Raw genomic sequence first — 55986 nt, 5'->3', positions numbered from 1 at the left:
GAACGACGTCCAGGAGATTATGCTGGGCTACTCCGACTCGAACAAGGAAAACGGCTTCCTCGCGGCCAACTGGGACCTCTACAAGAACCAGCGCCGCCTCGCCGACATCTGCGACGACTTCGACGTGACGATGCGGCTGTTCCACGGCCGCGGGGGTTCTATCTCCCGCGGCGGCGGCCCGATGAACGAGGCCATGCTCGCGCTCCCGAACGAGACCGTCACGGGGCAGATTAAGTTCACGGAGCAGGGCGAGGCCATCGCCGAGAAGTACGCCAACCCGCGCATCGCGGAGCGGAACCTCGAACAGATGCTCAACGCCCAGATTCGCGCCCGCCTGCAGGCGATTCGGACGCCCGAGGAGGAGGTGCCCGACCGCTGGGTCGATGCCATGGACACCATGGCCGCCGCCGCGCGCGAGGAGTACCGTAACCTCCTCGAATCGGACGGCTTCGTCTCCTACTTCGAGCAGGCGACGCCCATCACCGTCATCGAAGAACTCAACCTCGGCTCCCGCCCGGCCTCTCGGTCCGACGAGCGAAGTGTCGAGGACCTCCGCGCCATCCCGTGGGTGTTCTCGTGGACCCAGTCGCGGTGTATCCTCCCCGGCTGGTACTCGCTGGCCGCCGGCGTCAACGCCTTCCTCGAAGACGGCGGCGACATGGACGACCTCCGCGAGATGTACGACGAGTGGGCGTTCTTCCGCAGCACGTTCGACAACGCCGCGATGGCGCTGGCGCGCACCGACCTCGAAATCGCCACGGAGTACGCGAACCTCGCCGACGAGGAGCTCCGCGAGGAGTTCTTCACCCGCCTCACCGAGGAGTACGAGGACGCCACGGGCCTCATGCTCGACATCAGCGAGCGCAGTAGCCTCCTGAAGCGCGAGTGGCTCGAAGAGAGCCTCCGCCGCCGTAACCCCTACGTCGACCCGCTGAACCTGTTGCAGACCCACCTGCTGTCGCAGACTCACCGGACCGACGAGGAAGAACGGACCCTGCGGCTCACCGTCAAAGGTATCGCCGCCGGGATGAAGAACACGGGATAACGCGAACGCGACGCCGACGCCCTCGGCCACCCGCCGAGGACTCCGTCGCCGCGCCGCCGGGACCGATTAGGCCCGACGGAGGTCGTACGGGTTCGAACAGACCGGACAGGTCTGCCGCGCGACGCGATACTCGCTTTTCAACCGCTGTCTGACACCGTCGAAGTCGGCGTCGCCCTCGTATCTCGATTCCACTTCCTGTCCGCAGTGTGGGCACACCACCACCACCGTTGCCATATTCGCCAGTACGGGTGAGTCCATCATATATGTTCACCCTGTTTGTGTCGGGGTCGCACGTCCCATTCTGACAGGGTATTCGTGGCGACAAATACGAGACTTAGAGCGGTCGTACGCGACGAAAATAGATATTTCAGCGTCGCCGCAGTCGGCCGGACGCAGGTCGGCTCAGCTCAGGCGTGGTTCCACGGCGCTTCCTCGAAGTCGACGATACGGTGGGTCGAATCGAGGCCGTCGATGGCGGCCACGTCCTCGTCGTCGAGGTCGAGGTCGAGCGCGGCGAAGTTGTCGCGGATGTGGTCGGGCGAGGCGGCCTTCGGTATGGGCGTCGCGCCCTTCTCGATGAGCCACGCGAGGGCGACCTGCGCGGGCGAGGCGTCGTGCTTCTCGGCGATGTCGACGATGACTTCCTCGTCGGCGACCTGGTTGCGCGCGATGGGCGAGTAGGCGACCAGTCGGTGGTCGTGTTCCGCGGCGAACTCGCGGAGTTCGGTCTGCTGGAGCATCGGATGCATCTCGACCTGGTGGGCGAACACCGGCGCGTCGAGCGTCTCGATGGCCGATTCGAGCTGGTCGGGTCGGAAGTTGCTCAGGCCGACGTTGGCGATGACGCCCTCCTCGACGAGTTCGTCGAGGGCCGCGAGCGTCTCGTCCTCGTCGTAGCTGTCGAGCGGCCAGTGGACGTACAGCAGGTCGATGGTATCGACGCCGAGCTTTTCGGCGGACTCGCGGGCCGTCTCCAGCACGTCGTCGTAGCCGAGGTTGTCGGTGTCGAGCTTCGTCGCCACGAACACGTCGTCGATGTCCACGTCCGATTCGGCGAGGCCCTCGCCGACGAACTCCTCGTTGTGGTACATCTGGGCCGTATCGACGTGGCGGTAGCCCACGTCGAGGGCGGTCTTTACGGCCTCGACACATTCGTCGCGGTCTTCGAGTTTGTACGTCCCGAAGCCGAGTCGCGGGAAGTCCTTCATGCACGGGTGGTCGTGGGCGGGCGAGTCAAATCCTGCGGTTGCGGAAGTCGTGGATACACTTACCACCGGCCCGCCAGTCATCGGGGGTATGCCCTCCGAGAAGGAGAAGATGCTCGCGGGCGACCCGTACGACGCGAGCGACCCGGAACTCGTCGCGGAGCGAAAGCGCGCGCGCCGACTCACGCGCCTGTTCAACGAGACCGACGAGACCCAGACCGAGCGCCGCGAGGAGTTGATTCGGGAACTGTTCGGGGAGGTCGGCGACTCGTTCGAAATCGAGCCGACGTTCCGCTGTGACTACGGCTACAACGTCCGCGTCGGCGAGAGCTTCTTCGCCAACTTCGACTGCGTCTTCCTCGACGTGTGTCCCATCACTATCGGCGACAACTGCCAGCTCGCGCCGGGCGTCCACGTCTACACCGCGACCCACCCGCTCGACGCCGCGGAGCGAATCAAGGGCCCTGAGTCGGGGGAGCCGGTGACCATCGGCGACAACGCGTGGCTCGGGGGGCGGGCGGTCGTCAACCCCGGCGTTACCATCGGCGACGACGTGGTGGTCGCCTCCGGCGCGGTCGTGACGAAAGACGTGCCGGACTCGGTGGTCGTCGGCGGCAACCCGGCGCGAGTCATTAAAAGGCTGGACTGACCGGCCGGACGCCGTCGCGTCGCGGTCGTCGCCGCGTCGCCGTCGCGCGATTCTCTCGGATTCGAGTGCGTGCGGTGCTCTGGCACACGATGTTCCCTCCGAAATGGTTTTGAAGTACGCTCGCACACGGTCAGTATGCCGACGGACGAATACGACCCAGAGATGGGGCGCAAGTTCATTTTCGTAACCGGGGGTGTCATGTCCGGCCTCGGGAAGGGTATCACGGCCGCGAGCACCGGGCGACTCCTGAAGAACGCCGGGTTCGACGTCACCGCGGTCAAGATAGACCCGTACCTGAACGTCGACGCCGGGACCATGAACCCCTACGAGCACGGGGAGGTGTACGTCCTGAAAGACGGCGCTGAAGTCGACTTGGACCTCGGGAACTACGAGCGGTTCCTGGGTATCGACATGACCGCCGACCACAACATCACGACGGGCAAGACCTACCAGCACGTCATCCAGAAGGAGCGCGCCGGCGACTACCTCGGGAAGACGGTCCAGATTATCCCGCACGTCACGGAGGACATCAAGCGCCGCATCCGCGAGGCGGCCGAGGGCACCGACGTGTGTCTCGTCGAGGTCGGCGGCACCGTCGGCGACATCGAGTCGATGCCGTTCCTCGAATCGCTCCGCCAGTTCGCCTCCGAGGAGGAAGACGGCGACGTGCTGTTTACGCACGTCACGCTCGTCCCCTACTCGAAGAACGGCGAGCAGAAGACGAAGCCAACCCAGCACTCCGTCAAGGAGCTTCGGAGCATCGGCCTCCAGCCGGACATCCTCGTCGGCCGCGCCGACGACAAACTCGAACCGGAGACGAAGACCAAAATCGCGCAGTTCTGCGACGTGCCGGACGCCGCCGTGTTCTCCAACCCCGACGTGCCGGACATCTACCACGTCCCGCTGATGGTCGAAGAGGAGGGCCTCGACGAGTACGTCATGGAACGCCTCGGCATCGCCGACGAGGCGCTGCCGAAGGAAGACCGCGACAGCCGCTGGCGCGAACTCGTCACGGCCGACCGGACCGGCTCGGTCGATATCGCGCTCGTCGGTAAGTACGCCCTCGAAGACGCCTACATGTCCATCCACGAGGCGCTCAAGCACGCGGGCATCGAGTGCGGCGTCGACGTGAACATCCTCTGGGTCGACTCCGACGAGATGCTCGACAAGCACGAAGAGCGCCTGAAGGACGCCGACGGCGTCGTCGTCCCCGGCGGCTTCGGCTCCCGCGGAACCGGCGGCAAAATCGAGGCCATCCGCTACGCCCGCGAGAACGACGTTCCCTTCCTCGGCCTCTGTCTGGGCTTTCAGATGGCCGTCGTCGAGCAGGCCCGAAACGTCCTCGGCCACGAGGACGCCCACTCGGCCGAACTCGACCCCGACACGCCGTATCCGGTCATCGACCTCCTGCCCGAGCAGTACGAGGTCGACGAGATGGGCGGCACGATGCGCCTCGGCGCGCACGACACCGACATCGAAGCCGGCACGCTCGCGGAGGCGGTGTACGGCGACACCTCCTGTACGGAGCGTCACCGCCACCGCTACGAGGTGAACCCCGAACTCATCGACGAACTCGAATCCGAGGGGCTCCGCTTCTCCGGCCGCGCCGAAAACCGCATGGAGATTCTCGAACTGACCGACCACCCGTTCTTCTTCGGGACGCAGTTCCACCCCGAGTTCCGCTCTCGACCCGACCGCGCGAGCCCGCCGTTCCTCGGCTTCCTCCGCGCGGTCCTCGGCGAACTCGACGCGCGCGAACTCGGCAACGAAGAGGTGACAGCATAATGGTAAACGTAGACGAATTCATCGAAGACGCGACCGAATCGATTCGCGACCAAATCGGCGACGAACACGCCATCATCGCCCTCTCGGGCGGCGTGGACTCCTCTGTCGCCGCGACGCTCGCCTACGAGGCCGTCGGCGAGCAACTCACCCCGGTCTACGTCGACACCGGCCTGATGCGCAAAGGCGAGACCGAGCAGATTGCGGACACCTTCTCCTTCATGGAGAGCCTCCGGGTCGTGGACGCCCGAGACCGATTCTTCGACGCCCTCGAAGGCGTCGTCGACCCCGAGGAAAAGCGGAAGGTCATCGGCGAGCAGTTCATCCGCGAGTTCGAACGCGAGGCGAAAGAGACCGACGCCCAGTACCTCGTGCAGGGGACCATCTACCCGGACCGCATCGAGTCCGAGGGCAACATCAAGTCCCACCACAACGTCGGCGGCCTGCCGGACGTGGTGGACTTCGAGGGCATCGTCGAACCCGTCCGCGACCTCTACAAGGACGAGGTCCGCGAGGTCGCCCGCGCGCTCGGCCTCGAATCCATCATCGCCGAGCGGATGCCGTTCCCGGGACCGGGACTCGCGGTCCGCGTCCTCGGCGAAGTCACGCCCGAGAAGGTGCAGGTCGCCCGCGACGCGTGTCACGTCGTCGAAGACGAGACCGAAAAGCACGACCCGTGGCAGGCGTTCGCCGCCGTCATCGGCAAGGGCACCGGCGTCAAGGGTGACAACCGCGTCCACGGCTGGATTGTCTCCGTGCGCTCCGTGGAGTCGCGCGACGGCATGACCGCCCGCGCGCAGGAACTGCCGTGGGACACCCTCCAGCGCATCCAGTCGCGCATCACCGGGACGAACGAGAACGTCGCCCGCGTCGTCTACGACGTGACCCACAAACCGCCGGCGACCATCGAGTACGAATGACGACGGCAATCGTCGCGGGGACCGACCCCGACGGACTCGGCGAGGCGCTCGAAACCGAGGGTGCGACGGTCGTCCGCGTCAGCGGTATCGCCTCCGCCGACTCGCTCGGCGAGGCCGGCATCGAGGACGCCGACCTGTTCGTGCTCACCGATATGGACGACGCGACGGCCATCTCGGTGGCGAAGGAACTGAACCCCGACGTGCGCGTCGTGACCTACGCCTACGACTCCCTCCCGGAGTTCGCCACGGCGCAGGCCGACCTCGCCATCGACCCGAACCTGCTCGCGGTCGACGTGGTCGCCGAAGAACTCGTCTGAGACGGTCAGGAACTCCTGACTGTCTCGGCACGCTGGTTTTCTTTCATTGTGTTATTTGTGCAAATATTGATATCATCACGGTCCTTCATGACAGTTGCAGATGTCGTCCCTCTCTCGACGAACGATGCTGAAGAGCCTCGGCGCAACTGGACTCCTACTCGCTGGCGGCGCGACGACCGCGGCGGCACGCCCCGGCGGCGTCGCCGCGGGTGACGCGCGGTTCCGAGTCGGCCACTTCTCGCCCGACGCGCCCCCCGTAGACGTGTACGTGAACGGCGAGCCGTTCCCCGGCCTGCAGGGCGTCCCGTTCGGCGTCCTCTCCGACTACTTCACCGTCCCGGCGGGGACGTATCAGGTCGAGGTCACGCCCGCGGGCGACGCCTCGACGGTCGTCATCGACACCGAGGTCACGCTCCGGCGCAACCGTGATTACACCATCGCGGCGACGGACGTGCTCGACAACATTGCGGCCACCGTGCTCACGGACACGAACCGCCCGGCACCGTACCGGAAGGCCAGAGTCCGCGTCGCCCACTTCTCGCCCGACGCGCCCGAAGTCGACATCGTCGTCAAAGACGGCCCGACGCTGTTTTCGGGGCTGGCGTTCGGCGACGTCTCGCACTACGAGACGGTGCCTGCCGGAACGTACGACCTGCAGGTCGTCCTCTCGTCTGACGGGACGGTCGTGCTCGACGTCCCCGGAGCGACCGTCGCCGGCGGCCGGACCTACACGGTGTTCGCCATCGGGTTCGCCACCGGCGGGTCGCCCGGCTTCAGCGTCCTGCCCGTGGTGGACGCGGTGTCGCCCGCCCGCGACCCGCCGTCCAACGGGAACGTCTGTCGCGTGCGCTGAGTCGATACCGTCCGCCGCCCGCCCGCGCGGGTCGGCGGCGAGAACGCCACATTTTCCGACGAAACTCGGCGAAATTCGACGCCGTTCGACCCGAATTTCACGCCAACGACCGCAAGCCGGCGAGCCGGTTTTCACCCTTCAATACGGCGGCGTGCAGAGCGGTCGGTGTCGCGGGGCGACGGCGGCTCCCCACCAGTCATCGCGCGGACCGCCCGGTCGCGCCGCGACACCCCGCAGACACGCGAACACAACCAATGACACACACCAGACGACGCTTCCTCACGTCCGCCGCCGGAATCGCCGCCGCAACCACCGCCGGTCTCGCCGGCTGTATGGGCACCGCGTCCGCGACGACGGGGACGCTCTCGACCCGCGTGAGCGACAAGCCCGGCGACATCGACGACTTCGAGTCCTGCGTCGTGACGGTCTCGACGGTCCGCGTCAAGCCCGCCGACGGCGAGGCGGAGTCGCTCGACGCGGGCGGCACAGCACTCGACCTCGTCGAGCTACAGGGCGACGCCTCCGCGCTCGTCGAGGAGTTCGAACTGGAGACGGGCACCTACGAGTTCCTGCAGGTCGAGGTGTCGGAGACCGACGCGACCCTCGCGGACGGGTCGTCCGCGACCGTCGAGGTTCCCGGGTCTGCCCCGCTGAAGTTCGAGCGGTCCTTCGAGATTCGCGCCGACGAGACGACCACGTTCACGGCCGACTTCACGCCCGTCGCGGCCGGCAACGCGGGCAAGTACGTCCTCCAGCCCGTCGCCGACGAGGTGACGGTGACGTACGAGTCGGAGGAGACGACGGCGAACGAGACGACGACTGATTCGACCGCCAACGAGACGACGACGAACGAAACGACCTCGTAACGCGGTCGCTCCGACGCGACTGGTCCCGCTGGAGTTCCCGGCCCCGCTTCGATTCGGCCCACACCTGTTCTCCCCGCGTTTTCGACCGTTCGGCCCTCTGCCGACGCCCGCCGCGAGAGTCGAAACCGACCGACAGCGGCGGGAGACTCCGGCCCGCGTTGCCATGGTCGAAACCTCCTTTTGGCGTCCCCGCCGATAGCCGGTGACATGGTTCGGGTCTCGACCGGCGCGCGCATCCACTTCGGCTTCCTCAATCTGAGCCTCGCCCGCGACCGCCTCTACGGCGGCGTGGGCGTCGCGCTCGACGAGCCGCGGGTGGTCGTCGCCGCCGAGCCCGCGTCCGAGGTTCGGTGTCGGCATCCCGCCGCCCGCGAGTACGCCGAGCAGGCGGTCGAACTCCTCGGAGCCGACGGCATCGACCTCTCGGTCGAGCGCGCCCTGCCGCGACACGCCGGCCTCGGGAGCGGGACACAGCTCGCGCTCGCGGTGTTGCGGGCGGTCGCGGCCGCCACCGACCGCGAGGCCGACGTGCGCCGACTCGCCCCCGAGATGGGGCGCGGCGGCCGCTCCGGGGTCGGCGTCGCCACCTTCGAAGCCGGCGGGGCCGTCCTCGACGCGGGACACCCGACCGCGCGCTTCACTACGGACCGACCGGAAGACGGCTCGTGGTCGGTGCCGGCGGTCGCCGCCCGGCACGAGGTACCCGACCGCTGGCGGTTCCTGCTCGTCGTCCCCGACGTCGACCCCGGCCGCAACGGCGCGGCCGAGGAGTCGAGCATGCGCTCCGTCGTCGAGCGCGCGGACGCGCAGACCGGCGACCGAATCGCCGGCATCGTCACGCGACGGCTCCTCCCGGCGCTCGCCGAGGGGTCCGCCGAGCGCTTCGGCGAGGCGGTCGAGTCCGTCGGCCGGCTCAACGGGACGTGGTACGCCGACGAGCAGGGCGGGGTCTACCGGCCGCCGGTCGGCGCGCTCGTCTCGTCGCTGTCGGAGTCGCCCGTCGTCTACGGCGCGGGCCAGTCGTCGTGGGGGCCGACCGTCTACGGCGTCACCGACGCCGACCACGTCGACGAGGCGGTCGAGGCGGGCCGGGCCGCGCTGGCCGACGCCGACATCGACGGCACCGTCTCGGTCGCCCGCGGGCGGAACCGCGGCGCGAGCGTCGAGTGAGCGGAGAGCGCCGCGACAGGGGTTGGTCGGCGAGACAGGCCCGCCGCGCTCCCCGAAACGCCTAACCGACCCGACCGAGTCGGATTCTGTATGTCTCAAATCCCCTTCGGCGTCCCCCGCCTCGACAGCATCATCGGCGGCGGCGCACCCCCGGGGAACGTCGTGCTCCTCGCGGGCGAGTCCGGCGCGGGCGCTCGCGAGTTCCTCTACACGAGCGCGACGATGAACGCCCTCTCGCACACCGACGAGGAGCTGTTCGACCTCCACTACGGCTCGCTCGCGGACACCGCGACGCCGCCGCCGGAGATTCACTACGTCTCCTTTACCGCCGGCGAGGAGTACCTGCGCCGCGAGATGGGCTACACCATGGACGACGAGGTCGTCGAGTCCGCAATCGAACACATCGAGTTCCACGACCTCTCGCCGGAGTACTTCCAACTCAGCCCGATTCCGCGCGAGTGGTACCTCGGCCAGCCGACGAAGTTGGAGGACCTCGGCCACCGACACAACCGCGAGTCCGTGCTCGGCGCGCTGGGAACCACCCTGAGCCAGCACGCCCCCGGCAACCTCGTCGTCATCGACTCCCTGACCGACCTCGTGGCCAGCCAGTCCGACGAGATGACGTGGTCGGACATCGCGATGGTCATCAAGGGACTGGAGAAGGCGTCCTACCAGTGGGGCGGGCTCATCCTCGTGCTCGTGAGCACCGAGGCGCTCTCGAAGACCGAACTCGGCGTCCTCAAGGGTGCGACCGGCGGGACGCTACTGTTCGAGTGGGAGTCCGGCGGGTCGAAACGCGCGCGGACCATGGTCGTCCAGGAGTTTCGCGGCGTGCTCGCCCGACTGGAGAGCGAGAACATCGTGCAGTTCGAGACCGAAATCAACGAGAGCGGCCTCGACGTGAGCGACGTGCGGAAGATTCGCTGAGCGAACGCAGCGCGTCGGGGGCGCGACAGACTGCCGAGAATTCGGGGATAGTTCTTAAGGCTTCGTAGACAAACTGGAAACGAAGATGGAAGGGGAAGACGGAGTGTCGCTGTCAGACGACCTCCGCACGTGGGTCGAGGCGCGCGCCGACGAGGAGGGCGTCGACCCGAAGACGGTGCTCGCACGGGCGCTCGGGACCTACCGGCTCGCCGTGAGCGACGCGGGCGAATCGCTCGACGACGCCGAGGCGGTTCCGGGCCGACTCGACGGGGTCGAAGGCCGCGTCGAGGAACTCGAAGGCGAGCTAGACGAGAAGATATCCGACGTGCGGATGCGCGTCGTGCAGGTCAAACGCGAGGCCGACGAGAAGGCCCCGCGGGACCACGCGCACCCGGAGTTGGACGCCGAACTCGACCGGTTAGCTGACGACGTGCACGCGGTTCGAAAGCGCGTGGCCGACGTGGACGAGCGACTCGACGGCGGCTTCGAGAACTTCGAGGAGATTCTCACCTATCTCGACGAAGCGACCGTGACGCTCGACGAGAACCTCCGAGCGGTCGCGCGAACGCTGTTGGACCTCCGCGGGCGGGCGGCGGACCTCGAAGCCGCCGACCTCGAACGGAAGGCGCTCGCCGAACTCCTCCGCACCGCGAACGCGACCGGCGAGAAGAAAGCGCGGTGCGAGGAGTGCAACGAGACCGTTCACTTGGACCTGCTCGCGGAGCCCCGCTGTCCGTCGTGTCGGTCCCCGTTCCGCGAACTGTCGGCCTCCCCCGGCTTCTTCGGGACGGCGACGCTCCACACCGGCCGGCCGCCCGCGCTGGAGTCGGCCGACACGTCCCGCGCGACCGGCGAGGTGTCCGACCTCCTCGGCGAGGCGATTACCGGCGTGGTCGACGACGAGTCTGTGACCGGCGACGCGGCCGACGGCGACCGATACGCCTCCCGAGAGGAGGAGTCGGCCCAGCAGGGGGCCGCGGCGGGGAGCGAACACGGCGACGACTGAGACCCCACGAGGACGATGACCGACGACAACGACCCCACAGACGACGCGGCGAGAGACGACGCGTTCGCCCTCGGCGACCGCGACGAGCGACGCGAGCGCGACGCCCCGACAGACGACGCACCCGACCCCGAGCGGGATTCGGCGGCGGACCGAGACGGCCGCGGCGGCGACGCCGACGCCGACTCGGCCCCCCTCTCGGACCTCGCGGGGCGCGTGGCCGAGCGCCGCGACCGCTCGCGCGTCACCGACCAGCGCGACGACGTGGACGACCTGTTCGAGTCGGTCGAAGTCGGCGAACTCGACCGCGACGACGTGTGGACGGCGCTCGTCGAAGGCGACGACGACGAGCGGTCGGAGGGCGTCGGCGTCGGAGCCGAGGCCACGCCGGTCGACGACGGCGAGGGCGTCGCGGACCACGTCGTCCCCAAGACCGAGTTCTGCCAGCGTTGCGAGCACTTCGCCGCGCCGCCGGAACTCGCGTGCCACCACGAGGGGACGACCATCGTCGAACTCGAAGACAGCGACCACTTCCGGGTGCGGAACTGCCCGATGGTCGAGAAGGACGACTGACGGCGGCGGCGCGGCGGGTCGGTTCTGGTTTTCCCTCTCCCGACGGCGCGGAGTGACAGTTTCTTTGCCCTCGGTCCGCTACCGGCGGGTATGCAGTTCTGCGACGAGTGCGGTTCGATGATGGTGAGCCAGAACGGCGCGATGACCTGCACGAACGACGACTGCGGGGGGACCGCCGAGCGCGACGAGGACCTCGCGGCGGAGTTCGTCTCCACCGAGGCGCAGTCGGGCGACGAACTCATCGAGACCGAAGAGGGCGCGGAGTTCGAGGGCAAGCCGACCGCGAAGGACGTTCACTGCGACGACTGCGGCCACACGAAAGCGTGGTACACCATCAAGCAGACCGGGTCGGCCGACGAACCGCCGACGCGGTTCTTTAAATGTCAGGAATGTGGGTATCGGTGGCGGGAGTACAACTGAGCGACTGACAGGGTCACAGACTCGTCGTCGACCACGCCGGTAATCGCGTGGCGGGAGTACAACTGAGAGACTGACAAGCCCTATTTTCCGTTCTCACTATCTCCCAAAGGGCCGAATCACCCGTCTCCCAACTCCTCGGCCGTCACCGCACCCGGGCCGACCTCACGCTCGTCCTCGGGGTCGGCCGCGAGCGCGTAGCCGTAGGGGACGAGCAACAGGCTCCCGAACCAGCCGACGATGAGGCCGAGCGTGCCGAAAATCGTGCCGACGAGACCGATTGCGACGGCGTCGGCCGCGACGACGCCGACGGCGAGCGCGACGCTCCAGCCGACGAGCGACTTCCACGACCCGCGGCGGATACAGAAGCCGGCGAACAGGCCGAAAGCGGTCACGACGCCGATACCGGGGACGAGGACGTAGCGCATACCGAGCGACCCGGTGCTGGTGAGTGTCGTCCCCAGCCACATGGCGACGAGGGTTCCGGGGACGACCAGAACGGCGGTTCGGCGGTCCAGCGGGCGGGCGCGGCGTCGAATACGGAACGCGCCGAGGAGGCCGAGGCCGGCGACGGTGTACGCCCAGCCGAGGGGATTGAACAGGAACCCGCCGATGACGGCGAGGAAGTTCCCGATAATCTCGCCCTCGTTCGCGGGATAGACGAGGTAGTGCGCGCCGCCGCGCTCGTAGAGCCCCGGCACGACGAACGTGCTGTTGGTGACGGTGCCGCCGTCGATGGCCTCGCGCACGTCGGCGCTGGCGTTCGCGGCGGGCGACGACGCCGCGGCGGCGACGGTCTCCCAGTCGGTCGGTTCGAGTTCGATGGTCGCGCTGACGGGGTCGCCCGAGACGTTCAGCGAGAACCGATAGTACCGGCCGTCGTAGACCGCGAAATCGGCGTCTTCGTTCACGTCCGAGAGGGTCATGTACGCCTCGGGTTCGATATCGCCGTCGTACCGGCCGGTCCGGGCGGCGGTGGCGACCGGCTCTCGGAGTTGCGTCGTCTCGTTCACCGTCGCGGCGAGGTTGACCACGTCGGCGTCGTAGGAGGCGACGAGGCCGGGCGGCGATTCGGCGGTCACTTCCTCGGCTTCGTACGTCGATTCGAGCGTCGAGGTGGAGGTGGCGACGGCGAACGACTGGCTCAGCGCGACGCCGACGAGGAGGAGGGCGACGACGGCGACGAGTCGCTTGCGGGGGACCATGCAAGCGGCTTCGGAGCCGAGTCAAAAATGTCGTTCGGTCGAATTGTCGTTCGGTCGGGACGACCCCGTCGCTCACTCGACGCCGAGATTCGGGAGGAGGAAGTCGGCGACGGCGGCCGCGACCTTCGCCTCCTGTCCGACGAAGAAGTGGTCGGCCGCGAACTCGACGACCGGTTGGTGGTACTCGCGGGCGCGCTCGACGACGGGTTCCCAGTCGGCGATGTCGTCGCGGGTGCCGTAGACGACCTGCACGGGGACGGGGATGCGGTCGAAGGCGGCGACGGCATCGAGGTCGTCGGCGAGTCGCCCGGCGGGACCGAGCGCGGAGACGGCCCCCACGGCCGCGCCGTCGGCGGCCGCGAGAAGCGCCATCGCGCCGCCGAACGAGAAGCCGAACAGGCCCACGCGGTCGTAGCGCTCCGCGGCCCACTCGACCGCTCGGAGGGTGTCGGCGCGCTCGCCGTAGCCCTCGTCCCACGGGCCGTAATCGAAGCGGAGGCAGTCCGCGCCGCGGGCGGTGAGCGCGTCGCTGACGGCGACGAGGCGGGCGTCACCGCGGTGGCCTTGGTGCTGCGGATGGGGCGGGCAGGCGACGACGACCGTGTCGACTCGGTCCGCCGCGTCGTCAGTACCGTCCGCGCCGTCGTCGCCGGCGCGGTCGAGGGTCGCCCGCACGTCGCGGCCACCGGGCACGAGAATCGTCTCGGTCATAGAGACAGGTTGCGCTGGTGAGGTTTTAAGCCGAACGTCGCGTAGTAATTGGGTATGGGAATTCTCTCTCGCACGTCGTACGTCATCCGGTCGAAGATAAACGCCCTCCTCAACCGTGCGGAGGACCCGACCGAGACGCTCGACTACTCCTACGAGAAGATGCGCGACGAGCTACAGCAGGTCAAACAGGGTATCGCCGACCTGACGACCCAGAAGAAGCGACTGGAGATTCAGAAGCGCCGCCTCGAAGAGAACGTCGAAAAGCACAACGACCAGGCCCGCGAGGCCGTCCAGCAGGACCGCGAGGACCTCGCCCGCAAGGCGCTCGAAAAGAAGCAGGCCAAGATGAGCCAAATCGAGGAGCTGGAGACGCAAATCGCCAGCCTGCAGGAGACGCAGGACCAGCTCGTCAACAAGAAGGACGAACTCCAGAGCCGCATCGAGGAGTTCCGCACGAAAAAGGAGACCATGAAGGCCCGCTACGAGGCCGCCGAGGCGTCGAGCCGCGTCTCCGAGGCGATGTCCGGCGTCGGCGACGAGATGGCCGACGTGGGCCGCGCGCTCGAACGCGCCGAGGAACGCACCGACGAGATGGAGGCCCGCTCCGCCGCGATGGACGAACTCATGGACTCCGGCGCGTTCGACGACGCCCTGTCGGACAAGGACTCTATCGAGCGCGAACTCGAAGCCGGCCGCACCAGCGCCGAAGTCGACACGGAGCTTGAGACGCTCAAAGCCGAGATGGGCAAGTCCTCCGGGTCGTCGTCGAGCGAGAGCGCGGACGACGCCGATGTCGACGTCGAGACCGACGTGGCCGACGAGGAGGTCGAAGCCGAACTGGAAGAACTGAAGAACGAAGACGACTCTTCGTCCTCCTCCTAAGTACGCCCGCCGTCTCAATCTCCCTCGCCGCCTCAACCGCCCCGTCTCCCTACCGCCTCCGCCATCCTGCGATTCGGCCGTCCCTGCGATTAATCGCCAGTACGCACTTGAACCCGCCGCGCGATAGCTTCGGTCATGTCGAACACCGGCGGTCCGTCGGCCGGCGAGCCCGACGACACGATGCGGGAGCGCGGGACGACGAGCCGCGCGAAACTACGCGCCCTTCTCGACGCGGACCGCCGCGTCGTGGCCGCGGCCCCGCTCGTCGTCGTCTTCTGTAGCGTCGTCGTTCTCGGCCAACTTGACCCGACCCCACTTCGGGTCGCCGTCGAGTCCTCGGACCCCATCGAGACGCTCGCGCAGGGCCTTCTCACCGCGATTATCACGGGCGTCACGCTCGTCGTCACCATCAACCAGCTCGTGCTCTCGCGCGAACTCGGCCCGCTGGGCGACCAGCGCGACCGGATGGAGGGGTCGATGCGCTTCCGCGAGGACGTGGCCGACCTGCTGGACGCGCCGGTCGCGCCGCCGGAGCCCTCGGCGTTCCTTCGCGCGCTGGCCGAGGGCATCGCGTCGCGGGCGCGGGCGGTCGAAGACACGCTCGATGCCGATGGTGACGCGAGCGAGAGCGGCGACGCAGACACGAGCGACGCCGACCCGACGACCCGCGTCCGCGAGTTCGCCGAGGAGGTCGAGTCCAACGCCGAGGCGGTCGCCGAGCGACTGGAGGGCCGGCAGTTCGGGACGTTCGAGGTGCTGTCGGCGGCGCTGGACCTGAACTACTCGTGGAAAATCTATCAGGCGGCGCGGCTCCGCCGCGTCCACGACGCCGACCTCTCGTCGGAGACGAAGACGGCGCTGTCGGAGCTTCGCGACGCGCTCGAACTGTTCGGCCCCGCCCGCGAACACGTCAAGACGCTCTACTTCCGGTGGGAACTGGTCGACCTCTCGCGGACGATGTTCTACGCGGCCGTCCCCGCGCTCGTGGCGAGCATCGGTGCGATTCTCTTTCTGGACGACCCGACCACGATTACGGGCGCGACGCTCGGCGTCTCGAACCTGCTTCTCACCGTGGCGTTCGTGGTGGCTGTCTCGCTCGCGCCGTTCGCCGTGCTCGCGGCCGCGGTCCTGCGAATCTCGACGGTCGCCAAGCGGACGCTCTCTATCGGGCCGTTCGTGCTCCGGTCGGAGACCCGCGAAGACGACCTCGACTGGGAGTCCTGAGAGGCGTTCAGCGTCGTCGTCGTCGCCGCATCACCGACGCTGTGCGCCGGTCCCGGAGCGGTCGAGGGCTTCGAGGTCGATTGCGCCGTTCGGCATCGGAACGCCCTCGTAGGGGTCGTCCGCGAGGAGGAGCGAGCCGTCGAGGTCGGCGTAGTCGAGAAGCGGCGCGAGGTGACAGCCCGCCGCGATGGCGGCGTTCGTCTCTATCATGCACCCGAGCATGACCTCCAGCCCGTGGGCGCGGGCGGCGTGGATGGCGCGTTTCGCCTCCGTGAGGCCGCCGCACTTCATCAGTTTGAGGTTCGCGATATCGACGCGGTCGGCGATGCGCGGGATGTCGTCGGCCGTGATGCAGGACTCGTCGGCCGCGATGGGGAGCGCGCCGTGGTCGTAGACGAACTTCAGCCCCTCGTAATCCTCGGCGGGGACCGGCTGTTCGACGAACTCGACGCCGTGGTCGGCGAGGAACTCGGTCATCTCGACGGCCTCGCGGGGCGTCCACGCCTCGTTGGCGTCGACCCGGATGGTCACGCCGGGAGCCTCGTCGCGGACGGCCTCGATAATCGCCCTGTCGCGGTCGGTGCCGAGTTTGACCTTGAGCACGTCGTAGCCGGCCTCGTAGGCCTCCTTGGTCTTCTCGCGCATCGTGTCGAGGTCGTCGAGGCCGACGGTGTACGACGAGGTGGGCGTCCGCGAGGGGTCGAGCCCCCAGAGGCGGTACAGCGGGACGCCGAGGCGCTTGGCCGCGAGGTCGTGGAGGGCGATGCTCACGGCGGTCCGCGCGGCCGGGTTGCGGCGGACCGTCTCGGCCATCTCGCGCTCGATGCGGTCGATGGCGTGGGCGTCGCCGACCTGCTCGACTACCGAGAGCAGGTCGGGAAGGACGGCCTCGACGGTGTCGGCGGTCTCGCCGTAGTGCGACGACGGGGCGGCCGCGCCGACGCCCGTCATGCCGCCTTCGTCCTCGATTCGGACGACGACGTTCTCGGCTTCGGTCTGGACGCCGCGGGCGATGCCGAACGGCTCCGCGAGCGGCATCGAGACGCGCTCGAACTCGGTCGTGAGCATCTAGAACACCTCGTCTACGAGGTCGGCCGAGCCGAACCGGACGGGGTCGACCGCGGGGACGCCGAGTTCGTCGGCGAAGGCGTCGACGGCCTCGGCCGCCTCCACGTCGTCGTCGACGTGGGAGGTGTTGAGCATCCCGGCGACCACGTCGGCTTCGTGGACCGGGTCGGCGAGGTTCTCGTACAGCGAGACGTACTCCGAGAGGTCGGGCAGGGCGAACTCCTCGTAGCCGTGAATCGCCTCGCGGGTGGCCTCGTGACAGAGGACGAGCTTGTCGGCCATCGCGCCGTGGAGGATGCCGCAGGTGACCGCCGAGTATGCCGGGTGGACGATGCTCCCTTGGCCCTCGACGAACAGCACGTCGTGTTCGTCGCCCTTCTCCAGAATCATCTCCTCGACCGCGCCGGCGGTGAAGTCGCTCACGACGCGGTCGACGGGGTTGCCCCAGCCCGCAATCATGATGCCGGTCTGGCCGGTCGGGATGAAGCCCGCGTCGATGCCGCGCTCGCGGGCGGCCTCGACGAGTTCGAGCGTCGCGGTCATCTTGCCGACCGAGCAGTCGGTGCCGACCGTGAGGACGACTTCGGCGTCCACGTCGGCGGACTTGCCCTGCGCGACGCCGAGGTCGTCGTGGGGCTTGCGAACGTCGTTGATGTCGCAGCCGTGTTCGTCGGCGAGGCGGGCGAACTCCTCGTCTTCGGTGAGGAAGTAGTGGAGGCCGGAGATGAGGTCACAGCCGCGTTCGAGGGCGGTGCGAACGTCGTCGCGCCACGTCTCGTCGAACGCGCCGCCGATGGGCGAGATGCCGACGAGGAGGGCGTCGGCGTCGGGCGCGTCGGCCATCGAGGCGACGACGGGCACGTCGGGGAGGTCGCGGCGGTGGTCGGCCGCGGAGGTTCCGGGGTTGTCGCGGTCGAGGACGGCCACCACGTCGTAGTCGGCGTACTTCAGGACGCCCGTGGCGGTCTTCGCGCGGTCGGGGAACTTCTCGTGTGCGAGGACGACGACTCGCTGTGGGTCGTTCATACAGGATGTCACTACGTGCCACCCTAAAAGGTGGGGCGATTCGGCGGCGACTGCCGGGTCATATCGCCGAGTTGTCTGCGAGTATTCGAAGGCGGCCGGGAGAGCAGCCGCGGCGTCGCCGCCGGCTCAGAGCCGGTAGAGCCGCGTGGTCCAGAACTCCCTGGACGCCTCGGCGAGCGCCGCTTCGGGGTCGCCGCTGGCGTCCACGGTGGCGGTCAGCGCGGCCCGCTCGCGGAATTCGCCGAGGACGGTTCGCTCGCCGAGGACGACGAGGTCGGCGTCGTCGCCGGCAACTCCCTCGCCCGCGCCGGAATCGCCGCCGAGGAACTCGTCGAGCACCTCGTGACAGCGGTCGATGTGGTCGTCGATTTGGCCCTCGCGGATGCGCTCGAAGCGAGCCTGCGAGAACCCGCCTTTGGAGTGGGTGGACTTCACGTCGCTCTCGAAGCCCTCGACGAATTCGAGGTCGCCGTCCGTGTAGCGGCCGAGGGCGAACAGGTCGCCGCGGACGAGGGCGACGACGGTGGTCTCGGTCGGGTGGAACCACGCCGGGTCGAGGTCGAATCCGTCGCTCCAGGCGTCGAAGCCGTCGGGTTGACGAGGCGGGGAGAGCGCGACGCTCACCAGTCCGGCGTCGTCGGTGAGCGCGACGCAGGGCGCGGCCCGGCGGACGAGCGGGGCGCGGTCGCCGAAGGCGGACTCGGCGGCCGAGGGAAGCGAGCGGTCGTCGGAGACGGCGGCGGTGAGCGCGCCCTCCGCGTCGGTCGAAAGCGAGTCGAGGCGGGACAGCACCTCGCGGAGGCGGTCGCCGCGGAGGTCCTCGGTCCCGCGGAAGTCGAGGGAGTCGTCGTCGCCCGAGAGGCGCTCCACGCGGTCTTCGAGTTCGGTGACGCGGTCTTCGAGGCGGTTGACCTCCTTCTCGGCTTCCTGTCGCGCGCGGGCCGCCTCCTTTCGGCGGTCCGACTCGCCCTCCAGACGCCCGGCTAACGCGTCGCGTTCGTCTTCCAACTCGGCGATGCGCGCTTTGAGTTCGGCTCGACCCAACAACTCGTCCAGCATACACGGACGCGTGCGGGCCGACCACTTGAGCGTTCGGACGCGAGGCGAGCGTCTTACGCCAGCCTGTCGTCCGGACGGTCCGGGCCGGGGCCGTCGGTTCCGCCCGGAGTGCCGGGCGAGAGGGCGTCGAGGTCGTAGCCGGCGTACCGGAGCAGCTCGGCCGCTCGCGGGGCGTCGGCGAGGAGCACCGGTCTGTCGTCCGGGAGCGCGTCGGAGTCCACGGCGTCTCGGGGGAGCGCAAGGGTCCCCGAGGGGACGCCGTCGTCGCCGACGACCGGGAAGTGGGCCGTATCGAGTTTCATCACGAGCGGGTAGTCGACTCGCTCGACGCCGCGGCCGTCGGTGTAGACGCACTCGTTGAGTCGCTCGTGTTCCGTTCGGTGAATCGCCGCCTCGGTCCCGTCGTACGGTTCGACGTACAATCGGCCGAGGAAGTAACTGCTGGAAAAGCGTTCGAACATCTGTGCGTGTGAATGTCAACCACGAAACGGGATAAGCCTTGTCGGAACCATTTATATCGACACGCAATTCCACCGTCGAGAATCGGGGACGGGAGTCGACACCGGCAGACGAGAGCGGGGCTCCGGTGGGAGAGAATCGGTCGTGAAAACGGGCGTCGCGTCTCGCTCGCTTCGGGAGCGCGGTTTCGGCGGGTCGAAGGTGCGGTTACGGGCGTTACGGGCGTTCAGTCGTCGCCCCGGGTCGCCGCGGTCATCGACCAGACGGCGACGAGGCCGAGCGCGAGCGCCGGGAGCATCGGCAGGGCCAGCATGGCCGCGAGGTACGGCAGGCCGGCCATCGCCGGGAGCGACGGCACGAGGTACACCGCGCCGGGGATGACGAGGAAACAGAGCGCGACGACGCCGACGAGCACCCAGCCGCGGCTCCCGAAGCCGGTCGCCTCCGGCTCCGAGCTACCGCCGCCGACGGCGACGCCGTCCGGCCGGTGGACGTAGGTGTCGGACTCGGCGGTCGCGTCGTCCCGAGCCGTGGTGTCAGAGCTCACTATCTGGGATTACGACCACCTTGCCAAAGCCCTGTCGCTCCTCGATGAGTTCGTGCGCGCGGTCGATTTCGCTCATGGGAAGCGTCTCGCGGATGCGGGGTTCGAAGGTGCCGTCCCAGACGAGGTCGAGCACCTCGTCGGCCTCGCCGGGCGTCGCCATCGTCGAGCCGATGACCGAGAGCTGGTTCCAGAAGATGTAGTTGAGGCCCGCGCCCGGGTCGGGGCCGGTGGTCGCTCCGCAGGTGACGACGCGGCCGCCCTTGACGAGGCTCTTGAGCGACTGCTTGTAGGTGGCCTCGCCGATGTGGTCGACCACCATATCGACGCCGCGGCCGTCCGTGAGCTTCCGAATCTCCTTCGAGAAGTCGTCTTCCTCGTAGTTGATGACGTGGTCCGCGCCGCACTCTTTCGCGTACTCCAGTTTCTCGTCGGTGGAGGCGGTCGCGTACACTTCCGCGCCCGCGTAGTCGGCGATTTGGACGGCCGCGTGGCCGACGCCGCCGGACGCGCCGAGGACGAGCACCTTCTCGCCGGGGCGCAGTTCGCCGCGGTCGACGAGCATCCGCCACGCGGTCTGGAAGACGAGCGACGCGGAGCCGGCGACCTCCCACGGCACGTCCTCGGGGACGGGCACGAGGTTCTCCTCGGGAATCGCCGCGAACTCGGCGTGGACGCCGCGGACGTGCTCGCCGATGATGTGGAAGTCCGGCGCGAGCGTCGGGTCGCCCTTCCGGGAGAACTCGTCGCCGCCGCCGGCGACGCCCGCGATGAGCGCGACGTGGTCGCCCGCCTCGAACCGGGTCACGCGCTCGCCGACCTCGGTGACGACGCCGGCCATGTCGCTGCCGGGGATATGCGGCATCTCCAACTCGACGCCCGGAAGCCCCCGTCGCGTCCAGATATCGAGGTGGTTGAGCGAAGCCGCCTTCACGTCGACGAGCACCTCGTCGGGGCCGACCTCCGGGTCCGGGAAGTCGCCGTATTCGAGGACGTCTCGGTCGCCGTGCTCCGTGAATTGGACCGCTTTCATCTCGACTCCACCGAGGAAGGGCAGGAACTAAAGTGTGGGTTTACGCCAATTGTCTTTCCTCTTTTTCGACATACAACGAACACCGCAGGTTCCAAAACCTATCGGTGCGAAGATATATACGACGCAGGGTTCCCAACACAGTCGGGTTTGGTAGTCGCGCACGCCGAGGGGTGCTCGGCGGGCCGAACGGTCGGGGCCGACGGTCGTCGGGTCCTGCTCGAAGGAGAATCACGTACGTGAACAGAGACGAGACTTCAGCACAGCTCTCGCGCCTGCTCGTGAGGCGGTCGTCGTTCGTCCGGTCGCTCGCGGAGCGACCGCGAGACAAGCGCGAGCTCGCCGACGACCTCGACACGTCGCGTTCGACGGTCGACCGCGTCGTCCGCGACCTGCTCGACGCCGGGGTCGTCGAGCGCGTCGAGGGTCGGTATCAACTGACCTGCGTCGGCCGGTGCGCGCTCGGCGCGTACGACGAGTGTCTCGACTCCCTCCGCGGCGTCCACGCGGGACGTGACCTCCTGTCGATGCTGCCGGCCGACGCGCCCTTAGAGCTCGCGTTCCTGACGGGTGCGACGGTTCACACGTCGAGTCCGAACATCCCGGACAGCGCGATTCGGGAGCTGTTTTCGAGCATCGAGAGCGCGGAGCATGTCTACGGCGTCGCCCCGGTCGCGCTCGTCGGCCAGCTCCGCCCGTTCTACGAGACGGCGACGGCCGGCGGGACCGTCGTCGAGATGATAATCGACGACGAGCTGTTCGACCGACTCGTCGCCGTCCCCACGTCCCGCGCGGTCATCGTCGACCAGATTCGACACGAGTCGGTGACGCTCTACCGAGGTAAGGTCCCGTTCCGGTTCGGCCTCTGGGCGACGGAATCGGAGGCGGGCGTCGTCGTCTACACCGACACCGGCGTCGGCGGGGTCGCCCGCAACGACACGGAAGACGCCGTCGAGTGGGCCAACGGGCAGTTCGAGACGCTCCGCGAGAACGCGGAACGCCTGACGCTCGACTCGCTCGACGAAGCGGACGAACGCCTCGGCGACGGGTGAGCCGAACGCCTTGACGGCCCGGCACCCGGCCGGTCGCCGCGGTTCGACGACCGTCGGGCCGACGCGGGAATTTTATCGCCAGACGACGAAGCCGCGGCCGTGAGCGACCACGACCATCACGACGGGGCCGACGACCACGGCCACGACCACCACGGCGAGGGCGACGGCAGTCACGGCCACCACCACGGAGACGACGACCACAGCCACGGCCACGACCACGACCATCACCACCACGACATCGACGACCTCGAAGCGGCGGTGCTGACGATTTCGTCCACCCGCGACGTGGACGACGACCCGGCGGGCGACGCGGTAGCGGAACTGCTCCGAGAGGCCGGACACTCGGTGTCGGTCCGGCGGGTCGTCGACGACGACTACGACGAGATTCAGACCGCGGTCGCGCGGATGGCCGACCGCGGCGACGTGGACGTGACGGTCACGACCGGCGGGACGGGCGTCACGCCCGACGACCGAACCGTCGAGGCGGCGACGCAGTTGTTCGAGAAGACGCTTCCGGGGTTCGGCGAACTGTTCCGACGGCTCTCGTACGACGACATCGGCACCAAGGTCGTCGGCACCCGCGCGACCGCCGGCGTCGTCGACGGGATGCCGACGTTCTGTCTGCCGGGGAGCGAGAACGCCGCCCGTCTCGGGACCGCGGAGATAATCGTGCCCGAAGCACCGCATCTCACCGGATTGGCGCGACGCGACGCGGAGTAGGAAAACGCCCACAGAACCGAGGGTCGTCGGGCGAATCCGACTGCAACGTCTGCCCAGTCGCGGCCATTTAAGTTCGCGCACACGCTCCGAAGAGGTATGAGCCAGCAGTCCCCACGCGAGGAGGACCCGGACGACGTGTTCTCCAGCGGTAAGGACCCGAACCTCCGAAGTACGGAGGTCACAGAGGGTCCCGACAAGGCCCCGCACCGTGCGATGTTCCGCGCCATGGGCTTCGACGACGAGGACTTCTCGTCGCCGATGGTCGGCGTGCCGAACCCCGCCGCCGACATCACCCCGTGTAACGTCCACCTCGACGACGTTGCCGACGCCGCCATCGAGGGCATCGACGCCGCGGGCGGGATGCCCATCGAGTTCGGGACCGTCACCATCTCCGACGCCATCTCCATGGGGACAGAAGGCATGAAGGCCTCGCTCATCTCCCGCGAGGTCATCGCCGACTCCGTCGAACTCGTCTCCTTCGGCGAGCGCATGGACGCGCTCGTCACCGTCGCCGGCTGTGACAAGAACCTCCCCGGGATGATGATGGCAGCCATCCGAACGGACCTGCCCTCCGTCTTCCTCTACGGCGGCTCCATCATGCCCGGACAGCACGAGGGCCGCGAGGTGACCGTCCAGAACGTCTTCGAGGGCGTCGGCACCTACGCCGAAGGCGACATGAGCGCCGACGAACTCGACGACCTCGAACGCCACGCCTGCCCCGGCGCGGGCTCCTGCGGCGGGATGTTCACCGCCAACACGATGGCCTCCATCTCCGAGGCGCTCGGACTGGCCCCGCTCGGGTCCGCGTCCGCGCCCGCCGAGTCCGACGAGCGCTACGAGAACGCCCGCCGCGCCGGCGAGGTCGTCCTCGACTGCGTGGAGAACGACCGCCGCCCCTCCGACATCCTCACGAAGAAGTCCTTCGAGAACGCCATCACGCTCCAGGTCGCCACCGGCGGGTCGACCAACGCCGTGCTCCACCTGCTCGCGCTGGCCGCCGAGGCCGGCGTCGACCTCGACATCGAGGAGTTCGACGAGATCTCCCGGCGCACGCCGAAAATCGCCAACCTCCAGCCCGGCGGCACGCGCGTCATGAACGACCTCCACGAAATCGGCGGCATCCCGGTCGTCATCCGCCGTCTCGTCGAGGCCGGCCTGTTCCACGGCGACGCGATGACCGTCACCGGCCGCACCATCGCCGAGGAACTCGACCACCTCGACCTCCCGGACGACGACGGCCTCGAAGCGGACTTCCTCTACACGGTCGACGAGCCGTATCAGGAGGAGGGCGCAATCAAGATTCTCACCGGCAACCTCGCGCCCGACGGCGCGGTCCTGAAGGTCACCGGCGACGACGCCTTCCACCACACCGGCCCCGCCCGCGTCTTCGAGAACGAAGAGGACGCGATGCGCTACGTGCAGGAGGGCCACATCGAGGAAGGCGACGTCATCGCCATCCGCAACGAGGGACCGCGTGGCGGCCCCGGCATGCGCGAGATGCTCGGCGTCACCGCCGCCGTCGTCGGACAGGGCCACGAGGACGACGTGGCGCTTCTCACCGACGGTCGGTTCTCCGGCGCGACGCGCGGCCCGATGGTCGGCCACGTCGCCCCCGAGGCGACCGAGGGCGGCCCCATCGGCCTCCTCGAAGACGGCGACGAGGTGACCGTCGACATCCCGAACCGCGAGCTCTCTGTGGACCTCTCTGACGAGGAACTCGAAGCGCGGAAGGAAGACTGGGAACCCAAGCCGCCGGCGTACACCTCCGGCGTGCTGGCGAAGTACGCCCGCGACTTCGGCTCCGCCGCGAACGGCGCGGTGACGAACCCGGCGCTCACGCGCGACGAATAGAGACGAAGAGACGAGTCGCCGCGGCGTCTCCCGCGACGCGGACGCCGTCGTCCGTCGTCAAAGCAGGTGTACGCCGGACGCCCGGTACAGGGCGAGTACCCCGATTCCGAGCGCGGTTCCGACCGGAATCAGCAGAATCACTTTTCGCGGCTGTTCGGTGAACCCGTAGACGCACAAGCCGAACGGGACGGCGACCAACACGTCTACCGTCCACGCCGGGAGAGCGGGCGAGAGCCCCGACCACGGAACCAAAAAGAGGAGTCCAGCGCCGCCGAAGAACGCGATGATTCGGTTCCACCGCCACGATGCGAACTGCACGGCGCAACCGACAGTCGCAACCGAATTGACAGTTTCGGTGCGGAACCCGGTCGCGGCGTCACCGATTCCGCACTCGCGGAGCCGCCGGTTCGACTCGGGTTAGACCACGCGGTTCCGCAGGTCGTCGTCGCCGGCGTCCAGTTTGTCGAGGTTCTCGGCGATGATGTCGGCCATGCGCTCCCAGTACTTCGGGGTGTGGCCGGCGTTGTGGGGCGTGATGAGGACGTTCTCGAAGTCCCAAAGCGGGTGGTCCGAGGGGAGCGGTTCGGGGTCGGTCACGTCGAGCGCCGCCCCGCGGATGCCGTTGCTTCGAAGTTGGGAGACGAGCGCGTCGGTATCGACGACCGGGCCGCGGCCGACGTTGACGAGGACGGTGTCGGGGGCCATCGAGGCGAACGCGTCGGCGTCGACGAGGCCGCGGGTGGCGTCCGTCAGCGGGCACGCGATGACGACGTAGTCGGCGCGGGCGAAGGCGTCGTGGAGGCCCTGCTCGTCGTCGAAGCCGACGACCTCGTCGGTCGGGCCGCCCTTCTCCGGCGAGTAGCGCACGCCGACGGTCTCGACGCCGAACGGGTCGAGTCGGTCGACGACGGCCTCGCCGAGCGCGCCGAGACCGACGACGGCGACCGTCGAGCCCTGCAGTTCGACCGTCGGGTACGACTGCCAGACGCTCGCGTCTTTCTGTCGCTCCGCGACGTGGAAGCGGCGGGCGAAGTAGAGGAGGCTCCCGAGGACCTGCTCGGCGATGTTCGGGCCGTGGACGCCGGAGGCGTTGGTGACGGCCACGTCGCGGGCCTCGAACGCCTCGATGGGGAGATGGCCCGTGCCGGCGAACACGCAGGCGAACAGGTCGAGGTTCTCGGCGGCTTCGAGGTCGTCTTCGGTCGCGTCGAACCCGGTCGCGACTTGGACGCGAGAGAGGAGGTCGCGCTCCTCTGCCGGGGTCGTCGCGAGGGCGACCTCGCGGTCGGGGAGGCGCTCGCGGAGCGTTTCGGCGTACGCCTCGGCAGACAGTCCGTGAATCTTCTGCCGAAGCACCGCGATGTCTGGGTCGGACATGCTCGATGATTCTCGAAGGCGGTGATGAATCTGTCCGATTCGGGCGGGGAGGACCGGTCACTCGATGGGCTCGCGCCGCCGCGGGCGACGTTTCGAAATCGTCCGGGTGACCGCGACCGCATCGACTGTCGGGTCGACGACGAACCGCGTACCGTCTTCGCCGAGTTTCCACGCAACGGGCGCATACCCCTGGGGGGCGGGGCCGCCGTCGACGAAGACGAGGTCGCCCGTCTCGTCGCGGAACACGACGGGCTCTCGCGGTTCGTCCGGCTCGTCTGCGGTCATTGACTCGGAGCTACCGCGCACGTTGTGATAAACCTCCGTCTCTGGTTATCAGACGCAGTATTTAGTGGAAGTAGCCCGAAAAAACTGATAGCAGTCGCCGACATTTACGTCATCTTGAAATTATCTCTAACCGTACCGTAATGCGCTGCGCAGAGGCCGTCGGGATGTCGCCCCCGGAGCGTGGTCGAGCGGCGACGCGCCGGGCCGCGGACGCGCCGCGCGACCGGAACACGGCCGGAGCGGCGCTCGGACGCGCGGTCTCGAAACCGTCGGACGCCGCGTCGGTTCAGGGGGTTTAATACCCGAGCGAAGTGCTGTAGCGGTATGGAACGCGTAGATGTCGCCATCATCGGCGGCGGTCCGGCCGGCACGTCGGCGGCACACGCCGCGGCCTCGGCCGGAGCCTCCGCTCTGGTCCTCGAAAAGGGCGTCCCCCGAGCAGACCGACCGGGCCTCGGGCCCGATTCGACGGACGCGGCCGGTATCCTCGACTACTGGGTGGACATCATGGGCATCCACCCCGACGAGTTCCCCGACGACGTCGTGCTCGACATCCTCGACCGCGCGGAGTTCATCGGGCCGAACGAGTCGCTGACGCTTCGGAGCACCGGTATCGACTCCTCGTACGACGAGTTCGGCTACACCTTCCACCGCGCGAAGTTCGACGACTGGCTCCGCAGTCGCGCCGAAGACGCCGGCGCGGAGTACCGCGTGAAGGCGTCCGTCCGCGACGTGGAGACCGACCTCGACGCCGCCGGCGACGACCCCCGACACGTCGTCCGCCTCGCCAACGGCGAGGACGTGGGCGCTGATTTCGTCGTGCTCGCCGACGGTCCCCAGCGGACGGTCACGAACAAGGTGCTCGACGACCTGCTTCCGTTCCCCATCACGGACCGCCTGTCGTCGACCGAGGCGAACCACATCGCCTACCAGGAACACCGCGAGTTCCCGCCGGAACTGTTCGACGAAGTCGACGGCGCAATCAAGTTCTGGTGGGGCTACATGCCGGGCCACACGGCGTATCCGTGGATTTTCCCGAACGACAACAACGTCTGCCGGGTCGGCCTCACGATGCCCATCGGCCTCGACATCGACGAGGTCGAAGACCGCGAGGCGTACAACCTCCTCCGCGAGGACGACGAGCGCATCCCGCAGGGCCGGGAGTACGTCCGCCGTCTCCTCGAACAGGAGTACGGCGACGAGTACGACATCGACGAGGACTTCCCGCTCGTCGAGGACCGCGGGAAGACGAAGGGCACCGAGACGTACGCCATCTCCTCGACGCGACCCATCGACTCGCCCGCGTCTGCCGGCATCGCCGTCACCGGCGGCGCGATGGGCGCGACCTCGGCCTTCCACGAGGGCGGCGACCACGTCGCGGTCCGGACGGGAGCCATCGCCGGCGAACTCGCCGCCGAAGGCGACCTGAGCGACTACAACGAGCGCTGGAAGGACGCCATCGGCGACGAGATTCTCCGCAACGTCGCAATGGCCGAAATCGTCCACGACTACGGCCCCGGCCAGTGGGACAAGACGTTCAAGGCGGCCCGGAAGCTCCTCGAAAAGGACGAGGGCTACAAGGCGTTCGGCGCTTCGAAACTCACCGCCGGGTTCAGCGCCGCCAAACTCGCCACACAGTACCAGCGGACGAAAGTGAAGTACCGCAAGGGCAAGTACGTCCAACTGCGCGAAGACGAGTACGCGCTGTAGCCGACGGAAGGCTTATCAGGCATTCCGAATTTCTGTCAGTCGATGGCCGGCCGACCCTCTCGCCGTCAACTGCTCCGTCGCGGAGCCGCGGCCGTCGGGGTGGGGCTGACCGGCGGGCTCGCGGGCTGTTCGTCGCTTCGAGGGTGTACGTCGGCCGAAATCTTCCTCCGGGCGGAACTGGTCGGAAAGGCACCCGACGGGGCGACTGTCGTCGACGCCGCCGACCCGCGGGTTGCTAACAGCCCGTGGGTGCTGAAGGTGGTCGAGGCGGCCGCCGAGGGCCACCCGCGCGAGTCGAGCATCTCCGACTGCCTGAGCGACTACGACGCCCTCCGGGCGGACCTCGACGCGCTCCCGTCGCTCGACCGGTCCGAAGACCGCCTCTACTTCATCCGCGTCGACGGCCAAGTCGTCCGGCTTCGAGCCGTCTTCTTCGCCGGCGACGACGCCCGCCGGTCGGAACTCGTTTTACCCCCGGCGCGCTAGGGCCGAGTGCGTACCTCAAGTCCCCGTCCGAGTGTTCCCACTTCGGGAGCGATGACAGCACGGCGAACCCGGGTGCGCAATAGCAACTGGCCGGCTGACGCCGGCGTACTTCGGAACGTCCGCGCCCGAAAGACGGACCGCCCGGCACGAGGGTTTCCCGGTCGACGCGGCACGCCGCCTCGGGATGAGACCGGCCGTTAGTGTTCTGGGCGACATTCTACGCCCGAAGAGAGGTGTCACTACGAGGAGGGCGTACTGTTTTCTTCGCTTCCGCACTACTGTACGTGTCTCAAAATGTCGCCACTCCCCGAGTCCATTCGTCGGTTCGAACCAAGCCGTCGAATCCGACACGTCATCTACTACCTCACCGGGCTCGTGTTACTCATCGTCCTCTACACAGTGGCATACAACTACGCACTAGCGCGGCTCGAAGGCGCCAATCAGTCCATTTTCGCCTCGTTCGAGTTCGTCATTCAGACGATGACCACCACGGGCTACGGGCAAGACTCGGACATCTGGAGCCATCCGCTGATGTTCCTGTTCGTCGCCTTGATTCAGATTTCCGGTATCGCAGTCGGGTTTTTCACTCTCCGTCTCATCATCATTCCCCTGTTCACCAGCGCCGAGGTCAACCTCGACGACCGACTCAGCCCGAAAAACGGCCACGTCATCATCTGTGAGTACCGCCGGGACTCTGCAATTCTCCTGGACGAACTCAGAGAATTTGGCATCGATTACGTGCTCATTTCGTCCTCACGGGAAGACGCCGAATCACTCTCAAACCGTGGCTACGCCGCCATTCACGGCTCTCCACAAGCGACGACAACGTTTGAGCGGGCCAGCATCAAGACTGCACGGACGGTCATCACCGACGCCGGCGATGCGAACGTCAACACGATACTTACTGTCCGAGGAGTACGGCCTGATATCGACGTCATCGCGCTGACCGACGACAGCAGAATGGAGGAGATACTGCGCACCGTCGGCGCAGATACCGTGCTGTCACCGCACGGCGTCTTAGGACACCGTCTCGCAGAGAAAGCCGTCGCCTCGTTCAGCTCTGAACTGCGAGACACCATCGAACTCGGGGGAGACACGAGACTGATGGAGCTCCCAGTCTCCGAATCGAGCGAGCTCGTGGGGCGTAGTATCAGAGAGACCAGGGTTAGAGAGCGAACCGGTGCCAACATCGTCGGTGCGTGGCTCGACGGCGAGCTACAGTTGCCACCCAGCCCAGACGCAGTCGTCCGTCCGAACACCGTTCTGTTAGTGTCCGGGGAGGAGGCCGCACTCAAGAACCTGAGCGAGTTCACCCGACCACCCCGGTCGTTCACCGGACACGAGCGTTTCGTGCTCGTGGGGTTGGGAGAAGTCGGTCGCGCCGCAAAGTCGGTCATCGAGGAGTCCGGCGGTGAAGTCGTCACAGTCGACGTCGAGGACCGCCCGGGCGTCGATATCGTCGGCGACGGAGGGGCCCGGGAAGTGTTGCTCGCCGCAGGGGTCGAAAGCGCCGGGGCAATCATCATCGGCGTCCCAGACGATTCGATTGCGCTCTTGACGACCGTGCTCGCACAGTCTATCAACCCCGAGATAGAGGTCCTCACCCGGGTTGGAGACGCAGAGGCCACCCAGAAGGCGTTCAGCGCCGGCGCCGACTACGTCCTCTCGGTCCCGCGAGTGAGCGCGAGGATGGTCGCAAAGGAGCTTCGAGGTGAGGACGTCCTCGCGCCGGCGAGCCAGATTCGCCTCGTTCGCGTGCCGTCCACACCGTTTTCGGGGTCGACACTCGGAAACTCCCGCATCTACGAACGAACCGGCTGTCGCGTCATCGCTATCGAGGACGGTGACGGACAGACAGTTTCGGTCGACCCGCAGCGGCAGTTCTCCGGGGACGAGCGAATAACCATTGTCGGGGGTGACGAGGCGGTACAGAAGTTCCTCAAGCGATTCGACGTCTCCCCAACTGACCTACCCTGATAGTCGACCTCGGTCGGCAGCGTGAGACACGACGTTCGTCATCGGCGCCGATATCACGCTTCTCACCTATGGCGTCGGGAGCGTGATTGGAGTGACGCTCGTCGGCTGACGAATGAGGCCCGTTGGGAGACCGCTATCGGTCTCCGAACGTACCGGACCGCGCGCCGAGGGCGGTGGCTATCGTCCGGCGGTACCGGGCGGCCAACGCCGTCACCACGAGTCGGTCGCGGTCGTTGACGCCGAGCGCGACGAGCGCGCCCACGTACGTCACCACGCCCAGCGCCGCGCCGGCGACGGCGACGAGCCCGCCGCTCCCCGCCCCGACCAGCGCCTCACGGACGAGGAGCATAACGCCGGCCGCGGCGACGCCCGCGCCGAGAGGTTTGAGAAACGTCGCGTCGAAGGGCCACAGCCCCTCGAAGCGCCGCAAGAGGACGACCTGAATCGAGTTCTGGACGGCGATTGCGACGGCCGTGCCGAGCGCCGCGCCGACGAGGCCGAACGCCCGAACGAACGCGAACGTGAGGAGCGTGTTCAGGACGGCCAAGAGCCAGTCGAGCGCCATCCGGGCGTACTGGTGGTCGGTCATCATGAGGAGCCACCCCGTCGCGCCGACGGCGCTCCCGACCAAGACGCCGCCGAGGTAGACGACGAGCGGGACGTAGCCCGCCGTGAAGTTCGGGCCGAACACGGAGAGAATCGACCGCCCGTACACCGTGAGCACAACCAGAATCGGAACGACGCAGGTGACGATGAGTCGGGTCACCGCGGTGTACACCGCGTTGAGGGTCTCCATCTCGTCGTCGGCGTAGAGCCCCGACGCGACCGGCGGCAGGAGCATGTTAAACGAGAGGAGCGGAATCCACGCCAGCGTCACCAAGACGAGCACGACATTGTACACTCCCGCCGCCTTCGCGGTCAGGAGGAAGCCGACGAGCATCACGTCCACGCGGTTCTGAAACACCTTCCCGAGACTGCTCAGCGCGATGGGGGCCGAGTGGTTGTAGAACCGCCGGACTTCGGAGCGCACGCCGCGGAGACCCGGCCGGATGCCGCTCGCCGAGACGACCATCGGAAAGCCCAGTACCACGAGTCCGGCCATCCCGACGACGAACGCGCCGGCGACGCCGACCAGCGAGTACCCGAGGGCCATCGCGCCGACGGCACCAACCAGCCTGACCGACGGGCGGAGGACGCGGTTGAAAATCGCCTCGCCGCGGGCCGACTCCACGGCCCTGAGGACGCCGGCGTGAACCCGAACTAGTCCGATGAGGACGACGAGCGCCGCGAACAGGTGTATGGTCGGCGGGAACTCCGGGTGCGAGACGGTCGCGTCGTTGAGCCAGTCGCTCGTGAGGACCAGCCCGCCGGCGAATCCGAGACCGACGACGAGCGTCGTCAGATACGCCAGCCCCACCACTCGTCCCTGCCGCGCGGGGTCGTCGTCGTCCGCGGAGAGGTACCGCTGGAGCGTCGGGACCGACCCGAAGTTCACGAGTCGGAACAGGAGTTGGGAGACGCGCCACGCGAACGCGTAGACGCCGTAGGCGACGGGACCGAGGCCCTGTGCGAGCGCGTACTCGGTCGCCGTCGTCAGCGCCCGCTGGAGCGACTGTCCGCCGGAGGCGACGACCGCGCCGTGGCCGATGGTCAAGAGCGCCTCGCGTTCGTCGTCGGGGATGTCGTCGTCAGACGTGTCGCCGGGAGTCTCGTCGTCGGGAGGGTGGTCGCCGGGAACGCCGTCGTCGGCTGGTTCGGGGGGCACTGTCGCGTCCCTGTCGCTTGTCGGGGTCGAAAATAAGTCGCTTGATTCGCCCGTGGCTGACCCCGGCGGGTCAGGTCGGCGTCAGGCCGCAGTCGGCCGACCGACCGCCTCGCGGACGAACTTGCCGAGCAGGCCGAGCGTCGCCGCCCCCATCGCCGCGGCGAAGACGACGACGAACACCGAAAGCGGGTCGCCGAGGTCCGAAAGCGCCCGCGAGCGGACGAAGTTCGCGGCGAGAACGGTCGTGACCGCGAGCAGGACGACGCCGCCGAAGTTCGCCAGCGTCGAGTTCGGCTCCGCGACCGCATCGCTGTTGAGCAAGACGAGCACGACCGCGATGGCGAAGGGCGTGCCGACGAGACCGAACGCCAGCACCAACACGAGAAGCGGGAAGAACGCGCCGCCGAGGAACGCTCCGACGCCGGAGAACAGCGCCACGCCCGCGAGGAGCGCGCGGTACCGGTCGTCCGAGAGGTCAGTCCCCCAACCGAGTTTGTCGGCGACGAGGTACGGCGGGACGACGGTGTTGCCGCCGAGCGTGGAGACGGCCGCGCCCAGAAGGCCGAGGAGGAACAGCCACTTCGCGTTCGCGCCCGCCAGCGGGCCGAGCGCCTGCGCGGCCGCCACCGCCGAGAGGTCGCTCGCGGCCACCTCGGGAGTGTGGAGGACGCCCGCGGCGACGAGGAAGATGGCGAGGCTGTAGACGCCGAAGGCGACGAGCATCGACGCGCCCACGTCGAACGTCGCCAGTCCGTAGTCGCGGGTCGTCCAGTCGCGGGCGCGCATCGTGTACGAGTGCATCGTGATGAGCGTGATGTGGACCGCGCCCCCGAGGATGCCGGCGGCGACGAGCGCGCCGTCGACCCCGGCGGGGATGCGCGGCACGAGTCCGCCGGCCGCGGCCGCCGGGTCGATGGGGACGAAGAACAGCGACGCGAGGAACGCGACGACGACGGCCGCGACGAGTCCCTTCGCGAGGAGTTCGACGAAGCGGTAGCCCCGCCCGGCGAGGCCGGCGGCGAGGACGACCGCCCACACGACGCCCCATACCCGGGCGTCGAGGCCGGTTATCGTCGCGCTCACGTCCGCGAGTCCTTTCATGATGACCAGTTGGGCCAGCCCCGCGGCCAGCACCGCGTCGGCGACGAGCACCCACGCCCAGCCGTCGCCCAACTCGCGTTCGACCACGCCCACGAGTCCCGACTCGGTGAGCAGTCCGAGTCGCATCGAGAGGTACTGCGCCGACGCGCCGAGGACCGCCGAGAGCACCACGACCCACAGCATCGCGTAGCCGAACGTCGCGCCGGCCGTGAGCACGGTCGCCATCGTCGCCGGCCCCGCCGCGACCGCGCCCGCGACCCACGACGGGCCCATCTCCGAGAGATATCCCCGCCAGTCGCCGTCTGTCACCGCCGATACGTCGAGTCTGGGTTCGTTCATGCCGTCGTGGTCTCGGCGGTCGTCACAAAAGTGTTGCTACTGGGTGTTACAACCGGGTAATCGCATCGGGAGCGCGACGGACCGGCACGCTACCTTTTATTTGGCGCACCTGAGTGTCCTAGGTAATGACCGATGGAGGTAGCGGAGCGGTGGGGATTCTCGTCGTCGCCGACTCGGGCGTCGCGGCGGCGGTCACCGAGGCCGTCCGCCGTCGGGAGGCGCGGTTCGAGGTCGAGGCGGTTCGGACCGCGACTGCGGGGCTGGACGTGCTCGGGAGCGCCGACGCCGGCTCCGACTTCGACTGCGTCGTCTCGGCGGCCGACGCGGGAGAGTCGGACGCGCTCGACTTCCTCGCCGCGGTTCGGAAGCGAGACGCGGGGCTTCCGTTTTTCGTCGTTGCCGGCGGCGAGCCCGAGATGACGGCGAGCGACGCCCTCGACGCCGGCGTCACCGACTACGTCCAGGCGCAGGACGCGGAGGGATACGACGAGTTGGCCGTCCGGGTCGAGCGGGCGGTCGCGGCGTCCAACCGGCGGCCGGTCGACCCGTCGCTCGTCTACGAGCGCGTCTTCGAACAGATACTGGAGGGGGCGTGCCTGTACGACCGCGACGGTCGGTTCGTACTCGTGAGCGACTACCTCGCCGGGTTCTACGGGACGACGCCCGCCGAACTCGAAGGCGAGCGGAGCCTCCTCGTCGAGACGATTCGCGAAGAACGCCCGGGCGACCCGTATCAGCGGCTCTTGGACGGCGAGGCAGACTGCCTCGAAGGCGAGACCGAACTCACCACGCCGGACGGCGAATCGCGGATACTGAGCTACCGCTTCGCGCCGCTTCGGGTGGCCGGTGAGGTGGTCGGCGTCATCGCCGTGTCGAGGGACGTCACCGAACGACAGGAGCGAGAGCAGAAACTGAAACGCGCCCGCGAGGAGTATCAAGAACTCATCGACGGGATGAACGACACCGTCTGGGTCCTCGGCCTCGACGACCAGATTCGCACGGTGAACGAGACCGCGGTGGAACTGCTGGGTTACTCGCGGGAGGAACTCCTCTCGATGACGGTCCACGACATCGACGCGGGACTCAGCAACGACGAGATTTCGGCGCTCATCTCCCAGATGCCGACCGACGGGACGCAGGTGTTCGAGACGGTCCATCGGGCGAAAGACGGTCGGGAGATACCCGTCGAAATCAGTTCGAGCCTCGTGACCTACCGCGGGGAGACGGTCGTGTTGAGCGTCGCCCGCGACATCACGACGCGGAAGCGCTACGAGGCGGAGCTCCGCGAACAGAACCGCCTCCTCGAAACGCAACGCGACGAGCTCGCCGTGCTGAATCAGGTCGTCCGCCACGACGTTCGCAACGACCTGCAGTTGGTGACCGCCTACGCGGAACTGCTCGGCGAGCACATCGCCGACGAGGAGGCGCGGGAGTTCGTCGAAATCGTCCGGAAGCGAGCCAACCACGCGGTCGAGCTGACGGAGACGGCGCGGGACATGGCCGAGATGATGAGCAGTCGAGGCGTCGAAAACGAGACGGTTCGGCTGCGACCCGTACTCGAATCCGAACTCGCGTCGCTCCGGGATATGGCACCGGACGCGACCGTGACGGTCGAGTCCGAGATTCCTCCGGTGGCGGTGCTCGCCGACGACATGCTCGGCTCCGTCTTCCGGAACCTCCTCACGAACGCCGTCCAGCACACCGACAAGGACGAGCCGAGCGTCGAACTCTCCGTCTCGGAGTCCGAGGCGAAAGACCGCGTCGTCGTCCGCGTCGCCGACGACGGGCGCGGGATACCCGACGAGCGGAAGGAGACCGTCTTCGCCAAGGACGAAAAGGGACTGGAGAGCCGGGGAACCGGCCTCGGGCTGTATCTCGTGCAGTCGCTGGTCGAGACGTACGGCGGCGACGTGTGGGTCGAGGACAACGACCCCTGCGGGTCCGTCTTCGCGGTCGAACTCCGGACCGCCGATGACGGTCAGGCGGACTCGGACCAGTCGTCGCCGACGCGGTCGTAGCCCATCATCTGACTCCCCTCGTGTTCGGTGAAGACGACCTTCTGGTTCGACTCCGGCACGCCGAACCGCTCGGCGACGGCGTCGATGACCGCGAGGGCGAGGTCGCGCTTCTGGTCCGCCGACCGGCCCGCGCGGATGTCGGCTTGCAGCACGACGGTCTTCCCCTCGGTCGCCCGGCCGAGGTGAATCGCCCGGACCTCGCGGACGCTGACGGCGGCGTAGTCGGTGTCGGCGTCCATCCGCTCGGCGTACAGCTCGGCCATCTCGGCCGCGAACCGGTCCGCCTCGCGTTCCGTGACCTCGAAGTCGAGGTCGAACTGGAGGTGTGGCATCTGCGCGCGCCGCGGCCTACAGGTCCGCCACGTCTTCGATGGCGTCGGTGAGCGCCTTGATGGACTCCACGTCGTGTTCGCCCATGTGGCCGATGCGGAACGTCTTCTCGCCGAGCGCGGAGCCGTAGCCGTTCGAGAAGGCCATGTCGTACTTCTCCGAGACCTCCTCGATGGTGGCGGCGACGTCGATGCCCTGCGTGTTCTCGATGCAGGCGACGGTCTGGGACTCGTAGCCCTCCTCGGGGAACATGTCGAAGTGCTCGTAGGCCCAGTCACGGGTGTACTCGGCCATCTCGCGGTGGCGCTGGTCGCGCCCCTCGTGGCCCTCTTCGAGCATGTACTTCATCTGCTTGCGGTACGCGAGCATGATGGGTATCGCGGGCGTGGAGTGGGTCTGGCCCTTGCGGTCGTAGTAGTCGAGGGCGCGCTGGAAGCCGCCGTACCACGACGCCGAGTCCTTCGACAGTTCGCGCTCGTAGGCGTCTTCGCTGACGGTGCAGATGGCGAGCCCCGGCGGCATGGCGAACGCCTTCTGCGACGAGGCGAAGATGACGTCGATGTTGTGCTCGTCGATGTCGACGTAGTCGCCGCCGAGGGCGGACACCGCGTCGACGACGAAGTAGGTGTCCGGGTACTCGGCGACCACGTCGCCGATCTCCTCGATGGGGTTGCGGACGCCGGTCGAACTCTCGTTCATCACGGTGGCGACCACGTCGTAGTGCTTGTCGCTGGACTCCAGCGCCTCGCGGATGTCCTCGGGCTTGATGGCCTGTCCCCACTCGTACTCGATGCGGTCGACGTTCTTGCCGAGGCGCTCCGCGACGTTCGCGTGGCGCTCGCTGAAGCTCCCGCAGGTCGGCACGAGGATGTTCTCGTCGACGAGGTTGAGCGTCGAGGACTCCCAGATTTCGGTGCCCGACCCCGTGAGAATCATCACGTCGTTGTCCGTGCCGAGGAACTCCTTCGTGTCCTCGACGATGGTCGTATAGAGGTCGGTCATGCGGTCCATGCGGTGGCCGAACATCGGCTGGCACATCTCCGCGATGACGTCCTCGCGCACCTCGGTCGGACCGGGGATATACAGCGTCTTGTCCTGATAGTCGTCCGTGTATTCGCGTTTTTCCGTCACGTCATCCACCTGAATACGGACCACTGAGTCGCGGGCGATGATGGTACTTGTGATTGCGACACTCGTCGCGGAGGACTACAGAGTGCTAACACGGGGCAAAACGAGCGGTGACGACGAGTGGACAATGAAGCCGGAGCGAGACGGGCCAGTCGAGGCTCAGTCGTCGGCTTCGGCCGACTCGGCCCGCGGGACCGTTACGTCGGTCAGGCCGGCTTCTATCTGCTCGCGCCGACCTTCGAACTCGCCGGGGAGGACGAGGCGGCCGCCGAGGTCGTCGAGGGGTTCGTCGGCGGTGTAGCCGGGGTCGCTCGTGGCGAGTTCGAACAGCACGCCGCCGAACTCGCGGAAGTAGACCGACCGGAACCAATGGCGGTTGATTTGGGCGGTCGGGCGCAGGCCCTTCGACTGGACGGCCTTGCGCATCGCCTCTTGGTCCTCGTCGGTCGGCGTCTGGAAGGCGACGTGGTGGACCGTGCCGAGGCCCTGTCGACTGCTCTCGATGGTCGGCAGCACGTCAACGTACTTCCCGACGGTGCCGGTCGCGGCGAACCGCGTCCGCTCGTCGCCGGGGGTGTCGCCCTGTGCTTCCTCGGTTCCGACGCGCTCGAAGCCCATCGTTTCGAGCAGGTCCTCCGTGGGTTGGGGGTCGGCCAGCCAGAGCGTCACGGAGTGGAAGCCGCGAATCGCAACGTCCTCGGGGACGAACTCGGTCCACGGGACGGTCGGGTCGTCGTCGGGAACCTCGACTTCGACCAGTTCGACCGGGAGGCCGTCGGGGTCGCTGAAGGGGAGGACCGTCTCACCGAATCGCTCGACTCGGTCGTCGTAGTCGACGCCGTACTCGTCGAATCGGTTCTCCCAGTAGTCGAGGCTTCCCTCGGGCACGCGGAACGCGGTCCGCGAGACCTGCCCGGTGCCGACCTTCCCCCGCGAGAGGTTCTCCCACGGGAAGAACGTCATGCTCGTGCCGGGCGTCCCCTCCGCGTCCGTGAAGAAGAAGTGGTACGTGCTGGGGTCGTCCTGATTGATGGAGCGCTTGGCGAGGCGGAGTCCGAGCGTCTCGACCCAGAAGTCGAGGTTCTCCTGTGGGTCGCCCGCGATGCAGGTGACGTGGTGGATTCCGGGTGTGGGCGTGATGTCTGCCATGGCCAGTCCTACGGGCCGGAAGGACTTGAGTATCCGCTGACGCGAGTGTTACCGGGTCGGGGCACGGTCAGCGGCGTCGGCACGGACCCGGCAGTCGAGTCGGCGAGACGCACGTTTTTGTCCATTGACGATGACGATTGATGTATGGAAACCCGCGCACTCGGTGACACCGGCCACGAGAGTAGCATCGCAACGTTCGGCGCTATCGCGCTCAACTGGCTCGAACAGGAGGGCGCGAACCAGATGGTCGAACACGTCCTCTCGAAGGGCGTCAACCACTTCGACGTGGCTCCGACCTACGGCGACGCGGAGCTCAAACTGGGCCCGAAGCTCCGCCAGCACCGCGAGGACATCTTCCTCGGCTGTAAGACCCAAGAGCGGGGCTACGAGGGCGCAAAGCGGAAGCTCGACCGCTCGTTCGACCGCCTCGGCGTCGATTACATCGACCTCTATCAGGTCCACGGCCTCGAATACGAGTCCGAACTGGACGAAATCACGGCCGACGACGGCGCGCTCGCGGCCTTCCGCGAGGCGAAAGACGAGGGGAAAATCGGCCACATCGGGCTGACGAGCCACGGGAACCCGGGGCTCATCCGCGACGCCATCGACCGCATCGACGACCTCGAAACCCTGATGTTCCCGCTGAACCCCGTCGTCATCGGCAAGGGCGACGACGAACACGACTACGCGGGCGTCTTCGAGGCGGCCGAGAAGGCCGGTATCGGTACCCTCGGCATCAAGGCGTTCGCCCGCGGGCCGTGGCCCGACACCGACGAACTGCCCGAGGCCGACCGACCGTTCCCCAACTGGTACGAACCGGTCGACACTCCGGACGAAATCGCGGAGCGGTTCGACTTCGCGGCCGCGCAGGGCCTCACGAGCGTCGTCACGCCGGGCGACCCGAAGCTCGTGGCGATGGTCCTCGACGCCGCGACGCGGTACAACGGCATGGACGAGACGGCCCAGCGGTCGCTCATCGAGCGCCTCCGGCACGACGAGAGTCCGGTTCCGGAGCAACTGCACCACTAACGAGGCGAGACGGCCGCCACCTCGATTTCCACCTGCCGCCAATGGACGTTCCAACGACCGTCACGGCCGCCCTCGACGACCGGCCGGTCCGGGGCGCGGTCTGTCTGGAGGCCGGCGCGGGAACCGGGAACACCACCGCCGGACTCCTCGACGCGGGCGCGAAGCGGGTCTACGCCGTCACCAACGACCCGGAGCACGCGACACTCGTCCGCGACCGCGTGGCCCCGTCGCCGACGGACCGAGCGAGGACCGTGGTGCTGGAAGCCGACGTTCGGAGCCTCCCGCTCGCCGACGACTCGGTAGACGTCGTCACCGCCCACGGGCTGTTCAACCTCGTCAGTCCCGAGTCGCTCGCCGCCGTCGCGCGCGAGCTAACCCGGGTCGCCGCGCCCGGCTGTCACCTCGTCGTCGACGACTACGAACCGCACCCCGACGACGCCGCGGTTCGGGAGTTGTTCGCGCTCGAAAACGCGGCGAGCCAGTTGGCCCGCGGGCGGCCCGCGCTGACGTTCTATCCGGCCGACGCGCTCAGGGCGCTGTTTTCGGGACACGGCTGGCGCTTCGACCGCGAACTGACCCTGCTCGACCCGGTCCCGTGGTCCGAAAGCCACGTCGAGGCGCACGCGTCGGTGGCGAAGTCGCTGGCGGCGGAGGTCCCCGGCGAGATGGGCGGGTGGCTTGCGGACCAGGCTGACCGCGTCGCCGACGCGGTCGAATCGGAGTCCACGGGAGAGATGTACAGCGTGGCGATGCGGCTGTCCGACTCGCGGACGGACGCGACAGAGTAGGCGCGGCCGCTACTCCTCGCGGTCGAACGTCACGGCGTCGAACCAGCCGTCGACGACGCCCTTGAGCGCGCCCGTGGTACTGCCGAGATTGATGAGCTGATAGCCGTTCTCCGCCTTCTGGTTCACGTCGTCCATGCCGAAGCCGAGGCCGCCGACGGGGACGCCCGCCTCGACCGCGGCCGAGCGGATTCGCTCGACTGCGTCCTGCACGTCCGGGTGGTCTATCTCGCCGGGGTGGCCGAGCGCCACCGAGAGGTCGAACGGGCCGATGAAGACGAAGCCCAGTTCGGGCACGTCGAGAATCGCGTCGAGGTCCGAAAGCGACTCGGCGGTCTCGATGGTCACGCCGACGAGCGTCTCGCGGTCCTCGCTTGCAACGTAGTCGTCTGCGAGGCCCCAACGGCGGGCGCGGGGCGACGCGAGGCCGCGGTCGCCGGGGCCGTCGCCGTAGGTGAAGTGGGCCGACCGGACCGCCTCGCGAACTTCCTCGGCCGACTCCACGCGCGGGAGGAAGACGTTCCTGACGCCGAGGTCGAGGACCTTCCGGACGAACGTCGGGTCCGTCGTCGGGAGCCGAACCAACGGCTCGATGCCGGTTCGCTCCGCCGCGCGGAGGAGGCCCTCCATCGCGCCCGAGTCGAGCGGGCTGGGCCCGCCGTGTTCGAGGTCGAGCCACACGAAGTCGAGGCCGAGTTCGCCGTAGAACTCCACGAGCGTCGGGCTGTAGGTGTTGTCGAGGACGCCGAGCGCGACGCCGCCGGCCTCGATTCGGGCGCGGAGCGCGTTCGATGATGGTGTCTCTACCATGTTCGTGATACGACACGTGTCTGGAAAAAGGGGCGTGACGACCGTCGGAGGGCCGCGTCGCCGGTCGCCGGTCGTCGCTTACGACTCGTCGGGCGTCCAGCCGTCGCCGACGCCGACGAGGTGGTTCACGCTCCCCGCGCCCTCGCCCACGTCGGCGGGTTCGGCGAGGGTCGCGCGAGTGAACTCGATACCGCGACGGACCGCGTCGGCGAGGTCGTCGCCGCGGGCGAGGCGGGCGGCGACGGCGCTCGAAAGCGTACAGCCCGACCCGTGAGTCGCCGTCGCGTCGATGCGCGGGTTGACGAACGTCGTCGTCTCGGTCGGCGTGACGAGTGTGTCGACCACGATGTCGCCGTCGGTGGCGACGTGGCCGCCCTTCAGGAGCACGGCGTCGGCACCCCGGTCGAAGAACCAGTCGGCCGCGTCCGAGACGGCCGCCGGGGAGTCGGGGAACACACCCGTCAGCGCCTCCGCCTCGTCGGCGTTCGGAGTCACGAGCGTCGCCTGCGCGAACAGAGCGTCGTAGGCGTCGACGGCGTCCGCGTCCAGCAGGCGGTCGCCGGAGGTGGCGACCATCACTGGGTCGAGGACGACCGGGCCGTCGTAGTCGGCGAGGCAGTCGGCGACCGTCTCGACGGCCTCGGCGGTCGCCAGCATCCCGAGTTTGACGGCGGCGATGTCGAAGTCGTCGGCGACGGCCTCGTACTGGGCGCGAATCGACTCGGCCGGGAGGACGTGCGAACCCTCGACGCCGCGGGTGTTTTGGGCCGTCGCGGCCACGATGACGGACCCGCCGTAGACGCCGAGTCGGGTCATCGTCTTCAGGTCGGCCTGGATGCCCGCGCCGCCGCCGGAGTCGCTGGAGGCGATGGTGAGCGCGTACGGCGGCGTCCGCGGGTTGGAGGCGGTCCCCGGCATCTATCGCACCTCGATGGGGTCGATTCGGTCGGCGATGTCGGGCGTCGAGGCGTCGGCGAGTCCGGCGACCGCGTCGAGGAATGCGATTTTGTAGCTGGCCGGGCCGCGGTAGTCGCCGAACGCGCCCTCGGCGGCGAGTTCGCCCGCGAGTCCGTAGGCCGCGGTGCCGGAGAGCGCCGCCGAAAGCGGGTCGTCGATGGCGGCCGCGAACACCGCGAGCGTCACGCCGAGCATACAGCCGGTACCGACGACCGCACCCATCATCGAGTGGCCGGCGTCGACCTCGAAGGTGGCCTCCTCGGTCGCGACGATGTCGGTCTCACCGGAGGCGACGACGACCGCGCCGGTCTTCCGGGCGCACTCGACGGCCGCGGCGGCGATTTCGGCGTACTCGCCGACTGACTCGACCCCGCGGACCTCGGCGTCGTCGCCGACGAGCGCGGAGATTTCGCCGTAGTTGCCGTTGAGCACGTCCACGTCGAGGTCGGTGACGAGGCGGTCCGCGACCCGGTCACGCGTGGGGGTCGCGCCGACGCCGACGGGGTCGACGACGAGGGGGACGCCGCGCTCGTTCGCGGCGCGACCGGCGGTCAGCATCGTCTCCTCGCCCGACTCGCTCACGGTCCCCATGTTGAGCAGACAGCCGTCGGCGATGCCGACCATGTCGCCGACTTCGCGCTCGTCGTCGGACATGACCGGCAGGCCGCCCCAGTAGAGCGTGATGTTCGCCACGTCGTTGACCGTCACGTCGTTCGTGACCGAGTTGATGAGCGGTTGTTCGCCCGCGACGGCGGCCAGCGCCTCGTCCAGCGCCACGTCAGGCACGCCGCCCGCGCCGTTCGCACCGTCCGAACCGCCCCGTCCACCCGCGCCGTCAGCGTCGTCTCGTCCGCTCATCGGCGGTCCCTCCCGGCGGCGACCGAGTCGGCGAGGTGGCGGGTCGCGTCGGCGGGGTCGTCAGCGGCGGTGATGGCCGAGACGACCGCGACGCCGTCGGCCCCGGCGGCGACCACGTCGGCGGCGTTGTCGGGCGTGACGCCGCCGATGCCGACGAACGGAATCGAGACGGCGTCCGCGATGGCCGACACCCGCTCGGTCCCGATTTCGGACTGCTCGGGGTCGGTGTTCTTCGTGTCCGTGGCGAACACCGCGCCGACGCCGAGGTAGTCCGCGCCGGCCTCCTCGGCGGCTCTCGCGCCCGCGACCGTCGAGACCGACCGGCCGACGATGGCGTCGTCGCCGAGTTGCTCGCGCGCGACCGAGACGGGCACGTCGTCGTCGCCGAGGTGGACCCCGTCGGCGTCGATGGCGGCCGCGATGTCCACCCGGTCGTTGACGACGAGCGGGACGCCCGCGTCGGCCGTCACGGCGCGAATCTCGCGGCCGACCTCGTAGCGGTCGCGGGCGCTCGCGTGCTTCTCGCGGAGTTGAACGACGTCGACGCCGCCGTCGACGGCGGTCTGCACCACGTCCGGCGTCGACCGTCCGCCGGAGCGGTCCGACTGCGTCACCAGATAGGTTCCCATCGAGATATTCATGAGTTGTATTCTGGAGTGATGCGGCGACGGGCAAAATAGTTCCTCCTCCCGGGGTCGTTTGGCCGGTTTCTCGGCGGCTGAGAGGCGTCGCGCGCCGTTATACTGTGAGCGAACCAACAGGTACGCGGTGAGCTGTATGAGGACGATACTCGTCGCGTACGGGAGCAAAGAGGGACAGACCGAGAAGATAGCCGGGCGCATCGCGGAGTCGCTGGCGGGTCGCGGCCACGACGCGCGGGCCGTCTCGGTCGCCGACGACGCCGCCGGTGAGGCGCTCGCCGAGGCCGACGCGGTGCTTCTCGGGTCGTCGATTCACCTTGGTGCCCACTCGAAGGCGGTGTACGGGTTCGTCCGCGAACACCGCGACGACATCGAGGCGCGGCCCAACGGCTTCTTCCAGGTGTCGCTGTCGTCGGCGCTCGACGACGAGGACGCCCGCGCCGAGGTGGCGACGTACCTCGACGAGTTCGTCGAAAAGAGCGGCTGGCATCCCCAGCGGATGGCCGCGTTCGGGGGCGCGCTCCGGTACTCGGAGTACGGCTTTCTCACCCGGATGATGATGAAGCGCATCGCCAAGGACGCGACCGGGGACACGGACGCCTCGCGGGACTACGAGTACACCGACTGGGACGAAGTCGAATCGTTCGTCGCCGACTTCGCCGAGTTCGTGGAGTCGACCGCGGGCACCGCCGCGGGAGGTGCGGCGGTCTAAACGGGCGGACCGACCCGCCCGGTGATTTCCGTGAATTTCCGCACACTCGGCATCGTCGTCGTCGCCGCGCTCGTCGTGGTCGCGGTCGCGGCCGGCGGGCTCTGGGCGTTCGGCCGACTCTCGTATCTCGACTCCTACGGGAGCCAGTACGACTACAGCGTCCGCGTCTCGGCGGACGAACCGATTTCGAACGTGACGGTCCTCGTCCCGCTGCCCGTCAGCGACGGCTCCTCGGCCGTCGGCGACGCCGTCGAGTCCCGCGAGTACCTGCTGCCGACGGGCTGGGCGTACGACGTGGTCGAGACGGAGTACGGGCCGATGCTCCGCCTCCGGGCCGACGAGATTCCCGCCGACCCGACCTACTACCGGGCGGTCGTCGAGAACGACCGACTCGTCCGCTGGGAGCCGATTCCGGCGAGCGAGTACAGTCAGAACGACTCCGACACGCTCCGCGTCGAACACGACGCTATCGACCTCAGCGCCGACGTGCGGGTGAACCAGTCCATCGACACGCTCGCGCCCGAGGGGACCGAACCCCTGTTCGAACCGCGCGAGAACGCCCGGCTCGTCCCGTGTGACTGGCCGAGCAACAGCGACGACACTCGGTGTTACGACTACGAGTCGATGGTGTTCGTGCAGTACGACGGCCCCGAGACGACGAACGTCTCCGTGAGCGTCGAACTCCGCGGCGCGAACTCGTGGTGGGTCGGCGGCTGGAACTACAACGAGTACGTCGACCACGTCGCCGTCTACGACCTCCCGGCGGACCGGCAGGGCTGGGTCGCCGCCGACGGCGAACTCCGAACCGGCGTCGGGAACTACCCCCGGAACCCGCCGCAGTAGACGGGTTCTCACTCGGGTGAGAACCCGCTCAGCCTGCGCACGACGGGACAGGCCCGTCGCAGACGACTACCGCTTCGGGCAAACGTGGCGAGTCACACACAGGTTTTTGCTATCCTGCACGATTATACATGATAATGTCAGGCGACGGCCCGCTGCGGGCGACCCGAACTGCGACCGAGACGGACGACGAGGAACGAGGCGACTTCCAGCGGTTTCAGGAGTCGCGCGACTACGACGTGGCGGACGTAGCCGAGCACGCCGACCTCGCCGCCGACCTCCGGGAAGTCGTCTCCGGCGAGGTGCGGTTCGACGAGTACGCGCAGGTGCTGTACGCCACCGACGGCTCGATTTACCGGGCGCGCCCGGCGGGCGTGGTCATCCCACGCGACGAGGACGACGTGCGCGCCGCGGTGCGGACGGCGGCCGAACACGACGTGCCCGTGCTCCCGCGCGGGGCGGGGTCGTCGCTGGCGGGACAGACCGTCGGCCCCGGGTGCGTCGTCATCGACTGCTCGAAGTACATGGACGAAATCGTCTGCGTTGACCCCGACGCGCGGCGGGCGCGAGTCCAACCCGGCGTGGTGCAAGACGACCTCGATGACCGCCTCGCGGACCACGGCCTCAAGTTCGCGCCGGACCCCGCCTCCTCGAATCGCGCGACGGTCGGCGGCGGCATCGGCAACAACTCCACGGGCGCGCACTCGGTCCGCTACGGCATCACCGACGCCTACACCGAGGAGTTACGGGTCGTCCTCGCCGACGGGTCGGTCGTCCACACCCGCGACGTGGTCGTCGGGGGCGACGAGTGGAACCGCATCGTCGGGAAGGACGACCGCGAGGCCGCCCTCTACCGGACCGTCCTCGGCCTCATCGAGGACCACGAGGGGGAAATCGAGCGGAAGTACCCGAGCCTCAAGCGGTCGGTGTCGGGCTACAACCTCCACAAGGTCGTCACCGAGACCGACGACGGCGAGGCGGTCGTCAACCTCTCCAAACTGTTCGTCGGCGCGGAGGGCACCCTCGGCGTCGTCGTCGAGGCCACCGTGTCGCTCGTGACGGTTCCCGAGGAGACGGCGCTCGTCCTCTACGCCTACGACGACCTCGTGGAGGCGATGGCCGCGGTCCCCGACGCACTCGACTTCGACGCCAGCGCGGTCGAACTCATGGACGACGAGGTGTTGCGGATGGCCGCCGAGTCGAGCGAGTACGCCCAGTACGTCGAGGAGATACCCGACGGGACGGCGGCGACGCTGATGCTGGAGTTCGACTCCGAACTGCACGACGACTTCGAGGCGGTGATTCGCGAGGCGAACGAGCACTTCCTGCGAGATGGAGACGCCGAGTCGGCGGCGGGTGACGCCAGCGACACCGCCGGCGGCGCGTTCGAAGCCATCGAGGCGTACACGCCCGAGGCGCAGGCCGACCTCTGGAAGCTCCGCAAGGCGGCGATACCGCTTCTCATGTCGCTGCCGGGCGACCCGAAGCCCTACCCGTTCATCGAGGACGCGAGCGTCCCGCCCGAGGAGTTGGCGGAGTACGTCCAGTCGTTCGAGGAAGTGCTGGAAGACCACGGCACGTCGGCCGCGTACTTCGCCCACGCCGGCGCGGGGACGCTTCACATCCGCCCCATTCTGAACCTGAAAGACGGCGCGGGCATCGAGACGATGCGCGCCATCACCGACGACGTGACCGACCTCGTGTTGGACCACCGCGGGGCCTTTTCGGGCGAGCACGGGGACGGGATGGCCCGGACCGAGTGGAACCCGAAAATGTACGGTCCCGAACTCTGGGGCGCGTTCAAGGAGTTGAAGACGGCGTTCGACCCCGAGTGGCGCATGAACCCCGGGAACGTCGTCTACCGGGACGGGCCCGACGACCTCGGGCCGGACGGCGACCGCGGCGTCGGCGCGGACATGCGCGAGAACCTCCGGTACGGCGCGGCCTACCAGTCTATCGAGCCCGCGACGACGCTCGACTTCTCGGACGAGGGCGGCTTCTCGCACCTCGTCGAACTCTGTAACGGCTGTGGTACTTGCCGGCAGAGCGGCTCTGAAACGATGTGTCCGACCTACCGCGCCTCGAAAGACGAGGCCGAGACGACCCGCGGCCGGGCCAACATGCTCCGCGCGGCCATCAGCGGCGACCTCCCGGAAGACGAGATTCACTCGGACCGCTTCCAAGAGGAGGTGCTCGGCCTCTGCGTCGGCTGTAAGGGCTGTCAGAACGACTGCCCGACCGGCGTCGACTTGGCGAAGCTCAAAGCCGAGGTGAAACACGCCCACCACGCCGAGGAAGGGGCGTCGCTCCGCGAGCGCCTGTTCGCCAACATCGACCGGCTGGCCGGCGTCGGAAGCGCCCTCGCACCCGTCTCGAACTGGGCGGCCGAGCTACCGGGCGCGCGGGCCGCGATGGAGCGGCTCGCGGGCGTCGCCTCCGACCGGTCGCTCCCGTCGTTCACCCGCGACACGCTCGAATCGTGGATGGACGCGCGACGACCCCGCGTGCCGGCGAGCGAGGCCGACCACCGCGTCCTCCTGTTTCCCGACACCTACACGAACTACGTCACGCCTGAAATCGGAAAGGCGGCGGTTCGCGTGCTGGAAGCCGCCGGCGTCCACGTCCGACTCGCGGAGGGCGTCGGACCGAGCGGCCGGGCCGCCTACTCCGGCGGCTTCCTCGACCTCGCTCGACGGCGCGCGGGTCACAACGTCGAGACGCTCCGCCCGTCGGTCGAAAACGGCTGGTCGGTCGTCTTCGTGGAGCCCTCGGACGCGGTGATGTTCCAAGACGAGTACGCCGACCTCCTGCCGGACGACTCGGTCGCGCCGGTCGCCGCGGCCGCCTACGGCGTCATGGAGTTCCTCGACACCTACCGACTGGACGAGGCCCTCCCGATTCGCGGGCGCTCGGCCGACGGCGACGGCGCGGCCGGAACCGTCGCCTCCGCGGTCGCCGACGGCGGCGCGCTCGATTCGCTCACCTACCACGGCCATTGCAACCAGAAGGCGCTGAACAAGGACCACCACGCCGTGGGCGTCCTCCGGCGGGTCGGCTACGAGGTCGACCCGCTCGATTCGAGTTGTTGCGGCATGGCCGGAAGCTTCGGCTATGAAGCAGAACACTACGACCTCTCGAAGGCCATGGGGAACATCCTGTTCGAACAGGTCGACGAGAGCCGGGGCGACGAGGTGGTCGCCCCCGGCGCGTCGTGTCGGACGCAACTCGAAGACAGGGACGACGCGGCGCGACGACCGCCGCACCCGATAGAGAAGGTCGCGCAGGCGCTGTCGGGCTGAGCGGGCTACTCGAAGCACTCGACCGGCGGCCGGAGTTCCACGGGTCGGGGTCGCGCGCCGAGTCCGGTTCACGGCGTTCCGCAATCACATCCCTTTTGCCGGTTTGCGTGGCACGTCAAGTCAGACCATGTCCGATGCACCCGATGTCGGCGAACTCACCCCGCCGAATCGCACGCTGATGGGCCCCGGCCCGAGCGACGTCCACCCGCGCGTCCTCCGCGCGATGTCCACGCCGCTCGTCGGCCACCTCGACCCGTCGTTTATCGACATCATGAACGAGGTGCAGGAGCTCATGCGGTACACGTTCCGCACCGACAACAAGTGGACGATTCCGGTCTCGGGGACCGGGTCGGCGTCGATGGAGGCCGCCATCGGCAACCTCGTCGAACCGGGTGACACGATGCTCGTCCCGACGAACGGCTACTTCGGCGGGCGCATGGAGTCGATGGCCGAGCGCGCCGGCGGCGAGGTCGTCCACGTGGACGCGCCGTGGGGCGAGCCGCTCGACCCCGCGGACGTACAGGACGCCTTCGACGAGCACCAGCCGGACGTGTTCGGGTTCGTCCACGCCGAGACCTCGACCGGTGTGAAACAGCCGGGCGTCCCCGAACTGACGAGCATCGCCCACGACCACGACGCGCTCGTCGTCGCCGACACCGTCACCTCGCTCGGCGGGGTCGAACTCGAAGTCGACGACTGGGGCATCGACGTGGCCTACTCCGGCCCGCAGAAGTGCCTGTCGTGCCCGCCGGGCGCGAGTCCGCTGACGCTCAACGACCGCGCGATGGACAAGGTGCTCTCGCGGGAGGAGCCGCCCCGCTCGTGGTACCTCGACCTGTCGCTGCTGGAGGGTTACTGGGGCGACGACCGCTCGTACCACCACACCGCGCCCATCACCAACGTCTACGCCATCCGCGAGGCGCTCCGACTGGTCGCCGAGGAGGGCATCGAGGAGCGGTGGGCGCGCCACCGCCGGGTCGCGGGCGCGCTGAAAGCCGGCGTCGAGGCGATGGGCCTCGGTCTCAATCCCGAAGACGAGTACTGGCTGCCGAGCCTCAACGCGGTGCTCGTCCCCGACGGCGTGGACGCCGGCGCGGCCATCGACTACGTCCTCGAACACTACGACCTCGAAATCGCCGGCGGCCTCGGCGCGCTCGCGGGCGACATCTTCCGCGTCGGCTGTATGGGCCACTCGGCGCGGCCGGAGAACGTCTCGTTCCTCCTGACCGCCCTCGGCGAGGCGCTCGAAGCGCAGGGCGCGGACGTGGACCCCGAAGCCGGGTTCGCCGCCATGCGCGAGCAGTTGGGTCAGTAGCGACCCCTAACCGACGACAATTCGACGCGAACCGCGGCGAAACTCGGCGAAACCGACGCAAAACGCCCGCCACGGAGTCCCGTATTCATGAGCATCGCCCCGCGAGTGACGACCGGAGCGACTCACCATGAACCGACGCAAACTCACCCTCATCGGCGTCGCGCTCGCGGCCCTCGTCGCGACCGCGGGCGTCGCCGCCGCCGCACCGAGCGACAACGCACGCGAATCGTCTCCCGCGTCCGAGGCCGACCAGCGTGGACCGCCGGGTGAACTCCCCGACCCGGTCCCAGACTTCGTCTCGGACATCCACGACCTCGTTAGCGACTTCCTGAGCGGGGCCCTCGACGGGTCGCTTGGGGACACGCTAAGCGACCGAGCCAACGACTTTTCGGGTGCGTAACTAAGTGCGACCCGTCGGTAGCCGACAACTGCGCTAAACGACACCCGTCCAAACCGAATTTCCATTTCATATGAGACGCACACTCCTCGTCGCCGCGACAGTTCTGGTCCTCCTCACGGCCGGCATCTCGGCCGCGTTCGTGACCGGAGTCGGACCGTTCTCGGACGACTCCGCCGCCGAGTCCGACGAAGCGTTCCCCACGCAGACGACCGCGCCGCCCGACGACGACGGCGGTGACAGCGGCGGGAGCGACAGCAGCGACAGCGGTAGCAGCGACAGCGACAGCGGAGACAGCAGCGACGACGGCGACGCGACCGAGAGCGAATCGGTGCCGCCGTTCGGCGTCGTCGTCGACAACATCGAAAAGTGCGGCCAGACGTGCCGCGACGTGACGAGCACGATAACCAACCAGCAGGACGCCGACAGTTCCGGCGTCACCGTCTACAGTCGCATCTTCGTCGGCAACAGCACCGACCCGGACGACGAGGTCTGGCGCGGGTCCCAAGCGGTCGGCGACCTCGCGGCCGGCGAGTCGTACACGACGACGAAGCGCGTCAAACTGTCGTACACCGAGGCGTTCGCGGTCCGGCAGGCCGGCGGCTGGATTACGGTCCAGACGACCATCGAGACCGACGACCGAACGCTGACGTACACGGAACAGCGCGACGTGGCGTAGGTCGCGCGAGGCCGCGGCGCGGGACGCGAGCGCCGTCCCACCGCTTCCGCAACGACTTTTCGCGCCGGCCGCAAAGCCGGGGTATGAACATCGAGGTTCGCGAACTGGCCGACCTCGGCACCGACGCCCGCCGCGCCTTCTTCGAGCGGGACGCCGGGGTCGAGGAGGTCCGCTCCGACGTGCGCGACATCGTCGAGCGCGTCCGCCGAGAGGGCGACGTGGCGGTCCGTGAGTTCTCAAAGGAATTCGACGGCGTCCAGGTCGGCAACATCGACGTGACCGACGCCGCCGAGCGCGCCTACGACGAAATCGACGACGACGTGCGCGAGGCCATCGAGGCCGCCGCGGCGAACGTCCGCGAGTTCCACGAAACGCAGGTCCCCGAGGACTGGCGCGAGGAGTTCGGCGACGCCGGCACCCGCGAACTCGGGCGTCGCTACCGCCCGCTCGACCGGGTCGGCGTCTACGCCCCCGGCGGCACCGCCGCCTACCCGTCGAGCGTCCTGATGGGCGTCATCCCCGCGAAGGTCGCGGGCGTCGAACACGTCGCGGTCGCCACGCCACCCGCCGAGCCGATGAACCCCGTCACGCTCGCCGCGATGCACGTCGCGGGCGCGGACGCGGTGTACTCGGTCGGCGGCGCGCAGGGCATCGCCGCGCTCGCCTACGGCACGGAGACGGTGAAGGCCGTCCAGAAGGTCGTCGGACCGGGCAACAAGTGGGTCACCGCGGCGAAGGCCGAGGTCCGCGGCGACGTGGACATCGACTTCCTCGCCGGCCCCTCCGAGGTGCTCGTCGTCGCCGACGAGACCGCCGAGGCGCGGTTCGTCGCCGCCGACCTCGTCGCGCAGGCCGAACACGACCCGAACGCGTCGGTCGTCGCCGTCACCGACGACGCCGACCTCGCCGCGGAAGTCGTCGCGGAGGTCGAACGACAGGCGGGCGAGCGCGAGCGGACGGAGACTATCGAAGCCGCGCTCGAAAGCGACGCGTCGGGCGTCCTCCTCGCGCGGTCGATGTCCGAGGCGGTGCTGTTCGCCGAGGAGTACGCCGCCGAGCACCTGACCATTCAGGCCGACGACGACGAGGCGCTGTTGGACCGCATCGACTCCGCGGGGAGCGTCTTCCTCGGCCCGTACACGCCCGTCGCGGCCGGCGACTACGCCTCCGGGACGAACCACGTCCTCCCGACCGGCGGGGGCGCGAAGCGACAGGGCGGCCTCTCCGTAGACCACTTCGTCCGCTCGACGACGGTCCAGCGCCTCGACCGCGAGGGGCTGTCGGAGCTTTCGGAGACGATTACGACGCTCGCCGAGGCCGAGGGGCTCGACGCCCACGCCCAGAGCGTCCGCGAGCGGTTCGAAGAATAGGGCGAAGTGACCGATTCGAGCCGTTTCTGTCCGCGTTCCCCCCGGTAGTCGCACCCTACCGAGGCGGCTCGCAGAGTTCCGCCTGCGCCACAGTTAACCGTTCCCACAGTATAGTGGGGCGTATGAGCACGGAATCCGCGAGTGGCGGCGGCGATGTGGCAGTCACGGTCACGCCCGCGGCCGCGGACGAAGCCGTCTCCCTCCTCGAAGGAGAGTCGATGGACACCGACGTGGCCGGACTCCGGCTGTTCGTCCAGCAGGGCGGTTGCGCCGGTCTGTCCTACGGGATGCGCTTCGACAACGAACCGGAAGACGACGACACGGTCGTCGAACAGCACGGCCTCCGCGTGTTCGTCGACCCCGCGAGCATGAACTACATCGGCGGTTCGACCCTCGACTTCGAGGGCGGCCTGCAGGGCGCTGGCTTCCACGTCAACAACCCGAACGCCGAGAGCAGTTGCGGGTGCGGCGAGTCGTTCCGGACGTAGGGACCAATTTCTTAAGCCACCCGCGCGCGAATCGGTGGCATGGCCGAACTCCAGACCCAGACCGTATCGAGCGGCAAGACCGTCTTCGTCGCCACCGACGAGCCCGAACGCGGCTCGAAGGGACCGTTCTACGTGGTGTACTCGACCGAGGACGCCGAGAACCGATGGGGCTACCTCTGCGGGAACTGCGACTCGTTCGACACCGCGATGGACACGATGGCCCGCATCGAGTGCAACAACTGCGGGAACGTCCGAAAACCCGAAGAGTGGGACGCCGCTCACGAGTAGTCGGACGTCTCGGCGCGACCGTTCGTCAATTATTGGTATGGTATAGCGTGACAATCTTTATCAGGAGTGCGGGTGTACGTAGACGTGCATGGCCCAGGCTTCGATGCCTCCTGTTCAGGAGGCTCGGTCGATATTCGGCCGGCTCGGATACTCCGTCTCGGGGGACGGACCCGATATGCTGGCCGAACGCAAGTGGCGTACGGTCCACGTGACCGCACTGAGTTCGCGCGAAGCGACCGAATGCCGTCCGGTGCTCGCAGACGGCGGAACCGAGACACCGTATCGGTTCCGCTGCTTCGTGACGTGGGACGACCACATCAGCGCGCTCCGAGAGCGGCTTCGCGGTATCGACCTTCCATACGAGTGGGCAATCATCGGCGTGTCGAACGGTGGTGGGAACGACTACGAAGTCGTTCACGGCACGAACACGTAATCGAAACGGGGCGTCTTCGCCCAAACGTTTTCTCAGCCCGTCGCTAACGGACGAGCATGTCGCAGGCCGCACAGACGGAGCTGGCGCGATTCGTCCGGAGCAGACGGCTCAACGCGGCGCTCGCGTGGCTGTTCGTCGGATTCCTCGTCGCCGTCGCGGTCGGGAGCGTCGTCACCGGCGGCGACCTCGTCTGGGGCGGGTTCGCCGCCGTCGTCGCCGCGGTCACCGTCGTCCCGGCGGTCGCCTTCCGCGAACCGCGAGCGATGCTGCCGTGGGAGGTCGTCGCGCTCGCGTCGCTCCCGCTCGTCGCCCGCGTCCTCGTTCGGGGGCAGACCATCGGCGGCGTGACGTTCACCGGGCGCGTCTCGACGTACCTCGCGGTGGCCGCCATCGCGCTCATCGTCGCCGTCGAACTCGACGTGTTCACGCCGGTTCGGATGAACCACTCCTTCGCCGTCTTCTTCGTCGTCATCGCCACGATGGCCGCCGCGGGCGTCTGGGCGGTCGTCCAGTGGCTCTCTGACCTCTACCTCGGGACGCGCCTGCTGTTGAACGGCCGGCCCGAGCACGTCGTCGAGGCGGGGCTGATGTGGGACTTCGTCGCCGCCACCGTCGCCGGACTCGTCGCCGGGTTGCTGTTCGAGTACTACTTCCGCCGCCGGGCCGACTCGCGCGAGCGGCTCCCCGAGGAGGTGGCGGAGATAGCCGAGGTGTCGGAGGCGGAAGGGCCGGACGGCCACCCCGCGCCGGAGGGAGGTGACTCGCCGTGAAGATTCGCTCGCTCCTCCGCATCGACGCGCGACGCCAACGCCAGCTCTCGCGGGCGATGCAGGTGGTCCTCGTCGGTCTCGTCTTCATCGGTCTCGACCGCGGGAACCTCGGCATCGTCGTCAACGCGCTCGTCGGCCTCGGCGTGACCTACCTCCCGGCGATACTCGAACGCGACTACCGCATCCCGATGGACGCCGGGCTGACGCTCTGGATATCCTCCGCGGCGTTCCTCCACGCGGTCGGCACGGTCGGTTTCCCCGGGTCGGAGACGAGTTTCTACGCGGGCGTCTGGTGGTGGGACCACCTCACGCACGCCCTGTCGTCGTCGGTCGTCGCGGCCGCCGGCTACGCGACCGTCCGCGCGGTCGACGAGCACACGGCGGACATCTACCTGCCGCCGCGGTTCATGTTCGTCTTCATCCTGCTTTTCGTCCTCGCGTTCGGCGTCTTCTGGGAGGTCATCGAGTTCGCCATCTCCGGGGTCGCCTCGCTCGCCGGCACCGCGTCGGTGCTGACGCAGTACGGCCTCGACGACACGCTCCTCGACCTCGTGTTCGACGCCGTCGGCGGGGTCATCGTCGCCATCTGGGGGACCGCCCACCTCTCCGACGTGGTCGGCGCGTTACAGAAACGGCTCGAAGGGACAACTCGCTGACAGCACCTGGCTGACGGCCAGCGCACCCGAATCCCCCGACGACGGGCGAATCCTGGCGAGTCCCGATATACATTTGTGCACGGACTGAGACGTTCACACAGATGTCGAGTTGGATGGGTGACGGGGACGAAGACGACGGCGAGGACGCCGCCGACGCGTTCGAGACTGTCGGCCGTCGTCGCCAGATACTGCAGGCGCTCTCGTCGGACCCGCTCTCGAAGGCCGAACTGGTCCGCACGCTCTCTGTCTCTCGGTCCACCGTCGACCGCGGCGTCGAGCGTCTCGTCCGCCTCGGACTCGTCGAGCGGTCGAACGGCGGGTTCGTCGCCACGAGCGCGGGCCGCGTCGCGCTGGAGACCCACGACGAGGCGCTCCGAGCCATGGCGAACGTGCTCGACGCGGTGCCGATACTCGACCGCCTTCCAAAGTCGGTCAGCCCGCCGCCCTCGCTGTTCCGCGACGCGGTCGTCTGCACCGGCAACCTCTCGGAGATGGAACACCGGGCCCCGCTCGATTTCGATATCAGCGAGGTGACGAGCCTCACCGGGTTCAACGGCCCGTTCCTGTTCAGTATCTGGCCCACAGCGCGCGAGCAACTCGCGCGACTCGGCGACAGCGCCACGCTCGTCCTCTCGGCGGAGTCCCTCGACTGGCTCTCGAAGCGCTACCCCGACGACCTCGACGCCATGGTCGACACCGGCGTCCGCGTGTCCGCCGTCGAGGACGAACCGGGGTTCGGCGTCGTGGTCATGGACCGACCGACGACCGCCTCGGTCACGGTCGTCGTCTACGACCACATGGGCGGCCCGGAGGCGCTGGTCGTGAGCTACGAACCGTCGGCCGTGGCGTGGGGTCGGAGGCTCGTCGCGGCGCGCGCCGAGACCGCCCGTCCGTACCGTCCCGACGAGTGAGTCCCGCGACGACGCGCCGCGGGTCGCTCCGTCCGTCCCGTCCACCTCGTTTTCCCCGCCCGCCCCGCCGGCGAGTCGGGGACGATTATTTGTGATAGTAAGACGAAGGGTCCGACGAGATGGTGTTCAAGAAAATCACCCTCGTCGGTCGGAGTGCAGAGAGTTTCGACGCCGCCGTCGACGACGCGATTAACCGCGCGGAGGAGACGCTCGCGGGCGTCCATTGGGTCGAAGTAAAGGAACTCGGCGTCGAACTCGCGTCGGTCGAGACACGAGAGTACCAAGCCGAGGTCGAAGTCGCGTTCGAACTCGAAGGCAAAGACGGCGAGTAGAGGCGTAGCTCGCCCGCGTCGAGGCGATGACGGCCGCACCGGTTCCGCACCGTCTCGCCCGCCCGCGGGCCGTCCCGACGGCTTCTTATCCGCCCGCGCCGCCACATTCGAGAAGCGAATGCCTCGGCTCCTCCACTACTCCGACATCGAGAACGTCTTCGACGACTCCGAGCGCGCCGGCCGCCTCGCGGGC

60 protein-coding genes (2 of these 60 running past the window's edge) are annotated in these 55986 nt (G+C 68.3%); 38 read left to right on the top strand and 22 right to left on the bottom strand.

Annotated elements, in window-relative coordinates:
• On the top strand, positions 1 to 1045 hold the 3' portion of the coding sequence (gene ppc / locus AUR65_RS05850) for a phosphoenolpyruvate carboxylase (RefSeq protein WP_058569118.1). The gene continues 1649 nt to the left of window position 1, outside the view; 1045 of the gene's 2694 nt are visible here — the last part of the coding sequence; its start codon lies beyond the left edge, outside the window; the stop codon is at positions 1043 to 1045.
• A gap of 66 nt (positions 1046 to 1111) precedes the next feature.
• On the opposite strand, the gene AUR65_RS19685 is transcribed toward ppc, so the two are convergent.
• Complete coding sequence (locus AUR65_RS19685; RefSeq protein WP_158250821.1) at positions 1112 to 1279, bottom strand: hypothetical protein; 168 nt, start codon at positions 1277 to 1279, stop codon at positions 1112 to 1114.
• Between the two features lie 173 nt (positions 1280 to 1452).
• Positions 1453 to 2253 (bottom strand): aldo/keto reductase, encoded by an 801-nt coding sequence (locus AUR65_RS05845; protein ID WP_058569117.1) that lies wholly within the window; start codon positions 2251 to 2253, stop codon positions 1453 to 1455.
• An 88-nt stretch (positions 2254 to 2341) separates the two neighbouring features.
• Here AUR65_RS05845 and AUR65_RS05840 point away from each other — a divergent pair, with 88 nt between their 5' ends.
• From AUR65_RS05840 to AUR65_RS05790, 11 genes are all read left to right on the top strand, one after another.
• Positions 2342 to 2899 (top strand): maltose acetyltransferase domain-containing protein, encoded by a 558-nt coding sequence (locus AUR65_RS05840; RefSeq protein WP_058569116.1) that lies wholly within the window; start codon positions 2342 to 2344, stop codon positions 2897 to 2899.
• Between the two features lie 135 nt (positions 2900 to 3034).
• Positions 3035 to 4684, top strand: coding sequence for a glutamine hydrolyzing CTP synthase (gene pyrG, locus AUR65_RS05835; protein ID WP_058569115.1), 1650 nt, complete (start codon positions 3035 to 3037; stop codon positions 4682 to 4684).
• Positions 4684 to 5601: a glutamine-hydrolyzing GMP synthase gene (gene guaA, locus AUR65_RS05830; RefSeq protein ID WP_058569114.1), complete on the top strand. Its 918-nt coding sequence runs from the start codon at positions 4684 to 4686 to the stop codon at positions 5599 to 5601. Before pyrG ends, guaA begins: the two co-directional genes overlap by 1 nt.
• Positions 5598 to 5918, top strand: a complete 321-nt coding sequence (locus AUR65_RS05825; protein ID WP_058569113.1) for a DUF7126 family protein — start codon at positions 5598 to 5600, stop codon at positions 5916 to 5918. Before guaA ends, AUR65_RS05825 begins: the two co-directional genes overlap by 4 nt.
• A 124-nt stretch (positions 5919 to 6042) precedes the next feature.
• Positions 6043 to 6771: a DUF4397 domain-containing protein gene (locus tag AUR65_RS05820; protein ID WP_058569143.1), complete on the top strand. Its 729-nt coding sequence runs from the start codon at positions 6043 to 6045 to the stop codon at positions 6769 to 6771.
• A gap of 254 nt (positions 6772 to 7025) precedes the next feature.
• Complete coding sequence (locus tag AUR65_RS05815) at positions 7026 to 7637, top strand: DUF4382 domain-containing protein (RefSeq protein WP_058569112.1); 612 nt, start codon at positions 7026 to 7028, stop codon at positions 7635 to 7637.
• Positions 7638 to 7844: 207 nt separating this feature from the next.
• Positions 7845 to 8807, top strand: coding sequence for a beta-ribofuranosylaminobenzene 5'-phosphate synthase family protein (locus AUR65_RS05810; RefSeq protein ID WP_058569111.1), 963 nt, complete (start codon positions 7845 to 7847; stop codon positions 8805 to 8807).
• A gap of 90 nt (positions 8808 to 8897) precedes the next feature.
• The gene (locus AUR65_RS05805) at positions 8898 to 9734 is read left to right on the top strand and encodes an RAD55 family ATPase (RefSeq protein ID WP_058569110.1); all 837 of its coding nucleotides are present in this window, start codon (positions 8898 to 8900) and stop codon (positions 9732 to 9734) included.
• Between the two features lie 85 nt (positions 9735 to 9819).
• Positions 9820 to 10740, top strand: coding sequence for a hypothetical protein (locus tag AUR65_RS05800; protein WP_058569109.1), 921 nt, complete (start codon positions 9820 to 9822; stop codon positions 10738 to 10740).
• A gap of 15 nt (positions 10741 to 10755) precedes the next feature.
• On the top strand, positions 10756 to 11310 hold the full coding sequence (locus AUR65_RS05795; protein WP_058569108.1) for a hypothetical protein: 555 nt from the start codon (positions 10756 to 10758) through the stop codon (positions 11308 to 11310).
• 90 nt (positions 11311 to 11400) lie between these two features.
• Positions 11401 to 11730 (top strand): transcription factor S, encoded by a 330-nt coding sequence (locus AUR65_RS05790; protein WP_058569107.1) that lies wholly within the window; start codon positions 11401 to 11403, stop codon positions 11728 to 11730.
• Positions 11731 to 11846: 116 nt separating this feature from the next.
• Here the strand turns inward: AUR65_RS05790 and AUR65_RS05785 are convergent, their stop codons facing one another.
• Complete coding sequence (locus AUR65_RS05785) at positions 11847 to 12932, bottom strand: hypothetical protein (protein WP_058569106.1); 1086 nt, start codon at positions 12930 to 12932, stop codon at positions 11847 to 11849.
• Between the two features lie 72 nt (positions 12933 to 13004).
• Entirely contained in the window at positions 13005 to 13643 is a 639-nt protein-coding gene (locus tag AUR65_RS05780; protein ID WP_058569105.1) for a dienelactone hydrolase family protein, read from the bottom strand.
• 54 nt (positions 13644 to 13697) lie between these two features.
• On the opposite strand from AUR65_RS05780, the gene AUR65_RS05775 reads away from it, so the two are divergent.
• Positions 13698 to 14525, top strand: coding sequence for a PspA/IM30 family protein (locus AUR65_RS05775; RefSeq protein ID WP_058569104.1), 828 nt, complete (start codon positions 13698 to 13700; stop codon positions 14523 to 14525).
• Between the two features lie 135 nt (positions 14526 to 14660).
• On the top strand, positions 14661 to 15749 hold the full coding sequence (locus AUR65_RS05770) for a hypothetical protein (protein WP_058569103.1): 1089 nt from the start codon (positions 14661 to 14663) through the stop codon (positions 15747 to 15749).
• A gap of 30 nt (positions 15750 to 15779) precedes the next feature.
• Here AUR65_RS05770 and AUR65_RS05765 read toward each other — a convergent pair whose 3' ends face one another.
• The 6 genes from AUR65_RS05765 to AUR65_RS05740 all read right to left on the bottom strand — a co-directional run bounded on the left by AUR65_RS05765 (position 15780) and on the right by AUR65_RS05740 (position 20938).
• The gene (locus tag AUR65_RS05765; RefSeq protein ID WP_058569102.1) at positions 15780 to 16817 is read right to left on the bottom strand and encodes a dipeptide epimerase; all 1038 of its coding nucleotides are present in this window, start codon (positions 16815 to 16817) and stop codon (positions 15780 to 15782) included.
• A complete protein-coding gene (locus tag AUR65_RS05760; RefSeq protein WP_058569101.1) occupies positions 16818 to 17843 on the bottom strand; it encodes a DUF1611 domain-containing protein in 1026 nt (341 codons plus the stop codon). It lies immediately after the preceding gene.
• Positions 17844 to 17969: 126 nt separating this feature from the next.
• Positions 17970 to 18902 (bottom strand): Vms1/Ankzf1 family peptidyl-tRNA hydrolase, encoded by a 933-nt coding sequence (locus AUR65_RS05755; RefSeq protein WP_058569100.1) that lies wholly within the window; start codon positions 18900 to 18902, stop codon positions 17970 to 17972.
• Between the two features lie 53 nt (positions 18903 to 18955).
• The gene (locus AUR65_RS05750) at positions 18956 to 19363 is read right to left on the bottom strand and encodes a DUF5802 family protein (protein ID WP_058569099.1); all 408 of its coding nucleotides are present in this window, start codon (positions 19361 to 19363) and stop codon (positions 18956 to 18958) included.
• Positions 19364 to 19587: 224 nt separating this feature from the next.
• Complete coding sequence (locus AUR65_RS05745; RefSeq protein WP_058569098.1) at positions 19588 to 19908, bottom strand: hypothetical protein; 321 nt, start codon at positions 19906 to 19908, stop codon at positions 19588 to 19590.
• Complete coding sequence (locus AUR65_RS05740; RefSeq protein ID WP_058569097.1) at positions 19898 to 20938, bottom strand: zinc-binding dehydrogenase; 1041 nt, start codon at positions 20936 to 20938, stop codon at positions 19898 to 19900. Before AUR65_RS05740 ends, AUR65_RS05745 begins: the two co-directional genes overlap by 11 nt.
• Positions 20939 to 21174: 236 nt before the next feature.
• Between AUR65_RS05740 and AUR65_RS05735 the strand changes: the two genes are divergently transcribed.
• The 3 genes from AUR65_RS05735 to ilvD all read left to right on the top strand — a co-directional run bounded on the left by AUR65_RS05735 (position 21175) and on the right by ilvD (position 24558).
• The gene (locus tag AUR65_RS05735) at positions 21175 to 21987 is read left to right on the top strand and encodes a helix-turn-helix transcriptional regulator (RefSeq protein WP_058569096.1); all 813 of its coding nucleotides are present in this window, start codon (positions 21175 to 21177) and stop codon (positions 21985 to 21987) included.
• Positions 21988 to 22086: 99 nt separating this feature from the next.
• Positions 22087 to 22707 carry a MogA/MoaB family molybdenum cofactor biosynthesis protein gene (locus tag AUR65_RS05730; protein ID WP_058569095.1) on the top strand — a complete coding sequence of 207 codons (621 nt, stop codon included), beginning with the start codon at positions 22087 to 22089 and terminating at the stop codon, positions 22705 to 22707.
• A 96-nt stretch (positions 22708 to 22803) separates the two neighbouring features.
• Positions 22804 to 24558: a dihydroxy-acid dehydratase gene (gene ilvD / locus AUR65_RS05725; RefSeq protein WP_058569094.1), complete on the top strand. Its 1755-nt coding sequence runs from the start codon at positions 22804 to 22806 to the stop codon at positions 24556 to 24558.
• A 57-nt stretch (positions 24559 to 24615) separates the two neighbouring features.
• On the opposite strand, the gene AUR65_RS05720 is transcribed toward ilvD, so the two are convergent.
• The 3 genes from AUR65_RS05720 to AUR65_RS05710 all read right to left on the bottom strand — a co-directional run bounded on the left by AUR65_RS05720 (position 24616) and on the right by AUR65_RS05710 (position 26220).
• Positions 24616 to 24876: a hypothetical protein gene (locus AUR65_RS05720; protein ID WP_058569093.1), complete on the bottom strand. Its 261-nt coding sequence runs from the start codon at positions 24874 to 24876 to the stop codon at positions 24616 to 24618.
• Between the two features lie 99 nt (positions 24877 to 24975).
• Positions 24976 to 25935 carry a D-2-hydroxyacid dehydrogenase gene (locus AUR65_RS05715; RefSeq protein ID WP_058569092.1) on the bottom strand — a complete coding sequence of 320 codons (960 nt, stop codon included), beginning with the start codon at positions 25933 to 25935 and terminating at the stop codon, positions 24976 to 24978.
• Between the two features lie 57 nt (positions 25936 to 25992).
• Positions 25993 to 26220 (bottom strand): hypothetical protein, encoded by a 228-nt coding sequence (locus AUR65_RS05710; protein WP_058569091.1) that lies wholly within the window; start codon positions 26218 to 26220, stop codon positions 25993 to 25995.
• 324 nt (positions 26221 to 26544) lie between these two features.
• Between AUR65_RS05710 and AUR65_RS05705 the strand changes: the two genes are divergently transcribed.
• The 3 genes from AUR65_RS05705 (at position 26545) to AUR65_RS05695 (ending at position 30393) form a co-directional block, all read left to right on the top strand.
• A complete protein-coding gene (locus AUR65_RS05705; protein ID WP_058569090.1) occupies positions 26545 to 27930 on the top strand; it encodes an NAD(P)/FAD-dependent oxidoreductase in 1386 nt (461 codons plus the stop codon).
• A 42-nt stretch (positions 27931 to 27972) separates the two neighbouring features.
• Positions 27973 to 28416, top strand: a complete 444-nt coding sequence (locus AUR65_RS05700; protein WP_058569089.1) for a hypothetical protein — start codon at positions 27973 to 27975, stop codon at positions 28414 to 28416.
• A 294-nt stretch (positions 28417 to 28710) separates the two neighbouring features.
• Positions 28711 to 30393 (top strand): potassium channel family protein, encoded by a 1683-nt coding sequence (locus tag AUR65_RS05695; protein WP_058569088.1) that lies wholly within the window; start codon positions 28711 to 28713, stop codon positions 30391 to 30393.
• A 133-nt stretch (positions 30394 to 30526) separates the two neighbouring features.
• Here AUR65_RS05695 and AUR65_RS05690 read toward each other — a convergent pair whose 3' ends face one another.
• Entirely contained in the window at positions 30527 to 32074 is a 1548-nt protein-coding gene (locus AUR65_RS05690) for a lipopolysaccharide biosynthesis protein (RefSeq protein WP_058569142.1), read from the bottom strand.
• 165 nt (positions 32075 to 32239) lie between these two features.
• Positions 32240 to 33598, bottom strand: coding sequence for an NRAMP family divalent metal transporter (locus tag AUR65_RS05685; protein WP_058569087.1), 1359 nt, complete (start codon positions 33596 to 33598; stop codon positions 32240 to 32242).
• A gap of 149 nt (positions 33599 to 33747) precedes the next feature.
• On the opposite strand from AUR65_RS05685, the gene AUR65_RS05680 reads away from it, so the two are divergent.
• Positions 33748 to 35616: a PAS domain-containing sensor histidine kinase gene (locus AUR65_RS05680; protein ID WP_058569141.1), complete on the top strand. Its 1869-nt coding sequence runs from the start codon at positions 33748 to 33750 to the stop codon at positions 35614 to 35616.
• Here AUR65_RS05680 and AUR65_RS05675 read toward each other — a convergent pair.
• From AUR65_RS05675 to AUR65_RS05665, 3 genes are all read right to left on the bottom strand, one after another.
• Positions 35577 to 35948 carry a tautomerase family protein gene (locus tag AUR65_RS05675; RefSeq protein ID WP_058569086.1) on the bottom strand — a complete coding sequence of 124 codons (372 nt, stop codon included), beginning with the start codon at positions 35946 to 35948 and terminating at the stop codon, positions 35577 to 35579. The two genes, AUR65_RS05680 and AUR65_RS05675, sit on opposite strands and share 40 nt — an antisense overlap.
• Positions 35949 to 35964: 16 nt before the next feature.
• Complete coding sequence (locus tag AUR65_RS05670) at positions 35965 to 37077, bottom strand: pyridoxal-phosphate-dependent aminotransferase family protein (RefSeq protein ID WP_058569085.1); 1113 nt, start codon at positions 37075 to 37077, stop codon at positions 35965 to 35967.
• A gap of 156 nt (positions 37078 to 37233) precedes the next feature.
• Entirely contained in the window at positions 37234 to 38223 is a 990-nt protein-coding gene (locus tag AUR65_RS05665) for a VOC family protein (RefSeq protein ID WP_058569084.1), read from the bottom strand.
• 144 nt (positions 38224 to 38367) lie between these two features.
• Here AUR65_RS05665 and AUR65_RS05660 point away from each other — a divergent pair, with 144 nt between their 5' ends.
• Both AUR65_RS05660 and AUR65_RS05655 read left to right on the top strand, forming a co-directional pair.
• The gene (locus tag AUR65_RS05660; protein WP_058569083.1) at positions 38368 to 39252 is read left to right on the top strand and encodes an aldo/keto reductase; all 885 of its coding nucleotides are present in this window, start codon (positions 38368 to 38370) and stop codon (positions 39250 to 39252) included.
• A 41-nt stretch (positions 39253 to 39293) separates the two neighbouring features.
• Positions 39294 to 40040 carry a class I SAM-dependent methyltransferase gene (locus AUR65_RS05655; RefSeq protein WP_058569082.1) on the top strand — a complete coding sequence of 249 codons (747 nt, stop codon included), beginning with the start codon at positions 39294 to 39296 and terminating at the stop codon, positions 40038 to 40040.
• 9 nt (positions 40041 to 40049) lie between these two features.
• On the opposite strand, the gene AUR65_RS05650 is transcribed toward AUR65_RS05655, so the two are convergent.
• From AUR65_RS05650 to thiE, 4 genes are all read right to left on the bottom strand, one after another.
• Positions 40050 to 40847 (bottom strand): HpcH/HpaI aldolase family protein, encoded by a 798-nt coding sequence (locus AUR65_RS05650; RefSeq protein WP_058569081.1) that lies wholly within the window; start codon positions 40845 to 40847, stop codon positions 40050 to 40052.
• 78 nt (positions 40848 to 40925) lie between these two features.
• Positions 40926 to 41765 (bottom strand): bifunctional hydroxymethylpyrimidine kinase/phosphomethylpyrimidine kinase, encoded by an 840-nt coding sequence (gene thiD / locus AUR65_RS05645; protein ID WP_058569080.1) that lies wholly within the window; start codon positions 41763 to 41765, stop codon positions 40926 to 40928.
• On the bottom strand, positions 41766 to 42662 hold the full coding sequence (gene thiM, locus AUR65_RS05640) for a hydroxyethylthiazole kinase (protein ID WP_199180564.1): 897 nt from the start codon (positions 42660 to 42662) through the stop codon (positions 41766 to 41768). It lies immediately after the preceding gene.
• Positions 42659 to 43291 carry a thiamine phosphate synthase gene (thiE, locus tag AUR65_RS05635; protein WP_199180563.1) on the bottom strand — a complete coding sequence of 211 codons (633 nt, stop codon included), beginning with the start codon at positions 43289 to 43291 and terminating at the stop codon, positions 42659 to 42661. Before thiE ends, thiM begins: the two co-directional genes overlap by 4 nt.
• A gap of 148 nt (positions 43292 to 43439) precedes the next feature.
• On the opposite strand from thiE, the gene AUR65_RS05630 reads away from it, so the two are divergent.
• The 15 genes from AUR65_RS05630 to AUR65_RS05560 form a co-directional block, all read left to right on the top strand.
• Entirely contained in the window at positions 43440 to 44015 is a 576-nt protein-coding gene (locus AUR65_RS05630) for a flavodoxin domain-containing protein (RefSeq protein ID WP_058569078.1), read from the top strand.
• A gap of 30 nt (positions 44016 to 44045) precedes the next feature.
• Entirely contained in the window at positions 44046 to 44858 is an 813-nt protein-coding gene (locus tag AUR65_RS05625; RefSeq protein WP_103429253.1) for a hypothetical protein, read from the top strand.
• Positions 44859 to 44992: 134 nt separating this feature from the next.
• Entirely contained in the window at positions 44993 to 48154 is a 3162-nt protein-coding gene (locus tag AUR65_RS05620) for an FAD-binding and (Fe-S)-binding domain-containing protein (protein WP_058569076.1), read from the top strand.
• Positions 48155 to 48332: 178 nt separating this feature from the next.
• Positions 48333 to 49469 (top strand): pyridoxal-phosphate-dependent aminotransferase family protein, encoded by a 1137-nt coding sequence (locus tag AUR65_RS05615; RefSeq protein ID WP_172795827.1) that lies wholly within the window; start codon positions 48333 to 48335, stop codon positions 49467 to 49469.
• Between the two features lie 127 nt (positions 49470 to 49596).
• Complete coding sequence (locus AUR65_RS05610; protein ID WP_058569074.1) at positions 49597 to 49869, top strand: hypothetical protein; 273 nt, start codon at positions 49597 to 49599, stop codon at positions 49867 to 49869.
• Positions 49870 to 49939: 70 nt separating this feature from the next.
• Positions 49940 to 50545, top strand: a complete 606-nt coding sequence (locus AUR65_RS05605; protein ID WP_058569073.1) for a hypothetical protein — start codon at positions 49940 to 49942, stop codon at positions 50543 to 50545.
• Between the two features lie 89 nt (positions 50546 to 50634).
• The gene (gene hisD, locus AUR65_RS05600) at positions 50635 to 51915 is read left to right on the top strand and encodes a histidinol dehydrogenase (protein ID WP_394337335.1); all 1281 of its coding nucleotides are present in this window, start codon (positions 50635 to 50637) and stop codon (positions 51913 to 51915) included.
• Positions 51916 to 52037: 122 nt separating this feature from the next.
• Positions 52038 to 52403 (top strand): HesB/IscA family protein, encoded by a 366-nt coding sequence (locus tag AUR65_RS05595; protein ID WP_004062279.1) that lies wholly within the window; start codon positions 52038 to 52040, stop codon positions 52401 to 52403.
• A gap of 39 nt (positions 52404 to 52442) precedes the next feature.
• Positions 52443 to 52691, top strand: coding sequence for a DUF5816 domain-containing protein (locus AUR65_RS05590; RefSeq protein ID WP_004042840.1), 249 nt, complete (start codon positions 52443 to 52445; stop codon positions 52689 to 52691).
• An 88-nt stretch (positions 52692 to 52779) separates the two neighbouring features.
• Positions 52780 to 53124, top strand: a complete 345-nt coding sequence (locus AUR65_RS05585; protein WP_013035460.1) for a DUF7116 family protein — start codon at positions 52780 to 52782, stop codon at positions 53122 to 53124.
• A 56-nt stretch (positions 53125 to 53180) separates the two neighbouring features.
• Positions 53181 to 53894, top strand: a complete 714-nt coding sequence (locus tag AUR65_RS05580) for a hypothetical protein (RefSeq protein ID WP_058569071.1) — start codon at positions 53181 to 53183, stop codon at positions 53892 to 53894.
• Positions 53891 to 54550 (top strand): hypothetical protein, encoded by a 660-nt coding sequence (locus tag AUR65_RS05575; protein WP_058569070.1) that lies wholly within the window; start codon positions 53891 to 53893, stop codon positions 54548 to 54550. Before AUR65_RS05580 ends, AUR65_RS05575 begins: the two co-directional genes overlap by 4 nt.
• A 101-nt stretch (positions 54551 to 54651) precedes the next feature.
• Positions 54652 to 55461, top strand: a complete 810-nt coding sequence (locus AUR65_RS05570) for a helix-turn-helix transcriptional regulator (RefSeq protein WP_058569069.1) — start codon at positions 54652 to 54654, stop codon at positions 55459 to 55461.
• A gap of 119 nt (positions 55462 to 55580) precedes the next feature.
• Positions 55581 to 55793, top strand: coding sequence for a dodecin (locus tag AUR65_RS05565; protein ID WP_004969446.1), 213 nt, complete (start codon positions 55581 to 55583; stop codon positions 55791 to 55793).
• Positions 55794 to 55911: 118 nt separating this feature from the next.
• Positions 55912 to 55986, top strand: the start of a protein-coding gene (locus AUR65_RS05560; RefSeq protein ID WP_058569068.1) for a bifunctional metallophosphatase/5'-nucleotidase. It continues 1305 nt past the right edge of the window; 75 of the gene's 1380 nt are visible here — the first part of the coding sequence; it begins with the start codon at positions 55912 to 55914; the stop codon falls past the right edge of the window.

Source organism: Haloferax marisrubri, from assembly GCF_001469875.2.
GTDB classification, from domain to species: Archaea; Halobacteriota; Halobacteria; order Halobacteriales; family Haloferacaceae; genus Haloferax; species Haloferax marisrubri.
The sequence above is the reverse complement of the archived record's forward strand: the minus strand, read 5'-3'. Positions and strand labels throughout refer to the sequence as shown.

Coding starts and splice junctions, on each gene's coding strand:
- AUR65_RS19685 (WP_158250821.1), bottom strand. CDS start 1,279: ATGGCAACGGTGGTGGTGGTGTGCCCACACTGCGGACAGGAAGTGGAA.
- AUR65_RS05650 (WP_058569081.1), bottom strand. CDS start 40,847: ATGGTAGAGACACCATCATCGAACGCGCTCCGCGCCCGAATCGAGGCC.
- AUR65_RS05580 (WP_058569071.1), top strand. CDS start 53,181: ATGTCGCAGGCCGCACAGACGGAGCTGGCGCGATTCGTCCGGAGCAGA.
- AUR65_RS05565 (WP_004969446.1), top strand. CDS start 55,581: ATGGTGTTCAAGAAAATCACCCTCGTCGGTCGGAGTGCAGAGAGTTTC.
- AUR65_RS05605 (WP_058569073.1), top strand. CDS start 49,940: ATGAGACGCACACTCCTCGTCGCCGCGACAGTTCTGGTCCTCCTCACG.
- AUR65_RS05795 (WP_058569108.1), top strand. CDS start 10,756: ATGACCGACGACAACGACCCCACAGACGACGCGGCGAGAGACGACGCG.
- AUR65_RS05660 (WP_058569083.1), top strand. CDS start 38,368: ATGGAAACCCGCGCACTCGGTGACACCGGCCACGAGAGTAGCATCGCA.
- AUR65_RS05790 (WP_058569107.1), top strand. CDS start 11,401: ATGCAGTTCTGCGACGAGTGCGGTTCGATGATGGTGAGCCAGAACGGC.
- AUR65_RS05765 (WP_058569102.1), bottom strand. CDS start 16,817: ATGCTCACGACCGAGTTCGAGCGCGTCTCGATGCCGCTCGCGGAGCCG.
- thiD (WP_058569080.1), bottom strand. CDS start 41,765: ATGCCGGGGACCGCCTCCAACCCGCGGACGCCGCCGTACGCGCTCACC.
- AUR65_RS05590 (WP_004042840.1), top strand. CDS start 52,443: ATGGCCGAACTCCAGACCCAGACCGTATCGAGCGGCAAGACCGTCTTC.
- AUR65_RS05775 (WP_058569104.1), top strand. CDS start 13,698: ATGGGAATTCTCTCTCGCACGTCGTACGTCATCCGGTCGAAGATAAAC.
- AUR65_RS05700 (WP_058569089.1), top strand. CDS start 27,973: ATGGCCGGCCGACCCTCTCGCCGTCAACTGCTCCGTCGCGGAGCCGCG.
- AUR65_RS05620 (WP_058569076.1), top strand. CDS start 44,993: ATGTCAGGCGACGGCCCGCTGCGGGCGACCCGAACTGCGACCGAGACG.
- AUR65_RS05845 (WP_058569117.1), bottom strand. CDS start 2,253: ATGAAGGACTTCCCGCGACTCGGCTTCGGGACGTACAAACTCGAAGAC.
- pyrG (WP_058569115.1), top strand. CDS start 3,035: ATGCCGACGGACGAATACGACCCAGAGATGGGGCGCAAGTTCATTTTC.
- AUR65_RS05610 (WP_058569074.1), top strand. CDS start 49,597: ATGAACCGACGCAAACTCACCCTCATCGGCGTCGCGCTCGCGGCCCTC.
- AUR65_RS05630 (WP_058569078.1), top strand. CDS start 43,440: ATGAGGACGATACTCGTCGCGTACGGGAGCAAAGAGGGACAGACCGAG.
- AUR65_RS05750 (WP_058569099.1), bottom strand. CDS start 19,363: ATGTTCGAACGCTTTTCCAGCAGTTACTTCCTCGGCCGATTGTACGTC.
- AUR65_RS05570 (WP_058569069.1), top strand. CDS start 54,652: ATGTCGAGTTGGATGGGTGACGGGGACGAAGACGACGGCGAGGACGCC.
- AUR65_RS05615 (WP_172795827.1), top strand. CDS start 48,333: ATGGGCCCCGGCCCGAGCGACGTCCACCCGCGCGTCCTCCGCGCGATG.
- AUR65_RS05770 (WP_058569103.1), top strand. CDS start 14,661: ATGTCGAACACCGGCGGTCCGTCGGCCGGCGAGCCCGACGACACGATG.
- AUR65_RS05825 (WP_058569113.1), top strand. CDS start 5,598: ATGACGACGGCAATCGTCGCGGGGACCGACCCCGACGGACTCGGCGAG.
- AUR65_RS05695 (WP_058569088.1), top strand. CDS start 28,711: ATGTCGCCACTCCCCGAGTCCATTCGTCGGTTCGAACCAAGCCGTCGA.
- AUR65_RS05710 (WP_058569091.1), bottom strand. CDS start 26,220: ATGACCGCAGACGAGCCGGACGAACCGCGAGAGCCCGTCGTGTTCCGC.
- AUR65_RS05595 (WP_004062279.1), top strand. CDS start 52,038: ATGAGCACGGAATCCGCGAGTGGCGGCGGCGATGTGGCAGTCACGGTC.
- AUR65_RS05740 (WP_058569097.1), bottom strand. CDS start 20,938: ATGAAAGCGGTCCAATTCACGGAGCACGGCGACCGAGACGTCCTCGAA.
- AUR65_RS05805 (WP_058569110.1), top strand. CDS start 8,898: ATGTCTCAAATCCCCTTCGGCGTCCCCCGCCTCGACAGCATCATCGGC.
- AUR65_RS05785 (WP_058569106.1), bottom strand. CDS start 12,932: ATGGTCCCCCGCAAGCGACTCGTCGCCGTCGTCGCCCTCCTCCTCGTC.
- AUR65_RS05800 (WP_058569109.1), top strand. CDS start 9,820: ATGGAAGGGGAAGACGGAGTGTCGCTGTCAGACGACCTCCGCACGTGG.
- AUR65_RS05585 (WP_013035460.1), top strand. CDS start 52,780: ATGGCCCAGGCTTCGATGCCTCCTGTTCAGGAGGCTCGGTCGATATTC.
- AUR65_RS05810 (WP_058569111.1), top strand. CDS start 7,845: ATGGTTCGGGTCTCGACCGGCGCGCGCATCCACTTCGGCTTCCTCAAT.
- AUR65_RS05755 (WP_058569100.1), bottom strand. CDS start 18,902: ATGCTGGACGAGTTGTTGGGTCGAGCCGAACTCAAAGCGCGCATCGCC.
- AUR65_RS05675 (WP_058569086.1), bottom strand. CDS start 35,948: ATGCCACACCTCCAGTTCGACCTCGACTTCGAGGTCACGGAACGCGAG.
- guaA (WP_058569114.1), top strand. CDS start 4,684: ATGGTAAACGTAGACGAATTCATCGAAGACGCGACCGAATCGATTCGC.
- AUR65_RS05685 (WP_058569087.1), bottom strand. CDS start 33,598: ATGAACGAACCCAGACTCGACGTATCGGCGGTGACAGACGGCGACTGG.
- AUR65_RS05665 (WP_058569084.1), bottom strand. CDS start 38,223: ATGGCAGACATCACGCCCACACCCGGAATCCACCACGTCACCTGCATC.
- thiE (WP_199180563.1), bottom strand. CDS start 43,291: ATGGGAACCTATCTGGTGACGCAGTCGGACCGCTCCGGCGGACGGTCG.
- AUR65_RS05780 (WP_058569105.1), bottom strand. CDS start 13,643: ATGACCGAGACGATTCTCGTGCCCGGTGGCCGCGACGTGCGGGCGACC.
- thiM (WP_199180564.1), bottom strand. CDS start 42,662: ATGAGCGGACGAGACGACGCTGACGGCGCGGGTGGACGGGGCGGTTCG.
- AUR65_RS05715 (WP_058569092.1), bottom strand. CDS start 25,935: ATGTCCGACCCAGACATCGCGGTGCTTCGGCAGAAGATTCACGGACTG.
- AUR65_RS05840 (WP_058569116.1), top strand. CDS start 2,342: ATGCCCTCCGAGAAGGAGAAGATGCTCGCGGGCGACCCGTACGACGCG.
- AUR65_RS05705 (WP_058569090.1), top strand. CDS start 26,545: ATGGAACGCGTAGATGTCGCCATCATCGGCGGCGGTCCGGCCGGCACG.
- AUR65_RS05815 (WP_058569112.1), top strand. CDS start 7,026: ATGACACACACCAGACGACGCTTCCTCACGTCCGCCGCCGGAATCGCC.
- AUR65_RS05760 (WP_058569101.1), bottom strand. CDS start 17,843: ATGAACGACCCACAGCGAGTCGTCGTCCTCGCACACGAGAAGTTCCCC.
- AUR65_RS05655 (WP_058569082.1), top strand. CDS start 39,294: ATGGACGTTCCAACGACCGTCACGGCCGCCCTCGACGACCGGCCGGTC.
- AUR65_RS05820 (WP_058569143.1), top strand. CDS start 6,043: ATGCTGAAGAGCCTCGGCGCAACTGGACTCCTACTCGCTGGCGGCGCG.
- ilvD (WP_058569094.1), top strand. CDS start 22,804: ATGAGCCAGCAGTCCCCACGCGAGGAGGACCCGGACGACGTGTTCTCC.